The organism is Kocuria varians (assembly GCF_006539885.1).
Classification (GTDB): Bacteria; Actinomycetota; Actinomycetes; order Actinomycetales; family Micrococcaceae; genus Kocuria; species Kocuria varians.
The window spans coordinates 1-56775 of the sequence record NZ_BJNW01000015.1 but is presented as its reverse complement, the minus strand read 5'-3'; the positions used below and the strand labels follow the sequence as shown (position 1 = coordinate 56775).

Here is a 56775-nt window from a genome sequence, read left to right as displayed (position 1 = left end):
GCGTGTGGCTCGTACCCTCGCCCAGGTTCCGCCCTTTCCACTCCTGACCGCCGGTGTCCGTGGTACCCCCGGCGGAACGCAGCTGAGCCGCGATGTGCGGCGGGAGGGGGCGTGCGCCGCGAGACTCAGACACCCTGTGGGACTCGGACAACGGGTGGGAGTCGGGCAACGGGTGGGATTCAGGCACCGGGACGCCCCGCGACGTCCAGGGCCTCGGACAGGGTGAACTTGCCCGCGTACAGGGCCTTGCCCACGATGGCCCCCTCGACACCGTCCACCACGAGCCCGCGCAGCGCCGCAATGTCCTTCAGGGAGGAGATGCCCCCGGAGGCGACCACCGGCTTGTCCGTGCGGCGAGCCACCTCCGCGAGCAGCTCGGTGTTCGGGCCCCGCAGCGTGCCGTCTTTCGTCACGTCCGTGACCACGTAGCGCGAGCAGCCGTCCGCCTCCAGGCGCTCCAGCACCTCCCACAGGTCCCCGCCGTCGCGGGTCCAGCCGCGCGCGGCGAGGGTGCTGCCGCGCACGTCCAGCCCCACGGCGATCAGGTCACCGTGCTCCGCGATGACGCGGCGGGTCCACTCGGGATTCTCGAGCGCGGCCGTGCCCAGGTTGATGCGGGCCGGCCGCAGGGAGAGCACGCGGGCGAGGGACTCGTCGTCCCGGATACCCCCGGACATCTCGATCTTCAGGTCCAGGTTCTCCGCGACCCGGCGCAGCACGTTCACGTTGTCGCCTCGGCCGAAGGCGGCGTCGAGGTCCACCAGGTGCAGCCACTCCGCCCCGGCGTCCTGCCATGCCCGCGCGGCCTCCAGGGGGTCCCCGTAGCCGGTCTCGGAACCGGCCTCTCCCTGGACGAGGCGCACGGCCTGCCCTCCCTGGACGTCCACGGCGGGCAGCAGCTCGAGGCGGGGTGCGGTGGTCTCGGTCATGGTTCTCCTCGCGTCAGCGCCGGACGGCGCGGTCAGGGTCTCGGTCGGGGGCGGGTGACGGCTGCTTGCGCGTCACACACTCACGGACCACGAATAGGCGCCGTAGCCGATCAGGGCCGCGGCGATCAGGGCGATCAGCACGATCGACCACAGTGGCTTGCGCTGCTGGTAGAAGGAAATGGCGCCGCCGACGAAGAACGCGCCCGCCACGAGCACCAGGATCGACGGTGTCACGCGCCCACCTCCGCTCCGGGTTCGGGCGTGCGGTCCCGCATCCGACCGGTGCGCGGCAGGGTGGCCAGCCAGTTGCGCAGCAGCGCGATCCCGGCGGCAGAAGACTTCTCCGGGTGGAACTGCGTGGCGCTGAGCGGCCCGTTCTCCACGGCGGCGACGAACGGGCTCCCGTGCTCGGACCACGTCACCGCCGGCGGCGACATCTGCTCGATGCTCTGGTCGAACTCCCAGTCCTGCACGCCGTAGGAGTGCACGAAGTAGAAGCGCTCGTCCTCCAGCCCGGCGAAGAGCCGGGAGCCCTCCGGCGGGCGGACGGTGTTCCACCCCATGTGCGGCACCACGGGCGCGTCCAGCCGCTCCACGGAGCCCGGCCACTGCCCCAGACCCTCCGACTCGCGACCGTGCTCGACACCGCGCTCGAACATGACCTGCAGGCCCACGCAGATGCCCAGGACGGGGCGTCCGCCGCTGAGCCTGCGGTCGATCAGGCGCGGGGCGCCCACCGCGCGCAGCCCGTCCATGACCGCCTCGAAGGCGCCGACCCCCGGCACGACGAGTCCGTCGCAGTCCGCGACGTCGCGCGGGTCCGCGCTGAGGCGCACCCGCGCCCCGGCCTCCTCCAGCGCCCGGACGGCCGAGCGGACGTTGCCGGCCCCGTAGTCGAGGACGACGACGTCCGGTGCGTCCTGGCTCTCGACACTCGCGTCGCTCACAGGGCTCCCTTCGTGGACGGGATGGAGCCTTCCATCCGCGGATCGTGCTCCACCGCCCCGCGCAGGGCGCGTGCGAGCGCCTTGAACTGCGCCTCGACGATGTGGTGCGGGTCGCGGCCGCGGATCAGCTCCACGTGCAGGCACAGCTGCGCGTGGTGGGCCAGGGACTCGAACACGTGGCGGGTCATCGAGCCGGTGAAGTGTCCACCGATCAGGTGGTACTGCTGCCCCTCCGGCTCCCCCACGTGCACGGTGTACGGGCGGCCGGAGACGTCCACCACGGCGGAGGCGAGGGCCTCGTCCAGCGGAACGGTGGCCTGCCCGAAGCGCCGGATCCCCCGCTTGTCGCCGAGGGCCTGGCGCAGGGCCTCGCCCAGCACGATGGCGGTGTCCTCGACGGTGTGGTGGACGTCGATCTCGATGTCGCCGTGCGCCCGGACGTCCAGGTCGATGAGCGAGTGCTTGGAGAGCGCCGTGAGCATGTGGTCGTAGAACGGGACGGTCGTCTCGATGTGCGACGTTCCCGTGCCGTCCAGGTTCACGCTCACGCGCACCGTGGACTCGCTCGTCACGCGTTCCACCGTGGCGGTGCGGTGGTTCTCGACTGCGTTCATGTGCTGGGACAACTCCTCGAAGACCGACCCCGACGACGGTTCGCCGGGCACGTCAAGTTTAGGCGGACCCTCCGACGGCATGGGGTCAGGGCCTCGGGCGTGGCGACGGCCCGCCGTCACCGGGCGAGGAAGGACTCCACCGCGTCCAGGAAGGCGGTGGTCTCCGCCTCGGTTCCCGCCGTGACGCGCAGGTGGCCCGGGATCCCGACGTCGCGCACCAGGACTCCCCGGTCCAGCAGTGCCTGCCACATGGCGTGGGCGTCCCCGCCGCAGTCGAAGAAGACGAAGTTGGAGTCCGACTCCGCGGGAGTGAGGCCCATGCGCTTGAGTTCGTCCACAATCCGGTCGCGCTGCATCTTGACGTCCTCCACCGTGGCGAGCAGCGTCTGGTGGTGCTCGAGCGCGGCGAGCGCCGTTGCCTGGGTGACGGAGGACAGGTGGTACGGCAGGCGGACCAGCCGCATCGCATCCGCCACCTCGCGCGCCGCGGCGAAGTACCCGAGGCGGGCTCCGGCGAGGGCGAAGGCCTTGCTCATGGTCCGGCTCACGATCAGCCGGGGCCGCCCGTCCAGCAGGGTCAGCGCCGAGGGCGTTCCGAAGCGGGCGAACTCCGCGTAGGCCTCGTCCACCACGACCACGGTGTCGCTGTCCCTGCCGGCCTCGTACACGGCCTCCACGACGTTGAGCCCCAGGGCCGTGCCCGTGGGATTGTTGGGCGAGCACAGGAAGACGATGTCCGGTGCGTGGGAACGCACCTGTTCCGCCGCCGACTCGGCGGTGAGGGTGAAGTCCGCGGCGCGCTCCCCCGCGATGAACTCCGTGCCCGTGCCGAGCGCGAGCAGCGGATACATGGAGTAGGTGGGCACGAAGCTCAGGACGGACCGGCCGGGTCCGCCGAACGCCTGGAGGATCTGCTGCAGGATCTCGTTGGAGCCGTTCGCGGCCCACACGTTGTCCTCGTCCAGACCGTGGCCGAGGTACCGCGCGAGTGCTCCGCGCAGTGCCGTGAAGTCCCGGTCCGGGTACCTGTTCAGGGACGACGCGCAGTCGTGCACCCGCTGGGTGATCGCCTCCACCACCTCCGGGGGCACCGGATGCGTGTTCTCGTTCGTGTTCAGTGCGACCTCGACCTCCAGCTGCGGCGCCCCGTAGGGGGACATTCCGCGGAGGTCGTCGCGCAGCGGCAGGGATTCGAGGGATGCGGCAGGATCAGTCACCCGCCCAGTCTAGGAACTTCTCCGCGAGGTTCCGATTCAACCCCTATCGAAGACGGCATCCGCAGGACCGGCCACTGCCATCCGAGGTCCCCGCTACTTCGCGGGAGGAGAACTCGAACCAGGTCAGGGGGCGCGATCCCCGGCCAGCTCCGCGGAGAGGAAACTCGAACCTGCTCAGTCGGAGAACCCCCCGGACCGACTCAACGGGGCCCGGTGTCGAGTCGACTCAGTGCGCGGGGACCTCGAGGACCTGTCCGGCGGAGAGCTGGGGAGATGAGAGGCCGTTGAGCTCCGCGATGTCGCTCATGACCTCGCGGGTGTCGCGCTGCGGGTCCGCCGCAACGGCGATCTCCCACAGGCTCTGGTCCGCCTGCACCGTCACGCTGCGGGTCACGGGGGAACCCACCGGATCCGTGGACGCGTTGACCGTGGCCGGCAGCAAGAAGACGGCCGCCACGACGAGCAGCGCAGCGGCCCCCGCGACGAACGGCAGGCCGATCAGGAGGAGACGTCCGCGGCGCGTGAGGCGCAGAGCCGACGCACGGGCAGTCACAGGACGGCTCGGTGTAGGTGCCGCGGCCGAGTGGTGACCCGTGCCGCCGGAGGAGTGACCGGCCCGCCACGAGGCGGTCGCAGCCACGACACCGGAGGAGGGCGCGGCCGCACCGCGACGTAGGGACCTCGGCATGATGAGAGCGGTCATGACAACCTCCTGTGAACGGGACCGAACCACCCGGGGGCGGTTGTGTTCGACGATCGAAACCATAGAACACATCTTCGAATATCTGCGCTCATTTCTAGCACGGATGTACGAAGACTGTCGAGGGCCGTTTCGAACACATATTTGAATCGGGGGCCTCGTGCGGGTTAAGCTCGAGGTCACACAGCTGTCAGTCGACCCCACGTCTCCGACACGCATAAGCGCCCCTCGGCGGCGCGTCGTCCCTCCGGGCGTCGTCGCACCGCGTGACTCGGTGAAAGGACCCCGCACGTGAGCACTTCTTCCCCGGATCGGCCTGCGGCGAACAGCCGCGAGCGTTCGCTCACCCCGCGGCAGGCCAAGATCCTGGCCGCCGTCCAGCGCTCCATCGCCTCCCGCGGCTACCCGCCCTCCATGCGTGAGATCGGCGACATCGTAGGGCTCGCCTCCCTGTCCAGCGTCACGCACCAGCTCGGTCAGCTCGAGAAGTGGGGCTACCTGCGCCGGGATCCCCGCAGGCCGCGCGCCATGGAGGTGCTGCGCCCCCTGACCGCCGAGCAGCTTGACCTGCACCTGGGTGTCGCCGAGGAGCCCGCCCCGGAGAACGGGGACACAGCGGCGGACGGTCGCGCGTCCAGCGACGTCCCGCGCATCGGAAACCTGCCTGCCGCCGACGACAGCTCCGCCATGGTCTCCGTGCCCCTCGTGGGCCGCATTGCGGCAGGTGGCCCGATCACTGCGGAGCAGTCCGTGGAGGACGTCTTCTCCCTGCCCCGCCAGGTGGTGGGCCACGGTCAGCTGTTCATGCTCAAGGTCTCGGGCGACTCCATGATCGACGCCGCCATCTGCGACGGCGACTGGGTGGTGGTGCGTCAGCAGAACTCCGCGGAGAACGGGGACGTGGTGGCGGCACTGCTGGACGACGAGGCGACCGTCAAGACCTTCCGCCAGCGGGACGGCCACACCTGGCTGCTGCCTCAGAACACGCGCTACGAGCCGATCCTGGGCGACCACGCCACGGTCATGGGCAAGGTCGTGTCGGTGTTCCGCTCGCTCTGACGGGTCAGGAACCGCCCAGCCGCCGCAGCGCGCCGAGCACTGTCTCACGGTCGGTGGTGCGCCACAGCGGCGGCAGCGACTTCGTGAGGAACGACCCGTAGCGGGCGGTGGCCAGCCGCGAGTCCAGCACCGCGACCACCCCCCTGTCGCCGCTCGAGCGGATCAGACGGCCGGCTCCCTGAGCCAGCCGAACCGCCGCGTGGGACGCGGAAACGGTCATGAAGCCGTTGCCACCCGCGCGTTCCGCCGCCCGCGTGCGCGCGGTGCCGAGCGGGTCGTCGGGGCGCGGGAACGGGATCCGGTCGATCACCACGAGCCGGCACGACTGCCCGGGCACGTCCACGCCCTGCCACAGGCTCATGGTGCCGAACAGGCTTGCGGCGGGATCGTCCGTGAACTCCTTGACGAGCGACGGCAGGGAGGCATCCCCCTGGCACAGGATGGGGAGTTCGGTCTTCTCCCGCAGCGCCTCCGCGGCGTCCTCCGCGGCCCGGCGCGACGAGAAGAGGCCCAGGGCGCCTCCCCCGGACGCCTCCAGCAGGGTCAGCAGCTCGTCCAGCTGCTCGTCGGAGACGCCCCTGCCTGGCTTTGCGAGGTGCTTGGCCACGTAGAGGATGCCCTGCTTCCCGTAGTCGAACGGGCTGCCCACGTCCACGCCGCGCCAGCTGGGCGCGCCCGGGCCCTGCAGGCCGAGCGAGCCGGCCACGGAGGAGAACGACGAGCCCACGGCCAGGGTGGCGGACGTCAGCACCACGGTTCGCCCGTCGAAGAGTCCTTCCCGCAGCGGTCCGGCGACACTGAGCGGGGCAATGTTGAGGGTTGCGGACTCGCCCGGTCCTGCGCCGACGTACCCCGCCCCGGGGCTCCACCTGCCCACACGCGAGATCCACAGCACGTCCCGTGCGGTGTCCGCGCCCAGCATGCGCTCCGCGGTGTCGAGGAGCTCGGACAGGCGCGAGCGTGCGGCGTGGCGCCCGGCGTCCTCGCCCTTGCTCTCCCCCTTGGTCTCGCTCAGACCCGAGCGGGCGGCTTCCTGGACGCCCCGCACCGCGTAGACCTGCTCCTCCGTGAAACCGCGGGGCAGCAGGCCGGTGGGATCCTCGTCGAACGCGCGGTCGAACGCCTCGGCAGCCCGTTCGAGCGCCTCCCCGGACGCCGCCGTGTGCTTGCGCACCGCGCTGCCCGCGGCGCGGACGGCAGCGGCGGACAGCGAGCCCGTGACGGCGCCCGTCACACGGTCGCGCAGCTCGTGCGCCTCGTCCACGATGACGACGTCGTGCTCGGGCAGCACCGCGAGCCCCTCGAACGCGTTGATCGCGAGCAGCGCGTGGTTGGTGATGACCACGTCCGCCTCGCCCGCATCCGTGCGGGCGCGCTCCGCGAAACAGTCCTCGACGAGGGGGCACTTGCGCCCCAGACACTCCTTGGCGGTGACCGAGACCTGCCGCCACGCGGCGTCCGTGACACCGGGCTGGACGTCGTCGCGGTCCCCGGTGTCGGTGGTCTCCACCCACTCCCGCAGGCGCACCACCTGCTGCGCCAGACCGCCCAGGGGACGCTCACCGCCGCCGCCCGGAGGTGCCGCACCCGGCGCGGTGAACAGGGCGGCGTCGTCGTCCTCGGGGTAGCCGCCTTCGACCTTGTGCAGGCACGCGTAGTTGGAGCGGCCCTTCAGCAGCGCCACCGTGGGTCGCTCGTCCAGCTCGTCCTCGAGCGCGTCCAGCAGGCGCGGGACGTCCCGGCCCGTGATCTGCGACTGCAGCGCGAGCGTTGCAGTGGCGACGACGACCGGCTTGTCCGCGTGCTTGGCATGGCGCAGCGCCGGAACCAGGTAGGCGAGGGACTTGCCCGTGCCGGTTCCCGCCTGCACCAGGAGGTGGCGTCCGGTCTCGAACGCCTCCGCGACCTTGGCCGCCATGAACCGCTGACCGTCACGCCGCTGACCCCCCAGGGCGGCCACGGCGGCGTCGAGCAACTCCAGGGTGTCTGCACCACCCGGCAGGGATTCCGGGCGGACGTCCGAGATGTCCTTGCCGGTCTCGTCGATGAACACGGAGGTCATACGCCGGCGGGATCCTCCGGGGTCGCGGAGCCATCCTCGGGAGCGGGTGCCGCGGTATCGGAGCCAGTGCCCAGGGCATGGGCACCCTCGGCGGCAGTCTCGCGGGACGCAGCAGCCTCCCCCACGGCATCCTCCCCCTCGGTGCCCCGCACCACGTAGGGTTCGAGGTCCGCCACGAGATCCTCCCGCACCCGCACGTGCAGCCGGGTGCCGTCCTCGGTGTGCTCCGTGCGCAGGATCTCGGCGTCCTGGGCGTGCAGCCGGGAGACCACCTCGCCGTGGACGTACGGCACCAGCAGCTCCAGCTCGTGGTCCGGTCGCGGAATGGCCGCCGAGATCAGGCGCTGCAGCTCGGCCACGCCCTCCCCCGTACGCGCGGAGACGGCCACGGACGGGTTCTCGTGGTTGCGCAGCCGGCCCAGCACCACGGGGTCTGCGATGTCCGCCTTGTTCAGCGCCACGATCTCCGGGATGCCGTTGGCCCCCACGTCCGTGAGGACGTCGCGGACGGCCTTGAGCTGTCCCTCCGGATCCGGGTGGGAGGCGTCCACCACGTGCACGATCACGTCCGCGTCCGCCACCTCCTCCAGGGTCGAGCGGAACGCCTCGACGAGCTGGGTGGGCAGCGAGCGCACGAAGCCCACGGTGTCCGCAAGCGTGTAGCCGATCCCGTCCGGGGTCTCCGCCTTGCGGACCGTGGGGTCCAGCGTGGCGAACAGGGCGTTCTCCACCAGCACACCGGCATCCGTGAGCCGGTTGAGCAGGGATGACTTGCCCGCGTTGGTGTAGCCCGCGATGGCCACCGAGGGCACCGCGTTGCGCTTGCGGTTCAGCCGCTTGGTCTCTCGCGCCGGTTTCATGCCCGCGATCTCGCGGCGCAGCTTGGCCATGCGCTGGCGGATGCGACGGCGGTCCAGCTCGATCTTGGTCTCACCGGGGCCGCGGCTGCCGATGCCCTCACCGGAGGCCGCGCGACCGCCGGCCTGCCGGGACAGTGAATCGCCCCAGCCACGCAGGCGGGGAAGCATGTACTCGAGCTGCGCGAGCTCGACCTGCGCCTTGCCCTCCTTGGACTTGGCGTGCTGGGCGAAGATGTCGAGGATCAGGCCCGTGCGGTCGATGACCTTGACCTTCACCACGTCCTCCAGCGCGCGCCGCTGGGACGGAGCAAGCTCCGCGTCCACGATCACGGTGTCCGCGCCCGTGGCGGCCACGACGTCCTTGAGCTCCAGCGCCTTGCCCGAGCCCAGGTACGTGCCGGGATCCGGGTTCACCCGCCGTTGCAGCAGACCGTCCATGACCTCCGAGCCGGCGGTCTCCGCGAGCGCGGCGAGTTCCCGCAGCGAGTTCTCGGCGTCCGCGAGCGTTCCGCTCGAGTACAGCCCGGCGAGCACCACGCGCTCGAGCCGCAGCTGCCGGTACTCGACCTCGGTGACGTCCTCGAGCTCCGTGGACAGTCCGGCCACGCGGCGCAGCGCGTGGCGCTCGGCGAGGTCCTGCTGGTCGCCGTCGCCGACGGCCCGGAAGCCGTCCTCCGCAGCGAGCTCCCGGGCCCGGCCGAGGTGGTCGCGGCCCTCGCGCGCGGGCGTCCCCGCGGCGTCGTCGTACCCGCCCGGGGCGTCGTCCGTCCCGGAGTGGGCGGCCGCCTCCGTGCGGCTGCGTGCCCGTGCCAGGACGCGCGAGACGACGTCCTCGAGTTCCGAGCCGGTCAGGTCACCGGGCTGCGCGGAGTCCTCCGACGCGGGGTCCCGGTGGGTGTGCGATGAAGTCATGAAATCCTGTGATTCGAAGGGTTGTGAAGTGCTGCCAGTCTAGCGCCGGGCTCCGACACGCCGGGCAGGGCACTACCATGTGGAGCCATGACCCCCGAGCCCGCCGCGCAGCACTACTTCGTCTCCGACCCCGCTGTCCCGGAGAAGCCCCGCCGGCTCACGGTGGAGCTGCGGGGACGCACCGTGGAGGTCGGCACGGCCGCGGGAATCTTCTCCCCCTCGGGCCTGGACAAGGGGACGGCCGCGCTGCTGCGCAACGTCCCGGAACCGGCGGGTTCGAGTCTCCTGGACATCGGCTGCGGCTGGGGTCCCCTGACGATCGCACTGGCCCAGGCCGCCCCGGAGGCGACCGTCACAGCGGTCGACGTCAACGAGCGCAGTCTCGCCCTCACGGCCGCGAACGCGCGCGACCTCGGCCTCACCAGGGTCGAGACCCATCTGCCCGAGGACGTCCCGGCGGAACGCACCTTCGACACCATCTGGTCCAACCCGCCCATCCGCGTGGGCAAGGAGGCGCTGCACGAGATCCTCGGCCTGTGGCTGCCGCGGCTTGCACCCGGTGGCACCGCGTGGCTCGTGGTGCAGAAGAACTTGGGCGGGGACACGGTGCAGCGCTGGCTGCAGGAGACCCTGGCCGAGGGGTTCGGCGTGCGTCGCGCGGCGACCGACAAGGGGTTCCGGATCATCGCCGTCGAACGCGACTGACCCCCGCACCCTGTTCTCCCACGGTCCGTGGGGAGCCCAGGGGCTCCGTGGAGAGATCGACGCCGCCGCGTCAGGCCAGCTCGGCCGTGGCCACGACCCGCACGGGCCCGGCCAGCACCACGTGCTCCGTGCCGTCCGGGGCAGCCACGAAGGTGACCGACAGGACTCCCCCGGGGACCTGCACGAACCAGCGGTCCGGCGGCTCCTCGCCGCCCCAGAACCGTGTTGCGGCCGCCGCCGCGCACGCTCCGGTGCCGCACGACCACGTCTCGCCCACGCCGCGCTCGTGGACCCGCATCTCGATCCGCCCCACGGCGGCGTCGTCGTGATCCAGGGGCACCACGAACTCCACGTTCGTGCCCTCCGGTGCCGTGGGTTCCACGACCGGCGCGGAGTGCAGGTCGAGTGCGTCGAGCTTCTCGCCCTCCGACAGCGCCACCACGGTGTGCGGGTTGCCCATGCTGATCGACACGCCCGGCCGCGAGACCGTGAGACCCGAGACGGAGACGACGCAGTCGGAGCCGCGCTCGCGGGCGGTGTCCCCGTGCTCGAAGCTCCACGGCCCCATGTCCACCGCGTAGCCGTCCGCCGTGCGAGCCACCGTGCGCACGCCGGCACGCGTGCCGATCCGCAGCCGCGCTCCGCGGGGCAGGGACACCAGATCCTCCCGGACCAGGTGGTCCACGAAGACCCGCACCCCGTTGCCGCACATCTGCGCCACGGAGCCGTCCCCGTTGCGGTAGTCCATGAACCACTCGACGTCCGGCGCCGACTCGCGCAGGCGCCGGCCCTCCGGAAGGTGCTCCGCACGCACGGCACGGATGAGGCCGTCACCGCCCAGACCCAGGTGGCGGTGGCACACCGCCGCGACGGTCGCCGGAGAGACGTCCAGCGAGCCGTCCTCGTCCGTGAAGACCACGAAGTCGTTGCCCGTCCCGTGGGCCTTGCTCACGCGCACGCCCGCCAGTTCCCGCCACTGCACCGTGCGGCCCGTCCCCTCAGTCGATTCGGTCATGGCCGTCATCATACTGAGCGCGGACGACGTCGAGTGCGCGCTCGACCATGTGCTCCGGTCCCGCCGGGTCCAGGGCGTCGAGCCAGTGCACCCGGGGGTCCGCCCCGAACCACGTGCGCTGGCGCTTGGTGAACCGCCGCGTGGCAACCACGGTGTCCTCCCGGGCGGTGGCGAAGTCCATGGCCCCGTCCAGTACGGCGAGCAGCTGGGGATACCCCAGGGCCTTGCCTGCCGTGGGGCTCTCCCGCAGCCCGGTGGCCGCGAGGTCGCGCACCTCGTCGAGCCAGCCACGCTCGAGCATCAGGTCCACGCGCCGGGCGAGCCGGTCGTTGAGCGTCTCGCGGTCCATCGCGAGCCCGAGCTGCACGGTCGGGCGCACGTGACGACGCCGGGGCATGAACGCCGTGAACGGGCGTCCGGTGAGTTCGTGAACCTCCAGTGCGCGCACGAGCCGGCGATCGTCCTTGACCCGCGCGGCGGACTCCGGGTCCACGGCGGCGAGCCGTTCCAGCAGCCGTCCGCGGCCACCCCCGGCAAGCTCGCTCTCGAGCCGGGCCCGGATCTGCGGGTCGGTGCCGGGGAACTCGATGTCGTCCAGCGCGGCGCGCACGTAGAGGCCCGAACCACCCACGAGGATCGGCACCCGGCCGCGGGCTGAGATCTCGTCCATGATGCGGCGAGCCTCGGCCTGGAAGGCCGCGACGGAGGCCTCCTCGTGGATGTCGAGGACGTCGAGCAGGTGGTGCGCCACCCCGCCCCGCTCCTCGGGCGGCAGCTTGGCCGTGCCGATGTCCATCCCCCGGTAGAGCTGCAGGGCGTCCGCGTTGACGACCTCACCGTTCAGCCGCTGCGCCAGTGCGATTCCGAGGTCCGACTTCCCCGTGCCCGTGGCACCGACGACGGCGACGACGGGTGCGGCCTTCCCGCCCTGCCCGTGGCGCGCTGGCTGCCCGGTTGTGGTCACGGCTCAGGGCCTCCGCAGGGCGGGCATCCCGAGCCCCACCGTGCCGGGCGCACCGGAGGGCACGCCGCAGGACTCCGCCTGCGCCGCCTCCCACGCGTCCCCGCCGCGCGTGCGCCGCAGCGTGTACTGCGAGACGTCCGCGGGGTCCGCCAGCAGGTGGTAGGCCGCCGCGCCGGTGACGGGAACGGTGACGACGTCGCCGGGTCGCGGCTGCGGCGCGCCGTCCGGCACGCTGAAGTGCACCAGACGCTGGTCCCGGCCCCGCCCGCTCAACCGGTGGGTGGACTCGGCTTTCCGGCCTGACTGGGCGCTGACGAGGACCTCTGCCGAGGAACCCACCAGATCCCGGTTCAGCCGCGCACTAATCTCGTCCTGCAGCGCGGTCAGCCGCTCGAAGCGTTCCTGCACCACGGCCGCCGGGACCTGGTCCGCCATCTCCCCCGCGGGCGTTCCCGGACGGACCGAGTACTGGAAGGTGAAGGCCGAGGAGAACTCCGAAGCAGCCACGACGTCCAGGGTGTCCTGAAAGTCCTGCTCCGTCTCACCGGGGAAGCCCACGATGATGTCCGTGGTGATCGCCGCACCGGGGATGCGCTCGCGCACCCGGTCCAGGATCCCCAGGAACTTCTTGGAGCGGTAGGAACGGCGCATGTCCTTCAGGATGCGGTCCGAGCCGGACTGCAGGGGCATGTGGAGCTGGGGCATGACGTTGGGGGTTTCCGCCATCGCGTCGATCACGTCGTCCGTGAAGGCCGCGGGGTGGGGGCTCGTGAAGCGCACCCGTTCGAGGCCCTCGATCTCCCCGCACGCGCGCAGCAGCTTGGCGAACGCCCCGCGGTCGCCGAACTCCACACCGTACGAGTTCACGTTCTGGCCCAGCAGGGTGACCTCGACCGCGCCGGAGTCCACGAGCGCCTGCACCTCCGCGAGTATGTCCCCGGGGCGGCGGTCCTTCTCTTTGCCGCGCAGCTGCGGCACGATGCAGAACGTGCACGTGTTGTTGCACCCCACCGAGATGGACACCCACCCCGCGTAGGCCTGCTCGCGCTTGGTGGGCAGTGCCGAGGGGAAGGTCTCGAGCGCCTCGAGGATCTCCACCTGGGCCCGTTCGTTGTGCCGGGCGCGCTCCAGCAGGACTGGGAGGGACCCGATGTTGTACGTCCCGAAGACGACGTCCACCCACGGCGCCCGGTCCACGATGGTGGCGCGGTCCTTCTGCGCGAGGCAGCCACCGACCGCGATCTGCAGCCGTTCGTTGCGGCGTTTGACCGGCGCGAGCTGCCCCAGCTGGCCGTAGAGCTTGTTGTCCGCGTTCTCCCGCACGGCGCAGGTGTTGAAGACCACGAGATCGGGGTCTCGGTCCACCGCCGGGACGTAGCCCGCGCTCTCGAGCAGGCCGGTGATGCGCTCGGAGTCGTGGGCGTTCATCTGGCATCCCAGCGTCCGCACCTCGTAGGCCGGGGCGGTCTCCCGCGCGTCGAGGGCCGGGGTCTGGAGCGGCTGCGGCTGAACGGGCCGGGGCATCTGGGTCACCTCATCATTTTAGGGAGGGGGTCAAATTCTCGAGCCCCCTGTGCCGGGGCACTTCTCGGGCGGGGCAGGCGACGCCGGCGGGTCCGGTCGGGCGTGAGCACCGAGCCGCGAAACCAGTGCGTGGCATCCGGTGTCCAGGCCGATGCAGCGGCCAGCCACCATCACGGGGTGTCCCAGACCTCGGCGCCGTCCAGGTCCGGCCGGTCGTCCTCGCCCGTCACGGCGGTGACCGTGGCAAGTTCCTCCTTGACGACGCCGAACGCGAGCCCGGGCGGGTAGCCCTTGCGTCCGAGCATGCTCACGAGCTTGCGCGTGAGCCTTTCGTGCTCCTTGCGATCAGCAGGGTCCACCGTGGCGGGCAGCTTCTTGCGCACGAGTTCGTGGGCGTCCTGCAGCTCGTCCTCGTCCGAGCGCTGCTCCAGGGCCTCCTCGGCGATCTCCCCGGTGATGCCCCGGGTGGACAGCTCACGGCGCAGGGCCGACCGCGAGAGCCTGCGGGTCTCGGCCCGGGAGCGGACGAACATGGCGGCGAACGCGCGGTCGTCCACGAGGTTGACATCTTCGAAACGGTCCAGCACCTCCCGGGCGACGTCCTCGGGAATGTCACGGTCCGCGAGCTTGTCCTCGAGCTGCCGCCGTGACTTGGCGGACGCCGTCAGCTGGCGCAGGACGATGGCACGGGCCGCCTCTCGCGGATCGGCGTCCTGGCCACCGTGTCCACCACGGCGACCCGTGCCCGGTCCGTTGCCCGACCCCTCGCCTGATCCTTCATCTGGACCGTCGACCGCCTCCGAGGCCTCCTGGTGCGCGGACGGCGCCGCCGAGCCCCGGCGCGAAGCCGAGCCCCGGCGGCGCCGCCGGGCGTACTGGGACGAGTCACTCATGGGTGTGTCCCCTCACCTCAGAAGGCGGGCAGCTCGGAGTCGTCCGTGCGGGGCGCGAAGGCGGCGTCCGGATCCACGTCCTGGCCGGCGCCGTCCAGCCCCTCGGCATCCTGGGAGCCCTCGTCCGGGTCCTCGCTGATGCCGAGCTTCACCAGGATCTTCCGCTCGATCTCCTGTGCCAGCTCGGGGTTGTCCTTGAGGAAGCGCCGGGAGTTCTCCTTGCCCTGTCCCAGCTGGTCCCCCTCGTAGGTGAACCACGCACCGGACTTCTTGACGATGCCGTGCTCCACGCCCATGTCGATCAGGCCGCCCTCGATGGAGATGCCCTGGCCGTAGAGGATGTCGAACTCCGCCTGCTTGAAGGGCGGGGCCATCTTGTTCTTCACGATCTTCGCGCGGGTGCGGTTGCCCACGGGGTTGGCGCCGTCCTTGAGGGTCTCGATGCGGCGAACGTCCACGCGGACCGAGGCGTAGAACTTCAGCGCCTTGCCGCCCGTGGTGGTCTCCGGGGAGCCGAAGAACACGCCGATCTTCTCGCGCAGCTGGTTGATGAAGATGGCGGTGGTGTTCGTGTGGGACAGCCGGCCCGTGATCTTGCGCAGCGCCTGGGACATGAGTCGCGCCTGCAGGCCCACGTGGCTGTCACCCATCTCGCCCTCGATCTCCGCCTTGGGCACCAGGGCCGCCACGGAGTCGATGACGATGATGTCAATGGAGCCGGAGCCCACCAGCATGTCCATGATCTCGAGCGCCTGCTCACCGGTGTCCGGCTGGGAGACCAGGAGGTTGTCCGTGTCCACGCCGAGCTTCTCCGCGTAGGCCGGGTCCAGGGCGTGCTCGGCGTCGATGAACGCCGCGATGCCGCCGGCCTTCTGAACGCTCGCCACGGCGTGCAGCGCCACGGTGGTCTTACCCGAGGACTCCGGGCCGTAGATCTCGACCACGCGGCCGCGGGGGAAACCGCCGATGCCCAGCGCGACGTCCAGCGCGATGGAGCCGGTGGGGATCGTCTCGATCCTGGTGGCGGGACGGTCGCCCAGCCGCATGACCGAGCCCTTGCCGTAGTTCTTGTCGATCTGGGAGAGCACCGTGTCGAGTGCCTTCTGCCGATCGGAGCCGGCCACCTGAGAGGGTGCGGGTGCGCCCTTGGACTTGGCTGCCATGTTTCACCTCTAGTTCTCGGGGGCCGGTGAGGCCCTGATGATGTCGTCGCGGTCCACGATATGAGGGGGGTCCGACACCCATAAGGGGTCGGCCGGGGTGTGGAGCACGTGTGATCGGATTCGAATATACCTTCGAACCCGGATGCGTGCACCTCGACCCGCCGCCGGGCCCACGGCAGGCACCGTCCGACGGCGCGCCGTCGACACCCGCACGTCGGAGGCACGCCGCTCACCCGAGGCGCCTCGCAGACGCGAGGCCCGCCGCACGCAGGAGGCGCGCTGTCCGCCGGCGCCGGCCTCAGTTCCTCGGTGGCTGGTCCGGTCCCCACCAGCGCGACTCCGGCACCTCCTGCGCCCGGCACACCGCGAACCACACGGTCTTGGGGTCCTCCCCCGCCTCGAGCGCCTGTCTCGCCGTCCGGTCTCCCAGCTCGGAGACCACCAGGTCCCTGGCCAGCACCCGGCAGTAGGCCGAGCCGAACTCGTGGGACATCAGGTCCCAGAACGCGCTCACTCGCATGGTCGTCATCTCCTTCTCACGGTGCCGGACGTGAAACGGACCCGCCCTGGGGCGGGTCCGTCCTCTCGTTGCCGGTGCCGCTGCGTCGCGACGTCCGGCACCTGATCGTCTCGCGATCCTCGTTCCCCGTGGTGGGTCCGGGTCATCACTCCCGGCGGATCGGCAGGGTGGTGGGTGCGACCGGTGACGGCGTCACCGCGGCGCACCCTGCGGCGCTCAGCGGGCGTTCGCGGCACTGCCTCCGCGCAGCTGGCGCACCTCCCGGGTGAACTCCTCCGTCATCTCCGACGGAACGGTGTCCGGGATGAAGTTGCCTTCCGCGTAGGCGAGCCGGTCCGCGACCTCGCGCAGCATCTGGGACATCGGGATGTCCAGGGCGGTGCAGATCGAGGCCAGCAGCTCCGAGGACGCTTCCTTCTGGCCGCGCTCGACCTCGCTGAGGTATCCCAGGGACACGCGGGCACTGTGCGAGACCTCGCGCAGCGTGCGCCCCTGACGCTGGCGCACGTTGCGCAGCACCTCTCCGATCTCCTGGCGCAGGACGCCCACCTTCATCTCGTGGGTCTCCGCGTGAGCTTCATCGACCATACCCACGTCCTTCCAACGGACGACACCATTGACAGACACGGGTTGCTTCGTCATGTGAATTGCCTACTCCTCGTACGTACGGGGCCTACCGCACCGTGGTGGCTGCGGGGGGCTGAAGCGGTTGAGCCCGTCTGGCTCAACGCTCTGACTGGCATAACGTGCTTGCGTGTTCAATTGTTCCCTGCGGCCGAGGGAAAAGCACTAGGCGTTGGCTGTGAAAGAGATTTGAGTCGCCAACATGTCGATGGCGCGCGCCACGCTCGCCTCCCGCACGGCGGCCCGGTCCCCCGTGAGCGTGAGGTGCTCCACGGCCTCTCCCCCGGGCCCGCTGACCGCCACGAAAACGGTCCCCACGGGATGCCCGTCGTGCGGCTCCGGGCCGGCGACGCCGGTGGTCGACACCGCCCAGTCCACGCCCAGGGCACGGCGCGCCCCGCGGGCCATCGCCAGGGCGACGTCCGGGTCCACCGCGCTCACGCGCTCCAGGAGGTCACCGGGCACGCCCAGGACACGTTTCTTGACCGCGTGCGAGTAGCTCACTACGCCGCCTTCGAGGCACCCCGACGCCCCCGCCACCGTGACGATCTGCGAGGCCACGGCTCCCCCGGTGAGGGACTCCGCGGTCCCGACCGTCACGCCCAGGTCCGTGGCCAGACGGACGAGCGCCGTGGCGTCGTACCCCTGCGGCTCGGAGGCAGCGGGGGCGGAACCAGCGGCGCTCACGCGCCCTCGCCCCGCAGCGCACGGTTGCGCAGCTGCACGGCCTTGACGACGTAGTCCACGCCCGTGACCACCGTGGCGATCAGCGCGAGCGCCGTCAGCAGCCACGCGAGCCACAACCACCACTGACCCACGAAGGGTGCGAGCGGCAGGACCAGCGCGATCAGCGCGGCGGTCTGCAGGACGGTCTTCGTCTTGCCGCCCTTGGACGCGGCCATCACGCCGTAGCGGATCACCACGAAGCGCATCAGCGTGATGCCCCACTCGCGCACCAGGATCACGATCGTGACCCACCACCACAGCTCCCCGAGCATCGAGAGCACCACGAACGCGGCACCCGTGAGGAGCTTGTCCGCGATGGGATCCGCGATCTTGCCGAAGCTCGTGATCAGGTTGCGGGCGCGGGCGATGTCCCCGTCCAGCTTGTCCGTGAACATGGCCGCGCCGAACGTCACGACCGCCGCCCACCGCATGCCCATCGAGTCCTGGCCGTACGTGCCGCCGGCCACGAGGAACCAGACGAAGAACGGCACCATCACGATGCGCAGCGTGGTCAGCGCGTTGGGGAGGTTCCAGTTCGAGGCCGCGGGCGCGTCCGCGCCCTGGCCGGTGCCGTCGTGGTTGGTGCTCATCGTCCCGTCAACTCCCATGCGTCCTCTGACTCCTCGGACTCGTCGTGATAGTCGTGGGCGACGTCCGCGAGCGACGCCGCCACGGGGTCCTCGCCGTAGTCGACCGAACCCATGCCCGCACCCGCGTCTGCCGGGGCGTCGTCATGTCCGGAGCTCGCACCGGCGGGCGGCTCCTCGCCGCGGATCAGCGCGAGCGTGGCCGCGAGGTCGTCCGGCTTCACCAGCACGTCGCGGGCCTTCGAGCCCTCGGACGCGCCGACGACGCCGCGCGACTCCAGCAGGTCCATGAGCCGCCCGGCCTTCGCGAAGCCCACACGCAGCTTGCGCTGCAGCATGGACGTGGAGCCGAACTGCGTGGTGATGATGAGCTCGGCGGCCTGCAGCAGGACGTCGAGATCGTCCCCGATGTCCTCGTCGATCGTCTTCTTGGGAGCCTCCTGGACGACGTCGTCCCGGTAGTCCACGGTCATCTGCGCCTTGACGTGCTCCACGACCTTGTGGATCTCGGACTCCGAGACCCACGCGCCCTGCACGCGCATGGGCTTGGACGCGCCCATGGGCAGGAAGAGGGCGTCGCCCTGGCCGATCAGCTTCTCCGCCCCGGCCTGGTCCAGGACCACGCGCGAGTCCGTGACCGAGGAGGTCGCGAACGCCATGCGGGACGGCACGTTGGCCTTGATCAGACCGGTGACCACGTCCACGGAGGGCCGCTGCGTGGCGAGCACCAGGTGGATGCCGGCCGCACGGGCGAGCTGGGTGATGCGCACGATCGCGTCCTCGACGTCGCGCGGGGCGACCATCATGAGGTCCGCGAGCTCGTCCACGATCACCAGAAGGTACGGGTAGGGCCGGATAGTCCGCTTGGAGCCCGGCTCCGGCTGCACCTTGCCGTTGCGCACGGCCTTGTTGAAGTCGTCGATGTGCTTGTAGCCGAAGTGGGAGAGGTCGTCGTAGCGCGCGTCCATCTCCCGCACGACCCACTGCAGGGCCTCGGCGGCCTTCTTGGGGTTCGTGATGATGGGCGTGATCAGGTGCGGGACGCCCTCGTACGCCGTGAGCTCCACGCGCTTGGGATCCACCATGACCAGGCGCACCTCGTCCGGTGTGGAGCGCATGAGGATCGAGACGATCATCGAGTTCACGAACGAGGACTTGCCCGCACCGGTGGCTCCGGCCACGAGCATGTGCGGCATCTTGGCGAGGTTCGCGAGCACGAAGCCGCCCTCGACGTCTTTGCCCACCCCCATGATCATGGGGTGCTCGGACGCGCGGGCCTTCTGCGAGCGCAGCACGTCCCCCAGGGCCACGGTCTCGCGGTCCGTGTTGGGGATCTCGATGCCGATGGCGGACTTGCCGGGGATGGGCGAGAGGATCCGGACGTCCGCGGACGCCACGGCGTAGGCGATGTTCTTGGACAGCGCCGTGACGCGCTCCACCTTGGTGCCGGATCCCAGCTCGATCTCGTAGCGCGTGACCGTGGGGCCGCGGGAGAAGCCGGTGACCTCGGCATCGACCTTGAACTGCTGCAGCACGTTGGTCAGGGCGGCGACCACCTGGTCGTTGGCCTCGGAGCGCTCCTTGGCCGGTGGGCCCTGCACGAGGTCCGCGACGGGGGGAAGGCTGTAGGCGACGTCGCCCTGCAGCTTCAGCTGCTCGGAGCGTGCCGGGATGGGCGTGCTGGGCGTGTGGGTCCGGGCGCCCGCCGCCTCTCGCGCGTCCACGGTGTCGTCGAGGGCGGCCAGCGCCGGGGCGTCCGACGCCGCCGCCGTGTCCGCGGCCGGCGTGATGCCCTGCTCCTCGCGCAGCTTCTGGGCCGCGCGCTGGGACTTGGTGGGCCGCTTCTCCCCCGGGCGCGGTCCGGCCTCGGGGGCCGGCACGGCCTCGGTGGATTGCAGGCCCGCGGGCTGGACGTCACCGGCGCGGGCGCTCGAGGAGCCCCCCTTGCGCGAGGACCCGCCGGGCGCGGAGCCCACGTCGAAGACGGTGGTGGCGGAGCCCTGCGCCTCGCGACGGTTGGCCTCGTCCACGACGGCGCGCTCGAAGGCCTCGTCGCCGTCGTAGCGGTCGAGTTCCTCCCGCTCACGACGACGCCGCGCGCGCCCGCCCCTGCCGGAGCGGGCCGCGGGCACGGGGTCCAGGTAGGAGCGGTCGTGCTCGGTCGCGGAGAGGTCCGTGGTGCGCGGCTCGGTCTGGCCGGTGAGTCGGCGGTAGAGCAGGCGCAGCCGCGGGCCGATCTCCCCCACGGGGGTGGCCGTCATGACGAGCAGGGCAAGGACGGCCAGCGCCACGAAGACGGCCAGCGCGCCCCACGGGGTGATGAGGGAGGAGAGCGGGTCCGCGGCGAGGAACCCGACGAAACCGCCGGCCCGCCACACCGTCTCGAAGCCGTCGCCCAGGGACGGTGCCCCGCCAGCAATGTGCGCGGTGCCCGACCCGGCCACGGTCAGTGCGAGCAGGGCGATGGCGATCCGGTTGTTCGCCTGGGTGGCCTCCGGGTGACGGAAGACCCGGACGGCGAAGCAGAAGCAGAACAGCGGCAGCACGAGGGCCATGAAGCCGAAGGTGCCGCCCACCACGGAGTGCACCCACGAGGCGGGAACGGCCACGGCCGTGAGGTCCACGCCGCGCAGGTTCCACCACTCGACCGCGGCGATCAGCACGGCGAGCACGAGCCACACGAGCGCACCGCCGTCACGGCGCTGCTCGGGGGCGATGTCCGTGCGCACGGTCCCCACGCGGCGCACCGCGGCACCCACCACGTGACCGGCACCCGACCAGGCACCCACGATCCCGTGCAGAGCCTGCGAGCCCGCGGAGGGGCCCTGGGAGGTTGTGCGGGAGGGGGTCTTCTTGCCGTTCTTGGGGGAACCCGCCGACTTCGAGGACCGGGTGGCGGTCTTCGTGGAGCGCGCGGGGGAAGTTCGTGACGCCATTCCCCCAGGGTACCCGGACGCGCGACGGCCCGCCGGGAGCATGCTCCGGGCGGGCCGACGCTGCGGGGTCGAGGGGACAGTCAGACCTCGACGACCACCGGGACGATCATGGGCTTGCGGCGCAGCTTGCGCGAGACCCACGAACCGACCGTGCGGCGCACGATCTGCTGCAGCTGGTAAGCGCTGTGGTTCTTGCCGCTCTCCGCGAGGGCGTCCTCGAGGGCCGCCGCGATCTTCGGGCGGATCTCGTTGAAGACCTTGTCCTCCTCCGCCACACCGCGGGCGTGGATGTCCGGGCCGGACACGATCTTGCCGGTGTCTCGGTTCACCACCGTGACCACGGAGATGAAGCCCTCCTCGCCGAGCGTCATGCGGTCCTTGAGGTCGGCCTCCGTGATCTCACCGACCGAGGAGCCGTCCACGTAGATGAACCCGCACTCGACCTGGCCGGTGATCTTCGCCTTGCCGGCGTGCATGTCCACCACGGTGCCGTTCTCCGCGAGCAGCACGTGGTCCTCGGGAACGCCGGTCTCCTGCGCGAGGTCGCCGTTGGCGATCAGGTGCCGGACCTCGCCGTGCACCGGCATGACGTACTCGGGCTCCACGATGTTGTAGCAGTACAGCAGCTCGCCCGCACCGGCGTGGCCGGACACGTGGACCTTCGCGTTGCCCTTGTGCACCACGTTGGCGCCCAGGCGCATCAGGCCGTTGATCACGCGGAACACGGAGTTCTCGTTACCGGGGATCAGGGACGAGGCCAGCACCACGGTGTCACCCGCGTTGACCTGCACCTTGTGGTCCCCGTCGGCCATGCGCGAGAGCGCGGCCATGGGCTCGCCCTGCGAACCGGTGCACATGATGACCAGCTTGTCGTCCGGGTAGTCCCCGACCTTCTTCTGGTCCACGAGCACGTTCGGCGGGACGTCCAGGTAGCCGAGCTTCTCCGCGATGGACATGTTGCGGATCATGGAGCGGCCCATCAGGACCACCTTGCGGCCGTTGGCCACCGCGGCGTCGAGCACCTGCTGCACGCGGTGCACGTGCGAGGAGAAGGAGGCCACGATCACGCGCTGCTTGGCGCGGGAGACCACGTCCGTGAGCACGGGGCCGATGGCCTTCTCCGAGGGGATGAACCCCGGGACCTCGGCGTTCGTGGAGTCGGTGAGGAACAGGTCCACACCCTCCTCGCCCAGGCGGGCGAAGTGCCGCAGGTCCGTGATGCGCCCGTCCAGGGGCAACTGGTCCATCTTGAAGTCACCGGTGTGCAGGACGGTGCCCGCCTTGGTGCGCAGGAAGACGGCCAGGGCGTCCGGGATGGAGTGGTTCACGGCGACGAACTCGCACTCGAACTCGCCCAGGCGCTCCACCTGGCCCTCGCGCACGGCCATGGTGAACGGCTTGATGCGGTGCTCCTGCAGCTTGGCCTCGATCAGCGCGAGGGTCAGCTGCGAGCCCAGGACGGGGATGTCCGGGCGGCGCTTGAGCAGGTACGGGACGGCGCCGATGTGGTCCTCGTGGCCGTGCGTGAGCACGATCGCCACGATGTCGTCCAGGCGCTCCCGGATGTAGTTGATGTCCGGGAGGATGAGGTCCACTCCGGGCTGCGTCTCCTCGGGGAAGAGCACGCCGCAGTCGACCACGAGCAGCTGCCCGTTGATCTCGAACACGGTCATGTTCCGACCGACCTCGCCCAGGCCACCCAGCGGGATGACACGCAGGGTGTCCTTGCCCAGTGCGGGGGGAACGGCGAGGTCAGTGGTGTTCCATCGGGTCATGAGACCCCTTTCGTCTCAGTTGATCAGTGTGTTCGCAGCCACCGACGTGCTCAGATCCTGACGGATCTGCTCCAGCTCGGCCTGCGTGGGTACCACGTGCGGAAGCCGCACCGTGTTGTTCGGCAGGCGACCCTGCCACTGAAGAATGGTCTTGGCCGCCACGGCCCCGGGCACCCGGGTCATGGTGGCGCGCACGAGCGGCAGCAGCTCCTCGTTGATCCGCCGCGCGGTCTCGAGGTCCGAGCCACGGGCGGCGTCCACGAGGCGGCGGTAGCGGGGGGTGTCGATGTGCGTGGTCACGCCCACGAGACCCGCCGCGCCCAGGGCGATCCACGGCAGCGTCAGGCCGTCGTCCCCGGAGTAGAAGTCGAGCTCCGTCTCCGCCATGACGCGCGCCGCCGCCATGAAGTCCGCCTTGGCGTCCTTCACCGCCACGATGTTGGGGTGGGAGGCGAGGGAGATCATGGTCTCCGGCTCGATCGCCACCCCCGCGCGGCCCGGGATGTCGTACATCATGATGGGGGTGTCCACGGAGTCCGCGAGCGAGCGGAAATGCGCCTCGAGCCCCGCCTGGGTGGGCTTGTTGTAGTACGGGGTGACGACGAGCAGACCGTCCATGCCGATCTTCTCCGCCTCCAGGCACAGGTGGCGGGAGTGCTCGGTGTCGTTCGAGCCCGTGCCGCCGAGCAGCGGCACCCGTGACCCCACGGCCTCCTTGACGGCGCGGAAGACCGACAGGTTCTCCTCGTCCGTCATGGTGGAGTACTCGCCGGTGGTGCCGCACACCACCAGACCGTCGCAGCCGCCGTCCACGAGGTCGACCGCGACCTGCGCCGTGGCGTCGTGGTCCACGGAGCCGTCGTCGTGGAAGACGGTGACCATGGCGGTCAGCAGGGTCCCGAACTTGGGAGCGGGGCGGTCGTTCTGCACAGGGGCGCTGTGTTGAGTCATGGACACCAGGTTACCGTCCGGAACCGACGAGCACGGTCTCGGGGTCCGCACCACGGTGCAGGGCGATCGCGGTGCGCATCGCGCCGCGTGCGCGCCGGCCGTCGCCGCTGGCCGAGTACGCGAGGCTCAGCCGGTACCAGCCGCCCCAGTCCTCGGGCCGGGCCTCGACCTCGCGGCGCACGACGTCGAAGTGCTCGTCCGCAGCCTCCCTCACGTAGCGTCCGGAAGGGGTGCGCGGCAGGTCGTCCTCGGGCAGCTCGCCGCGGGCGGCCAGCTCCCGGCCGAGGCGCTGCGTGCGTGCGCCGAAGACGATCTCGCGCACCATCGCCCAGGCCCCGACGGCGGGGATCACGAGCATCGCGACGCCGAGCAGCTTCACGATCCACCCGTCGCTGCCGAGCAGCAACACCGCGCGCTGGAAGGAGAGCCCCAGGTAGAGGGCCAGCAGCGCGACCATGAGCGCCGCGAGCAGCCGGCCGCGGGAGCCGATCTCCAGCACGGTGAAGACCCCTGCGAAGGCGAGCATCGCGATCAGCCACGTCCTGGACCCCGCGGAGACGGGTAGCAACAGCACCGTGACCACCAGCAGCAGCACCACGGCGGCGGTCCACCAGCGCAGACCGTTCCGGCCCCCGACGGCGCTCACAGCCCGAGGTCCATGTAGCCGTCCAGCCCCCGGGTCAGCCCGGGGTGGGAGGCCACGGAGCGCACCCCGAGGAGCACACCCGTCATGAAGGAGACGCGGTCGAAGGAGTCGTGGCGGATGCTCAGCTGCTCCCCCGGGTTGCCGAGCAGGGTCTCCTGGTGGGCCACGAGTCCCTGCAGCCGCACGGAGTGCACGTGCACGCCGTCCACGTCCGCGCCGCGGGCCCCCTGGGGGTCGGACTCGGTCGCGTCCGGCGAGCCGCCGAGCCCCGCGCGCTCGCGCGCCTGGGCCACGAGCTGCGCGGTGCGCGCGGCCGTGCCCGACGGCGCGTCGAGCTTGCGCGGGTGGTGCAGCTCCACGATCTCCACGGAATCGAAGAACGCCGCGGCGAGCTCGGAGAACTTCATGGCGAGCACCGCGCCCACCGCGAAGTTGGGGGCGATCAGCACACCCGTCCCCGGCGCGGCGGCGAGCTGCGTCTCCAGCTCGGCCAGGGCGGCGTCGTCCCATCCCGTGGTGCCCACGACCGCGTGGATGCCGTGCTCCACGGCGAAGCGGACGTTCTCGCGCGTGGCGCTCGGCACGGTCAGGTCCACGACCACGTCCGCGCCGGCATCGACGATCCCCTGGAGGTCGTCCCCGCGGCCCAGCGCCGCCACGAGCGCCATGTCCTCGGCGTCCTCGACGGCGCGCACGGCCTCCGAGCCCATCCGTCCGTTGCGGCCGAGCACGGCCACCCTGATGCGTTCCTGCACGGTCTGCTACCGCCCGTCCTGCTCGTCGTCTTCGAATGCGGCGTCGGTCCCGGGGCCCACCACGGTGCGCACCGTCGAGTGCTCCGCGAGCTGCGCCGCGAGGTCCTGGACGTCCTGCGAGGTGACCGCGCGGATCCTGCCCAGCGACTCGTCCACGCCCATGAAGTAGCCGGTATTCAGCTCCGCGGAGCCCAGCCGGGACATCCGCGAGCCGGTGTCCTCGAGCGCGAGCACCGTCGCTCCGCTGAGCTGACCGCCCACCTTGTCCAGCTCTGCCGCGTCCATGCCGTCCTGCGCGAGCCGTTCCAGCTCCACGCGCATCAGGCGGCTGACCTGCTCGACCCGCTCCCCCGTGCACCCGGCGTACATGCCGAAGAACCCGGCGTCCGAGTACGAGCCGGAGAACGAGAACGTGGAGTAGGCCAGGCCCATCTGCTCGCGGATCGTGTGGAACAGCCGCGAGGACATCCCGCCGCCCAGGGCGGCGTTCAGGACGGTCATGGCGAAGCGGCGCTCGTCCCCCACGCGCAGACCGGTGCCGCCCAGGACCACGTGGGCCTGCTCGACCGGCCGGTGGATCGCGCGGGTTCCCGTCAGCGGCGTGAGGACCGCCTCGGCACCACGACGCCGCCCGCCCGCCTCCGTGGGCGCGTCCGGGTCCCAGCCCGCGCGGGTCAGGGACTGGCGCACGAGCCGCACCACGTTCTCGTGCTCGAGACCGCCCGCGACCGTGACCACCAGGTTCTCCGGGCGGTACGCGCCCCGGTAGTGCTGCCACACCCCCTCGCGGCTCACGCTGCGGATCTCCTCATGCGTGCCCGCGATCGGCCGGGCGAGCGCGGAGCCGTGGAGCACCTGCGCGTTGAACTGCTCGAACGCGAAGTCCATGGGGTCGTCCCGGTCCATCGCGATCTCCTCGAGGATCACGCCGCGCTCGCGGTCGAACTCCTCGGGGTCGAGCACCGCACCGGTGAACATGTCCGCGAGGACGTCCACCGCCATGGGCAGCTCCTCCGAGAGCACCCGGGCGTGGTAGCACGTGTGCTCGTGGGACGTGAACGCGTTGGACTCCCCGCCCACCCGATCGAACGCCTCGGCGATCTCCAGGGCGCTGCGGCTGGACGTGCCCTTGAACAGCAGGTGCTCCAGGAAGTGCGTGGACCCGAGCATCCCGGGGGCCTCGTCACGGGATCCCAGGCTCACCCAGAAGCCCACGGAGACCGAGCGCTGACCGGGCATCCGCTCGCTCAGCACACGGGTCCCGCACGGCAGGACGGTGCGGGTGATCACGTCCCCCTCGGCGTCGTCGTGCACCACGTGGGTGAAGCCGCCGGGAAGTTCGGAGGTCAGGGACGCCCGAAGGCGGGTGCCCCGGTCGGAGTCGCGCTCCGACGGGTCACCCGCCCTCAGGGGTAGGTCGACGACTGCCATCGAGTACTGGAAGCCTCCTGCTCAGTTCTCGTCGGCGTCGGCCGGGGCCTCGGAGCCCGCGACGACCGGTGCGAGCGAGAGCTTGCCGCGGTCATCCACCTTGGTGATCTCCACCTGGACCTTCCGGCCCACGGACAGGACGTCGTCCACCTCGTTGACGCGCTTGTCGTCGTTGAGCTTGCGCATCTCGGAGATGTGCAGCAGACCGTCCTTGCCGGGGGTCAGGGAGATGAACGCACCGAAGGTGGTGGTCTTCACGACCGTGCCCAGGTAGCGCTCGCCCACCTCGGGAACCTGCGGGTTCGCGATCGCGTTGATCGCGGAACGCGCGGCCACCGCCGAGGGACCGTCCGTGGCGCCGATGTACACGGTGCCGTCGTCCTCGATGGAGATGTCCGTGCCGGTGTCCTCCTGGATCTGGTTGATCATCTTGCCCTTGGGGCCGATGACCTCGCCGATCTTGGAGACGGGGACGTTCACGGAGATCACGCGCGGGGCGAACTCGCTCATCTCGTCCGGGGCGTCGATGGCCGAGGTCAGCACGTCCAGGATGTAGAGGCGGGCCTCGCGGGCCTGGGTCAGCGCGGACGCGAGCACGGAGGCGGGGATGCCGTCGAGCTTCGTGTCCAGCTGGATCGCGGTCACGAACTCGGAGGTGCCGGCCACCTTGAAGTCCATGTCGCCCAGGGCGTCCTCCGCACCGAGGATGTCGGTGAGGGCCGCGTACTGGACCTCGCCGTCCACGGTGTCGGAGACGAGGCCCATGGCGATGCCCGCGACCGGCGCGCGCAGCGGCACACCGGCGTTGTACAGCGACAGGGTGGAGGCGCACACGGAGCCCATGGAGGTGGAGCCGTTGGAGCCCAGCGCCTCGGAGACCTGGCGGATCGCGTACGGGAACTCCTCGCGCGTGGGCAGCACGGGGGTGATCGCGCGCTCGGCGAGGGCGCCGTGGCCGATCTCGCGGCGCTTGGGCGAACCCACGCGGCCGGTCTCGCCCGTGGAGTACGGCGGGAAGTTGTAGTGGTGGATGTAGCGCTTGTGCTTCACCGGGGACAGCGAGTCGATCTGCTGCTCCAGCTTGAGCATGTTCAGCGTGGTGACGCCCAGGATCTGGGTCTCGCCGCGCTCGAACAGCGCCGAGCCGTGCACGCGCGGGAGCACGTCCACCTCGGCGCTGAGCTCACGGATGTCCGTGAGACCGCGGCCGTCGATGCGCACCTTGTCCTTGAGGATGCGCTGGCGCACGGTCTGCTTGGTGAGCGCCTGGTAGGCACCGTTGATCTCGTCCGCGCGACCCTCGAAGGGCTTGCCCTCGCCCGTGAGCTCCGCCAGGGTCTCCTGGTGCAGCTCGTCGCTCGCGGCCTCGCGCTCCTGCTTGCCGGCGATCGAGTAGACCTGGGCCATGCGCTCGCCCACGAACTCCTCGACGGCCTTCGCGGCGTCGTCCCCGAAGCCGCCGAAGCGCGGCAGCTCCATCTCGGGCTTCTTGGTGCGGGCCGCGAGGTCCGCCTGGGCGTCGCACAGCGCCTTGATGAAGGGCTTGGAGGCCTCGAGGCCCTCGGCCACGAGCTCCTCGGTCGGGGCGACGGCGCCCTGGCCCTTGATGAGCTCCCACGCGTTGTCGGTGGCCTCGGCCTCGACCATCATGATGGCGACGTCCTCGCCGCCGTCCTTGGTGGTGACCACGCGACCGGCGACCGCCATGTCGAACACGGCGTTCTCCAGCTGCGAGTGCTTGGGGAACGCGATCCACTGGTGACCGCCGTCCTCCTGCGCCATCAGCGCCATGCGCACACCGCCCACGGGGCCCTGGAAAGGCATCCCGGACAGCGTGGTGGACATGGACGCCGCGTTGATCGCCACGGTGTTGTAGATCTCGTCCGGCGCGATGGACATGACGGTGACGACCACCTGCACCTCGTTGCGCAGGCCCTTGCCGAACGCGGGGCGCAGCGGGCGGTCGATCAGACGGCACGTGAGGATCGCGTCCGTGGACGGACGGCCCTCGCGCCGGAAGAAGGAGCCGGGGATGCGGCCGGCGGCGTACATCCGCTCCTCCACGTCCACGGTCAGCGGGAAGAAGTCGAAGCCCTCGCGGGGGTGCTTGCCCACGGCCGTGGCCGAGAGCATCGAGGTCTCCTCGTCGATGTAGACCATGGCTGAACCGGCGGCCTGACGGGCGAGACGCCCGGTTTCGAAGCGCACGACGCGCTTTCCGTAGGAGCCGTTGTCGATGACGGCTTCTGCACTCTGGATCTCGGGACCCTCCACGGGTCACCTCCTGTTTCTCGGTGGTACGCGACCCGCGCGACACACCGGTCTTCGATCGAGGCGCTCGCAGCGCGGGGTGCGTTGCGAAGGCCACTGTCGAGGACCGCGACATGCTGCGCGGGCGCGTGGAACGTTGTGGTTCTGCGGGATCCGCTCCGGTGGTACCGGGCGGCGATCGCCGCGGGTGGGCAGCTCGGGGGCGGCCCCTGGCGGTGCTCGTCTCGAGCAGCGCCGGGTGCGGTGCTTCCCCGCGCCTCCCGGAAGCAGGTGCGGGGAAGTCCCTGGGTCACATCACTTGCGCAGGCCGAGGCGCTCGATGAGCGCACGGTAGCGGGCGATGTCGGTGCGACGCAGGTAGTCCAGCATGCGACGACGACGACCGACCAGGGCCATCAGGCCGCGGCGGGTGTGGTGGTCGTGCTTGTGCGTCTTCAGGTGCTCGGTCAGATCGGAGATCCGGCGAGACAGCACGGCGATCTGGACCTCGGGCGAACCGGTGTCGCCCTCGTGCGTCGCGTACTCGGTGATGATCTGGTTCTTGATCGCGGCATCCAGGGCCATGGTTAACTCCTCGAGTCAGTACCGTGTCCGCCCGGTGCGTGAGATTCCCGCCCGGGGTCCGGGAGCATGCTCCCGGGGCCCGACCGCCACGGACCGCAGTCAGACCGTCAACCAGTGTAACGGATCGGTCAAGGGGGCGGTCTCCGTGCGCCGTACCGTTCTGCGTGTCCGCCCCGCCTGGAAGAATGGGCGGCATGCAGAAGATGAACGTCGAATCATTCAACCTGGACCACCGCACCGTGGCCGCGCCCTACGTGCGGATCGCGGACCGCAAGCAGCTGCCGGGCGGTGACACGCTCGTGAAGTACGACGTCCGCTTCACCCAGCCCAACCAGGACCACCTGGACATGGCGGCCGTGCACTCCATCGAGCACCTCACGGCCGAGCACATGCGCAACCACACGGACGCGCTGATCGACTTCTCCCCCATGGGCTGCCAGACGGGGTTCTACGCCCTCATGCTCGGCGTGGAGACCTCCGAGTTCGAGGACCTGCTCGCCCGCACGTTCCAGGACATCCTGGACGCCACGGAGGTCCCCGCGGCCAACGAGGTGCAGTGCGGCTGGGGCGCCAACCACAGCCTGAGCGCGGCGCAGGACGCCGTCCGCGGCTTCCTCGCGCAGCGCGCCGCGTGGGACGAGGTCACGCGATGACGGACGACGCCGCCGCGTTCGCCGCCTGCGTGGGAGCACCCGCCGTCTTCGTCGCCATGCCGGACGAGGCGCAGCCGTTCCTCGACGCCGCGGACGCCCGCAGCGCGTCCCCGCAACTGGTGGGGGGTGCGGACGTCCACGCGCTGGAGCTCGACGGCCGGCCCGTCCTGCTGGTGCGCACCGGGATCGGGCTCGTCAACGCGGCCTCCGCGCTGGGCACGGTGCTGGAGCTCTTCGAGCCCTCCGTGGTCGTCTCGGCCGGATCCGCCGGCGGTCTGCGCGCGGACGTGAACGTGGGAGACCTGGTGGTCGGCACACGGTTCCGCTACACGGACGCGGACGCCACCGCGTTCGGCTACGCACCGGGACAGGTGCCGGGCATGCCCGCGTCCTACGCGGCGTCGGAAACCCTCATGGCTGCGGCGAGCACCCTCATCGCCGCCGAGGGGCACGCACTGTGGCGGGGCGAGATGCTCTCGGGCGGCTCGTTCGTGACCGCGGAGAACGTGGGTGCCACGCGGGAGACGTTCCCCGGGGCGCTGAGCACCGACATGGAGACCACCGCGCTGGCGCAGGTCTGCCACGCCCGCGGGCGCGAGTTCCTGGCGCTGCGCAGCATCTCGGACCTGTGCGGACCCGCCGCGGACCAGCAGTTCCACCTGGAGATCGACACCGTGGCCGCGATCAGCGCGGCCGCCGTCCGGCAGCTGCTGCGCGGACTGCCCCGAGAGCACTGACCGCACCGCGGGATACCCTGCGAGGCAAGCCCACCCGCCGGCACGACCGCCCGGCACGACCACGAGGAAGACGAGGAACAGATGAGCGAGAAGACCAAGGACCTCAGGGACGCCGCACCGGACGTCCCCTGGCACGTCCTGCGGGACGGCAGGCGGATCCCCCAGCTCGGCTTCGGGACCTACCCCATGGACGACGCCCAGGCCGAGGAGCTGATCCCCGAGGCCGTGTGGCGCGGCTACCGGCTGATCGACACGGCCGTGAACTACGGCAACGAGCGCGGTGTGGGGCAAGGTGTGCGCTACAGCGAAGTACCGCGCGAGGAGCTCTTCCTCGCCTCCAAGATCCCCGGCCGGGACCAGGGCGCCGACTCCGTGCGCCGCTCCCTGGAGGGCACGCTCGAACGTCTGGGCACCGACTACCTGGACCTCTACCTGATTCACTGGCCGAACCCGGTCACCGACCGCTACGTGCCCACCTGGCGGGAGATGCTGCGCGCGCGGGAGGAGGGGCTCGTGCGCTCGGTGGGCGTGTCGAACTTCCTGCCCGAGCACCTGCTGCGCCTGGAGCGCGAGACCGGCGAGATGCCCGTGGTGAACCAGGTGGAGCTGCACCCGCAGTACCAGCAGGAGGCCCTGCGCCGCTTCCACGAGGAGCACAGGATCCTCACCCAGGCATGGTCGCCGCTGGGGCGCAAGACCGACCTGCTGCAGAACGAGTGGCTCGCGGAGATCGCTCGCCGTCAGGGCCGCACACCCGCGCAGGTGGTGCTGCGCTGGCACGTGCAGTCCGGGATCGTCCCCATTCCCAAGTCCTCGGACACGGGGCGCATGGCGGAGAACATCGACGTCTTCGACTGGGAGCTCACGGACGAGCAGATGGAGCGGCTGCGCATGATGCACACCGGCATCAGCGGTTCCGGATTCGACCCTGCGGTGCACGAGGAGCAGTGACCCGGGCGGCCGCGGGGCTCAGTCGGTCCCGCGGCCCTCTCCGCGCAGGATCTCGCGGGAGCGGCTGACGTCCTCGCGCATCTGCGCCACCAGGGCGTCGATGCCGCGGTAGGCCACCATGCCCCGCAGGCGCTCCACGAACTCCACCACCACGGTGCTGCCGTAGAGGTCGAAGTCCTCCACGGCCTCCTCCGGGCGGTCGATCACGTGGGCCTCGACCTGGCGGGCGACGCCGTCGAACGTGGGGTTGGACCCCACCGAGATGGCGGTGGGCCAGCGGGTGCCGTCCTTCTGCACGAGCCACCCCGCGTAGACGCCGTCGGCCGGGATGAACCCGGAAGCCTCCGGCGCCAGGTTGGCCGTGGGGAAACCGAGTTCGCGGCCGCGGGCGGCCCCGTGGACCACTTCACCACGCATGCGGTGCGGCCGGCCGAGCAGCTGCGCGGCCCCTTTCACGTCCCCAGCCTCCAGGCACGAGCGCACCCAGGTGGAGGAGCAGCGGCGCTCGGTGTGGCGTCCCACGGGCTGGTCCTGGGGATCCTCCCCCGACGGCGCGGTACCGGGGACGTCGTCGACGACCACGACCTCGAAACCGTGCTTCCGCCCCAGGGCCGCAAGTGCGTCCAGGTCTCCCGAGTTGTCGCGGCCCAGGCGGACGTCCGAGCCGATCACCAGGCACACGGCGCCCAGCGGCCTCACGAGGTAGTCCACCACGAACTGCTGCGGGGTGAGCTCGGAGAACTCGAGGCTGTAGGGCAGCACGAGGACGGCGTCCACGCCGGTCTCCTCGAGCGCGTCCAGCTTGTCCTCGGGCCCCATGATCAGACCCGGGTGGGAGTCGGGTCGGTGCACGAGGGCCGGGTGGGGGTCGAACGTGACGACCACGGAGTGCGCATTGTGGGAGCGGGCGGTCTCGAGCAGGCGCGCGAAGACCTGCTGGTGTCCGCGGTGGACACCGTCGAAGTTCCCGATCGTCACCACCGAGGGACCGAAATCGGGAGTGATCTCGTCCAGGCTTCTCCAGCGAATCACAGCTCTCCTCGTCGTTCGTGGGGTGCGGGGCGCACCGTTTAGAGCCTACCGCTCACCGCGGGAGGGCCGTGTCAGCCGCAGCCACACGAGACCCACCACGGGCAGCACCAGAGGCACGTAGCCGTACCCCGCGCCGAAGTTCGACCAGACGCTGGCCTTGGGGAACAGCTGCGGCTCGGCCAGGCTCAGCAGGCCCACGCCCAGCACGCCCACGAGCTCGGCCGCGACGGCCCATGTAGCCACGCGGTGCCACCCGGCCCCGGTCTTCGTGAGGGCCACCGTGGCGAGCACGTAGATCGCGGCGGAAAGCGTGGAGAGCAGGATCGCCACCGGGGCCACCGAGAACTCGGTCACGAGCTGGTAGAGCGAACGCACCCCGGCGGAGAGCGAGAAGACCCCGTAGACCACGATCAGCACCCGCCCGAAGCCGGAGCTCTTGCGGTCCGTGCGGCGGGTGCGCATCGAGCACCCGAACCGCTTCTGCAGCGTGGAGTGGGAGGACTCGGGGTCCATGTCCGTCCTTTCGTCAGCCGTACCGCGACAGCGCGGCGCCGCGCGGGTCACTGGTAGTAGTAGATGAAGTTCATGCGGTAGACCATCACGACCACCACGGGGCCCGCGGCCGCCAGGATCAGGGTGGACCACCGCGAGCGCTCCACGAGGGACCAGATGAAGGTGCCCGCCGGGATCAGCAGCGCGGTGAGCAGGTAGCCCCAGTACTCGAGCAGGCTCCCGGACGGCGACGGCCCCAGGACGGGCAGCAGCAGTGAGCCCACCCCGTAGACCAGCAAAAACGCCTCGAGCAGCAGCACGGACCCCTGGGTGTAGTCGTCCGGGGCCCGTCCGCGCAGCGTCTGCACGACGCACAGCACGCACGAGATCGTCCCCAGCACCACCGAGGCCCAGAACCAGCCGTCGTATCCCCACAGCATCAGGGGTGCCCCCGCTCCCCCGCGGCCGGCGCGGCGTCGCCGTCCTGCTCGTGGAAGACGACACCGGCGGCGATGCCGAGCACCGACGTCGCGTAGCGGGCCCCCGGGCGGCCACGGTCCTCGGCGAGAGCCACGAGGGTGCCGTCCGGCGCGAAGCACGCGACGACGCCGCCGTCGGTGGACGCGTGGGCCGGGGTACGGTCCGCGGCTTCCTCGTTCGCGGAGATCCTGCGTCCGTGGGAGAGGTCCGTCGCCTCCGCCGCGGACAGTTCGCGCGCCGGGAAGAGGCCGCGTGCGGCGTCCTCGATGGGCAGCGTGGCAACGGTGCCCCCGGCGCTGACCTGCCCGGTGAGCTCGTCGAGGGTGTGCGCCTGCTCGAGCGTGAACGTGCCCACTCGCGTGCGGCGCAGCGCCGTGAGGTGGCCACCCACGCCGAGCGCCTGGCCGAGGTCACGCGCGAGGGCGCGGATGTAAGTGCCCGAGGAGCACGTGACGGTGGCGCTGAGCACGAGCACGGCGTCGTCGCCCGCACCCCGGCGCTCGATGCCGTGGACGGTGAACTCGTGGACCGTGACGGGCCGCGCGGCGAGCTCCACGTCCTCGCCCTTGCGGACGCGAGCGTAGGAGCGCTCGCCGTCGACCTTGATGGCGCTCACGGCGGAGGGCACCTGCTGGATCTCGCCGGTCAGCCGCGCCACGGCGGCCATGATGCGCTCGTAGGTCACGGCGGCCAGCTCCTCGGGTGTCGCGGTGTGCGTGACCTCGCCCTCGGCGTCGTCCGTGACGGTGGTCGCGCCCAGTCGGATCGTGGCGTCGTAGGTCTTCTCCGTGCCGGTCACGTACGTGAGCAGCTTGGTGGCCTTCTCCACGCCGATCACCAGCACGCCCGACGCCGCCGGGTCCAGTGTCCCCGCGTGGCCGACCTTCCGGGTACCGGCCAGGCGGCGCATGCGCGACACGACGTCGTGGGAGGTCCAGCCCAGGGGCTTGTCGACGACCACGAGCCCGGCGACCCTCGGCAGGGAGGGGTCCGGGCTCGGGACGTGCTGACGCTCTGCCACCGGGCTCAGGCCTGGCTGGTGTTCTCGGTGCCGGCCGCGTCGTCGTCCTCCACGGTGCGGTAGGCGTCCTCCCCCGCGGCGTAGTGGGCGCCCTGGGCCTGCTCGGCCACCTGGGCATCCTTCTCGCGCGCGGTGCGCAGCAGCTCCTCTAGCCGAGCGGCGTCCGCGGGGATCTCATCCGCGACGAACGTCAGCGTGGGCGTGAGCCGGGCGGTGATGTTCTTCCCCACCTCGGCACGCAGGATGCCCTTGGCGGACTCCAGCGCCTGCGCGGTGTCCTCCCGCTGGGTCTCGTCCCCGTAGACCGTGTAGTAGAGAGTGGCGTGCTGCAGGTCGTTGGTCACGCGGGCGTCGGTGACCGTGATGAAACCGAGCCGGGGATCCTTGATCCTGCGTTCGAGTGCCTGGGCCACGATCACCTTGATGCGATCGGCCAGTCGGGCTGCGCGTGCGGCGTCCGCCATGGTGGAACTCCTCGTGTCCTGGCAGCGCATCAGCGCTGCGAAGTCCTGGAACGGGTGCCTCTCAGGGCGCCCGTTCTGGGCGGGCCCACCGCGGTGGCGGACCCCGGTGCGGGACAGGGTGCCCGGGACCCCGCAAAGGATCCCGGGCACCCGGTCACGCTGTGGTTCGCTCCGCTCGCCCCGGGCCCGGAGGTCCGGGGCAAGCGGGAGACCGGGTCAGTCGCGCGGCTTCTCGCGCATCTCCCAGGTCTCGATGATGTCACCCTCGTGGATGTCGTTGAAGGAGCCGAGCCCGATACCGCACTCGTAGCCCTCGCGCACCTCGGTGGCGTCGTCCTTGAAGCGGCGCAGCGAGTCGATGGTGAGGTTGTCCTGTACCACGTTCCCGTCGCGCACCAGACGAGCCTTGCCGTTGCGGCGCACGACGCCCTTGGTGATGTACGCACCGGCGATGTTGCCCCACTTGGAGGAGCGGAACACCTCGCGGATCTCGGCGGTGCCGAGCTCCACCTCCTCGTACTCCGGCTTGAGCATGCCCTTCAGCGCGCTCTCGACCTCGTCGATCGCGTTGTAGATGACCGAGTAGAACTTCATCTCCACGCCCTCGCGCTCGGCGAGGTCCGTGACACGCTCGGCAGGACGGACGTTGAAGCCGATGATCACGGCGTTGTCCACCGTGGCCAGGTTGACGTCGTTCTGCGTGATGGCGCCCACGCCGCGGTGGATCACGCGCAGCTGGACCTCGTCCCCCACGTCGATCTTGAGCAGCGAGTCCTCGAGCGCCTCCACGGCACCGGACACGTCGCCCTTGATGATGAGGTTGAGGGTGTCGATCTTGCCCTCGGCCACGGCCTCGTCGAAGGACTCCAGCGTGACGCGCTTGCGGCGCTTCGCCAGCTGGGCGTTACGATCCGCGGCCTCACGCTTCTCGGCGATCTGGCGCGCGGTGCGCTCCTCCTGCGTGGACAGGAACGTGTCACCGGCGCGCGGCACGGTGGACAGACCCAGCACCTGCACGGGACGCGACGGCAGTGCCGCGTCCACGGTGTTGCCCATCTCGTCGAACATCGCACGGACGCGGCCGTAGGCCGCACCGGCCACGATCGAGTCGCCGACCTTCAGCGTGCCGGACTGCACCAGGACGGTGCAGACCGCGCCGCGGCCCTTGTCCAGGTTGGCCTCGATGGCCACGCCGCGGGCGTTCTTGTCCGGGTTGGCCTGCAGCTCCAGGGCACCGTCCGCGGTGAGCACGATCGCGTCCAGGAGCTCCTCGATGTTGAGGTTCTCGCGGGCGGAGACGTCCACGAACATGGTGTCGCCGCCGTACTCCTCGGGCACGAGACCGTACTCGGTGAGCTGGCCGCGGATCTTGTCCGGGTTGGCGTCCGGCTTGTCCACCTTGTTGACCGCGACGACGATCGGCACGTTGGCCGCCTGGGCGTGGTTCAGCGCCTCGACGGTCTGCGGCATGACGCCGTCGTCCGCGGCCACCACCAGCACGGCGATGTCCGTGACCTGGGCACCACGGGCACGCATGGCGGTGAACGCCTCGTGACCCGGGGTGTCGATGAAGGTAATGAGCCGTTCCTGGCCCTCGAGCTCCATGGAGATCTGGTAGGCACCGATGTGCTGGGTGATGCCGCCGGCCTCACCCTCGATCACCTTGGTGTTCCGGATGGCGTCCAGCAGACGGGTCTTGCCGTGGTCCACGTGGCCCATGACCGTGACGACCGGCGGGCGCGGCGCGAGGACGTCCTCGCCCTCCGCCTCGAGCTCGGCGTCGAGGTCGATGTCGAAGGACTCGAGCAGCTCGCGCTCCTCGTCCTCCGGCGAGACCACCTGGATCTGGTAGCCGAGCTCGGCCCCCAGCAGCTGGAACGTCTCCTCGTCGAGGGACTGCGTCTGCGTGGCCATCTCACCCAGGTGGATGAGCACCGTCACGAGCGACGCCGGGTTGGCGTTGATCTTCTCCGCGAAGTCCATCAGGGACGCGCCGCGGCGCAGGCGCACCACGGTGCTGCCGTCGCCGTGGGGAACCGACACACCGCCGACGGTGGGTGCCGACATCTGCTCGAGCTCCTGGCGCTTCGCCCGCTTCGACTTGCGGTGCTTGCCGCGGGCTCCGCCGCGGCCGAACGCACCCTGCGTGCCGCCGCGGCCACCGCGGCCGCGGAAACCACCGCCGCCGCCGGGTCCACCGCCGGGCCCGCCACCACCGCGGCGAGGGCCGGAACCGGGAGCCGGGCGGCTGCCGATGGGCGCCACGCCCGTGGTGTGGCCGGGCATCATGTTCGGCGAGGGGCGCGGGCCACCGGGGCGAGGACCGCCCTGACCCTGGCCCTGACGCGGGGCACCCGTGCGGGGAGCGCCCGGACGGGGTCCGCCCTGACCGGCCTGCGCGGGGCGGGGACCGCCCGGACGCGGGCCGCCGGGGCGGGGGCCGCCCTGGCCGACGTTGCTCGTGCGCATGCCCTGCTGGGGCGCGAACGGGTTGTTGCCGGGGCGCGGGGCCCCGGGCTTGGAGGAGCGCTGCTGGCCGGGACGGGGCGCCCCGCCGCGCGGCGCACCCTCACCTCTGCGGCCCATGCCCTGCTGCGAGGCGTACGGGTTGTTGCCCGGACGCGGTGCGGAGGACTGGCCCGGCTTGGCGCCACCGGGCTTGGGTGCACTGCTGCGCGGCGCAGGGGTCTCCGAGGACTCGGCGGGAGCAGCACCCTGGGCGGGCTTCGCGGCCTCCGAGGACGCCGGGGCTGCCGCGGAGGTCTCAGCGGCGGGCTGCTCGGTCTTCGGGGCGGGCTTGGCCGCACCGGAGGCCGGCTTGGCCGAAGTCCGGCCACCGGGCTTGGGGCCCGACTTTTCGGCGGGCTTCTTGGCACTCTGCGCGGGCGCGCCCTGAGAGGCGTTGCCACGGGCCGCGGGCTTGGACTGGTTGGCGGTGTCCCCACCAGCGGGGAACGCCGAACGCAGCTTCTTGGCGACGGGCGGCTCTACCGTGGAGGAGGCACCGCGAACGAATTCGCCGAGTTCTTGAAGTTTGGAAATTGCTTCCTTGGACGTGATTCCGAGCTCTTTCGCGAGCTCGTGGACACGGGGCTTGGCCACTGTTCTCCTGTCTCGGTCCGCACCGACACAGGCACGAACCACTTATCTTCCGTTGACGTAGCCACCGGAAGCGGGCGCGGGGCGCGCGCTGCCTGCGTGGCTGCGGGGTGAGTACGTGGAGGTACTCATCGGCCGGCACTCATCGGTTTTCCATGGTCTTCTGACTCGCTTTCCTTGTGTTCGTCCTCCCGCACAGGCGGCAGAACGCGGAGTTGCTCGGCGAGGCCGTCCGTCGCCACGGGCCGTCGGAACGAGCGGTGGAACGCTCTTCTCCGGATGGCCTGCTCGACGCACTCCCGGGTGGCATGCACCCAGGCACCTCGCCCTCCCAGACGACGGTGGTGGTCCACGACGACCCGGGGGCCGTGCGGGGTGTCCTCCACCGTCACGCGGACGAGTTGACCAGGTGAGGACACGTTCCGGCATCCCACACAGGTGCGAAGGCTCGCAGTGCTCATCCTCGCTCCTCGTGCGCCATCCACCGATCCCCCGGCACGCGGACGCGCGGAATCACGCGAGATGGGTGACCTGATCAGAGGACAGTCTAGCGCGCCGCCCGCGATTCGCCCGAATCAGCGCGCCGGGAAGGCTCACCGGGCCTTGGACTCCGCGACGATGTCGATCTTCCACCCGGTCAGCCGCGCGGCCAGGCGGGCGTTCTGCCCCTCCTTGCCGATGGCCAGCGAGAGCTGGCTGTCCGGGACCACGGCCCGGGAGGACCGGGTGGCCTCGTCCAAGATCTCCACGCGGGTCACGCGCGAGGGCGAGAGCGCGTTGGCGATGAACGTGGCGGGGTCCTCGGAGTAGTCGATGATGTCGATCTTCTCCTCCCCCAGCTCGTTCATCACGGCGCGCACGCGGGATCCCATGTCCCCGATGCACGCGCCCTTGGCGTTCGCACCGGGACGGGTGGCGACCACGGCCATCTTGGTGCGGTGCCCGGCCTCGCGGGCCAGGGTGACGATCTCCACGGAGCCGTCCGCGATCTCCGGGACCTCCATCTCGAAGAGCCGGCGCACGAGGTCCGGGTGGGAGCGGGAGAGCGTGATGGAGGGGCCCTTGAAGCCGCGCTTGGCCTCGACCACGAAGGCGCGGATCCGGTCACCGTGCTTGTAGCGCTCCCCCGGCACCTGCTCGTGGGGCGGCAGCAGGGCCTCCACGGTGCCCAGGTTGACCTGCACCATCTTCGGGTTGTTGCCCTGCTGGATCTGCCCGGAGACGAGCTCGCCCTCGCGGCCCTTGAAGTGGCCCAGGACGTTGTCGTCCTCGACGTCCCGCAGCTTCTGCAGGATCACCTGGCGCGCTGTGGCCGCGGCGATGCGTCCGAAGCCGGCCGGGGTGTCGTCGAACTCACCGATGCGGTGGTCCTCCTCGTCGAGCTCCGGGGCCCAGATGGTCACGTGGCCCGAGCGGCGCTCGACCTCCGCGCGCGCACCGTTGATCGCGCCCGGCGAGCGCATGTAGGCGAGCAGCAGCGCCTGCTCGATGGTGGGGATCAGGACGTCCACCGGGATGTCGCGTTCGCGCTCCAGCAGCCGCAGTGTGCTCATGTCGATGTCCATGTGTCCCGCCTTCCCTCGCGCCGCGCGGGGTTCCGCCCGGATGGGGCCGGGAACCAAACAGCGCGCCGCACGGTGGGTGCGGTGCGCTGCTGCGTGGTGTTCGTCGTCTTCTCTCCGGTAATCGTACATCCACCGGGCAGGGCTCAGACCTCGACCTCCACCCGGGCCGCGCGCACGGTCTCGTAGGGCACGGTCTCGGGGTCCAGCAGTTTCACGGGCATCCCCTTCTTGGGCTGGTGCGAGCGCTGCAGCACCGCATGGTCCTCGTGCGCCTCGAGCAGCCGGGCGGTGTAGCGCTCCCCCTCGAGCGGGCGGATCCGCACGAGCCGCCCCACGTTGCGGCGCCAGTGCCGGGGCGTCTCCAGCGGGCGGGTGGCGCCGGGCGTGGAGACCTCCAGCTCGTACGGGGGCCCGGGAACGGGGTCCTCCCGGTCCAGGGCGTCGGAGATCTCACGGGCCACCGCGGCCACGCCGTCCAGGTCCAGGGCGTCGGTCCCGTCCGGGAGGTCCACGAGCACCCGCAGCGTGCGCGTGCCGCCGGCTCCGGTGAGCTCGCACTCCTCGAGGAAGAGACCGGCGGCCTCGACCACCGGGGCCACGGTGGCGCGGATGGTGGCGTCGTCCTGCGATGTCATGCGGTACGTCTCCTGATCGTTGTGCGGTCGTTCGTGGTGGGCGGGCACCGTCTGCCCGTCGGTGCCCCCCCTATCATGGAGCAGACCCGTCCCCCGGAGGAATTCGTGAGTTGTCGCCCGTCCGCCGCCCGGCCCCGCGCATGGCGCGCGCTGGCCGCCTGCCTCGCCGCGCTCCTGCTGGTCGTGGTGGCCGTGGGCCTCTGGGCCCGCTGGCGCCCCCTCTCGGACGACGACGCCGCCCGCCTCCGTGCGCTGTCCGTCGCCCGGGCGGTCCGCACCGACCTCCACCCGGACGCATCGGTGCTGCCCGGGACCGCCCTGGACCGTCAGGTGGACGCGCTCGGCCCCGCGGCCACGCCGTCACAGGTCCGAAGGCTCGGGGACCGAGGAAATGCCGCCCCCGCGGTGTCGTCCCTGGATGACGCCGCTGACCAGCTCAGGCGGGAGGCCGGCACCGTGCAGGACGGCGACCTCGCCTCGACGATGGCCTCCGTGGCAGCCTCCTGGTGGGCCGCGAGCGTCACCGCGTCCGGCAGCACCTCCTCCCACTCGGCCGCTCAGGACCCTGCCTCATCGGGGAACGGCTCTCCCGGTTCGTCAGGGTCGTCAGGGTCGTCAGATGATTCTGCGGTGGCCGGGGACTCGGACTCCACCGGGGCTTCGTCCGCGCGGGGCACGGACAAGACGAGCACCGCGGCGTCGCCGGAGGCACCAGCCTCCCCCACGCCCTTACGCACGTCAGAGTGTGAGACCACCGAGCTCGCGGCCGTCACCGCGCTGGACCGGGCCGCGTTCACCGCGGAAGCGGCACAGGCCCGGCTCTCGCCCGGCGCGGCCGCGGACGCCGTGGCCGCCGCCTCGGCGCACGGCCGGGACCTGCTGCGGGAGGACGCCGTCGCGCCGCTGCTGTCGTGCGATCCCCCTCCCGTGGCCGCCCGGCACGAACTGCCCTCCGGCTTCCACGGCGACCCCGCCGCGGCCGCGGGCGAAGCCCAACACGAGGCGACGGAGGCAGTCGTCCGAGCCGTGGCGGCGTCGTCCCCCGAGGAACGGGACTGGTGGTGGGATGCCCTCCGCAGCACCTCCCGCGACGCGCAGCGGCTCGACCCCGAGCAACCCGTCGCCGCCCTGCCCGGACGGGACTGACCTCGGGCGGCAACGCCCCTTCGCCGCCCCAACCGTCCCGTCCTGCGTGCCCGGTGGTGCCGCGGCGGAGGGTCAGCGGCCCGTCAGCACGTCCCAGCCGAGTTTGAGGATCAGCACCGAGACGACCACGAAGAACACCACGCGCACGAACGAGTTGCCGCGCGCCACGGCCGTCCGCGCTCCCACGTAGCCGCCGGCCATGTTGCTCAGCCCCAGCACGAGCCCCAGCCCCCACAGGATCGAGCCGTGGGCGCCGAAGACCACCAGCGCCCCGAGGTTGGTGGCGAAGTTCGCGATCTTGGCCTTGCCGCTGGCCTCGAGGAAGCTGTAGCCCAGCAGCGAGACCAGACCGATGATCAGGAACGATCCCGTGCCGGGACCCATGACGCCGTCGTAGAAGCCGATCACGGCCGCCAGCAGCACGGCCAGCGCGTAGTGCCTTGCACCAGTGTGGCGCAGTTCGGTCACCCGCCCCATGGCGGGCTTCGCCACCGTGAAGGCCAGCACGGCGACGAGCGCGACCACGATGATCGGCTTGAACACCCCCGCCGGCAGCAGCGCGGCCACCGCCGCACCGGCGCCGGCGGCCACGAACGCGGTGAGCGCCATGGGCAGCACCGTGCGCGGGTCCGGAGGGATACGGCGGGCGAACGTCACCGCCGAGGTCGCGGTGCCGAAGACCGAGCCCATTTTGTTCGTCGCGAGCGCCTGCACCGGGGTGAGTCCCGGGATCATCAGGGTCACAGGCAGCTGCAGCAGCCCGCCGCCACCCACGACGGCGTCGATGAACCCCGCCGCCAGGCCGGTGAGGACGAGCAGCGTCACCAGCCCCGGGGTCGCGGTGTCGAACCCGGAGCCGGTGAGGAAGGACAGATCCACGAGGGAGAAAGACCCCGGTGGGTCAGCGGGAGCCGGTCGCGGTGCCGCGGACCTCGGCCGTGAGCTCCTCGACGACGGCGTCGCGCGCGATGTCCCGGCTCGTGCCGCTCGCGCGGTCCTTGAGCTCGAGCATCCCGTCCTGCAGACCGCGGCCCACCACGAGCACCGTGGGCACGCCCAGCAGCTCGGCGTCCCGGAACTTCACGCCCGGGGAGACCTTGGGGCGGTCGTCGAAGATCACGGTGATCCCGGCGGACTCTAGCTCCGCGACGATCTCCTCGGCGGCCTCGAGCACCTCCGCGCCCTTGCCCGTGGCGACCACGTGGACGTCCGCGGGGCTGAGGTTGCGCGGCCACAGCAGGCCCTTGTCGTCGTGGTAGTACTCCGCGATGGCGGCGAGCGCACGGGTCACGCCGATGCCGTAGGAGCCCATGGTCACGGTGACGAGCTTGCCGTTGCTGTCGAGGACCTTCAGGCCCAGGGAGTCGGCGTACTTGCGGCCGAGCTGGAACACGTGGCCCATCTCGATGCCGCGCGCGATCTCCAGCGGGCCCGAGCCGTCCGGGGCCGCGTCGCCCGCGCGCACGGCGCAGGCCTCCAGGGTGCCGTCCCACGTGAAGTCGCGCCCGGCCACGAGGCCGTAGACGTGGCTCTCCGCGAGGTTCGCGCCCGTGATCCAGGCGCTGCCCGGCACCACGCGGGGGTCCACGAAGAACGGGATGCCGGTGGTGGACTTCTCGCCCAGGAGGGGCTCGTCCGTGCTCAGGCCGGGACCGATGTAGCCCTTGACGAGCTGGGGCACGGCCCGCAGTTCCTCCTCGCTGGCCGCGGCGACCTCGGGCTCGCCCGCGATGCCGAGGGCCGCACCGATCCCCGCCTCCACGCGCTTCAGGTCGATCTCGCGGTCCCCGGGAACGCCCACGGCCACGAGCTGTTTGCCGCCCTCCGGCAGCGTCACGGAGAGCACGACGTTTTTGAGGGTGTCCGCGGCGGTCCAGGGCTCGCCCTCGCGCGGGTGCAACTCGTTGGAGCGCTCCACGAGCGTGTCGATCGTCGGGCTCGAGGGGGTGCGGTGCACCTGGGCGGCCGGGGCGTCCGAGGCATCGATCGCTTCCGGGGCCACCGTGGTCACGGCCTCGACGTTCGCCGCGAAGCCACCGGCGGAGCGCACGAACGTGTCCTCCCCGACCTCCGAGGGGTGCATGAACTCCTCGGAGCGCGAGCCGCCCATGGCCCCGGAGGTCGCGGACACGGCGACCACGGGCAGGCCCAGGCGCTCGAAGATCCGCACGTACGCCGCGCGGTGCTTGGCGTAGGACTCGTCCAGCCCGGCGTCGTCGACGTCGAAGGAGTAGGAGTCCTTCATGATGAACTCGCGCCCGCGCAGCAGCCCGGCCCGGGGGCGGGCCTCGTCCCGGTACTTGGTCTGGATCTGGTAGAGGGAGACGGGCAGGTCCTTGTAGGACGAGTACATGTCCTTGACCAGCAGCGTGAACATCTCCTCGTGCGTGGGTGCCAGGAGATAGTCCGCGCCCTTGCGGTCCTGCAGCCGGAAGAGGTTCTCGCCGTACTCGGTCCACCGGTTGGTGGTCTCGTAGGGCTCGCGCGGCAGCAGCGCCGGGAAGTGCACCTCCTGCGCGCCGATCGCGTCCATCTCCTCGCGCACGATGCCCTCGACCCGGCGCAGCACCGAGAGGCCGAGCGGCAGCCAGGTGTAGATGCCCGGCGCCGCACGGCGGATGTAGCCGGCGCGCACGAGCAGCTTGTGGCTGTCCACGTCCGCGTCCACGGGGTCTTCGCGCAGGGTGCGCAGGAAAAGGGAGCTCAGGCGAAGCGCCACGAAAAGGTCCTAACCGCCCGGGGAACGGGCCGATCTGGGCAATGGGTGTCTCCCGCGAGTGTATCGCTGCGGGACGGGCACCCGGGGCTCACATCAGGACCGTGGCGAATTCCCCGTCCTCCCGGAAGCCCACGTGGCGGTAGGTCGCGAGAGCTGCGGCATTGAACGAGTTCACGTAGAGGCTCACCACCGGGGTGCGCCGGCGGGCCAGGGCCACGGTGGCCGCCATGCACGGCACGGCCAGGCCTCGACCGCGGTAGCGGGGGTCCACCCACACACCCTGGATCTGGCACACCTCGCCGTGCTGGGAACCGATGTCCGCCTTGAAAACGACCTCCCCCGCGCGGTTGCACAGCACCGCCGTGCGCTCCTCGCGCAGCAGCGAGCGGACGCGCTGCCGGTAGCCCTCGGCGCCGCTGGTCATTGGCGAGTAGCCCACCTCCTCGGTGAACATGGCCACCGCCGCGGGCAGGACGCGGTCGAACTCCTCCGGGAGTCCCCAGCGCACGCCCGACGCCGGGCCGTCCAGCACCTCGGGCGAGGGCTCCTCCCGCATCACGAGCAGGGGCTGGTGCGCCCGGACCGCGAAGGGTGCGGGCCACGTGGGACGCACCCGGTCCCACAGCCCCAGCACGGGTGCTGCGGGGCCGAAGAACGAGGCGAACCGCGGGCCGCCGCGCAGCAGCACGTCCGCCATCAGCCGCGTGCCGGTCTCGTCCAGGACCACGGGCACCACGTTGGTTCCCACCCAGCAGGCCCCTGCGAGGCGGCCTCGCTCGTCCGCGACGCCGAAGACCGGGGGCGTTCTACCGCCCCCGGAGCGCATGCGGTCCACGTGGCCCGCCACGAACACCGAGGACACGGCGTGCTCGTCGAGGAGCTCCGAGAGCTCCTCCCGTCCCACCGCAGCGGGGGCCAGCACCCTCGGGCCGCGACGGCGGGTCACCCGGCGGTCACGACCGGGGCGCCCTCGACGACGTCGCCGTTCTCGTCCACACCCATCTCCTCGGCCATCTCGTTGGCCTGGGCGAGCAGGGTCTCCACGATCTGGTCCTCCGGCACGGTCTTGATGACCTCGCCCCGAACGAAGATCTGACCCTTGCCGTTGCCCGAGGCCACGCCGAGGTCCGCCTCGCGCGCCTCCCCGGGCCCGTTGACGACGCAGCCCATGACGGCCACGCGCAGCGGCACCGTGAGGTGCGCGAGCCCCTCGTTGACCTCCTCCGCGAGCTTGTAGACGTCCACCTGGGCGCGCCCGCAGGACGGGCAGGAGACGATCTCGAGCTTGCGCGGCCGCAGCCCGAGGGACTGCAGGATCTGGTTGCCCACCTTGACCTCCTCCACGGGAGGTGCGGAGAGGGAGACGCGGATCGTGTCGCCGATGCCCTGCGAGAGCAGGATGCCGAACGCGGTGGCGGACTTCACCGTGCCCTGCAGCGCGGGACCGGCCTCCGTGACGCCCAGGTGCAGGGGCCAGTCCCCGCGCTCGGCGAGCAGCTGGTAGGCCTTGACCATGGTCACGGGGTCGTTGTGCTTGACCGAGATCTTGAAGTCGTGGAAGTCGTGCTGCTCGAACAGCGAGGCCTCCCACACGGCGGACTCCATGAGCGCCTCCGGGGTGGCCTTGCCGTACTTCTGCAGCAGCCGCTTGTCCAGGGAGCCCGCGTTCACACCGATGCGGATGGACACGCCCGCCGCCTCCGCCGCACGGGAGATGCCCTCGATCTGGTCGTCGAACTTGCGGATGTTGCCCGGGTTCACGCGCACGCCCGCGCACCCGGCGTCGATGGCCGCGTACACGTACTTGGGCTGGAAGTGGATGTCCGCGATCACGGGGATCGGGGACTTCATGGCGATGATCGGCAGGGCGTCGGCGTCGTCCTGGGACGGGCACGCCACGCGAACGATGTCGCAGCCGGCGGCGTTGAGCTCCGCGATCTGCTGCAGGGTCGCGTTGATGTTCGTGGTGGGAGTGGTGGTCATCGACTGGACGCTGATGGGGCTCTCCGAGCCCACGCCCACCGATCCCACACGGATCTGACGCGTGGCGCGCCGGGGTGAGAGCACCGGCTGGGGTGCTGCCGGCATGCCGAGGTTGACCGAGGTCACGAATTTCCTCCAGGGAATTTGGCGTACGGGGCCCGTGACGCGCGCCCCGCGGAAAACACTTCCCCCATTGTGCCCCACTCCTCCGACGCGCGGCAGCCGGGAGTGACCCGGCGGACAGCGCGACGCCCCCGGCCGCGCGGAGGCGGGCGGGGGCGTCGTCGTCGTGGGGAACCGGCAGATCAGCGGCGCATGATCCTGCGCGCCAGCCAGTTGCCGAAGAACTGCACGAGCTGGACCAGGATGATGATCACGATCACCGCGGCCCACGTGACCTGGTCGTTGAAGCGCTGGTAGCCCAGGCGCAGGGCGAAGTCGCCCAGCCCGCCGGCCCCGATCGCGCCGGCCATCGCGGACATGTCCGTGATGCCGATGACGAGGAACGTGTAGCCCAGGACCAGCGGTCCCATGGCCTCGGGGATGATCACGGTGGTGATGATCTTCCACCGTGACACGCCCATGGACCGGGCGGCCTCGATCACGCCGGGGTCCACGGTCATGAGGTTCTGCTCCACGATGCGCGCCACGGCGAACGTGGCGCCGATGGTCATGGCGAAGATCGCGGCGTTGGGCCCCAGCCGGGAGCCCACCACCTCCTCCGTGACCTTGCCCAGGGCGGCGAGCAGGATGATGAACGGGATCGGTCGGACGAAGTTCACCAGGAGGTTCAGCACGGTGAAGACCACGCTGTTCTCCATGATGCTGCCCCGGCGGGTCACGTAGAGCCCCATGCCCACGGCCAGGCCGATCAGCCCGGCCAGGACCAGGGTCACGGCGACCATGTAGAGCGTCTGACCCGTTGCGCTCAGCAGCTGCGGTGCCAGTGCGGACCACTCCATTACTGCTCCACCTCCTGCACCTTGGTGATGACACTGAGGGCCTCGACGGTCCGCTCCACCGCGGGCGCGGGGCCCGTGAGCGAGAGCGTGAGCGTCCCGAAGGACTGCGACTGGAGGATCGAGATCCCCCCGAACGCGATGTTGAAGCGCACGTCCTCGCGGGCGGCGTCCGAGAGCACCTCGCCGATCCGGTTCTCGTCCCGCACGTCCACCATGACCAGTCGGCCCGGGTGCTCACGGCGCAGCTTCTCGATCTCGGCGTGGTTCGGCACGGTGTGCATCACCGAGCCCACGAACTTGCGCGTGGTCTCCGCCCTGGGGTGTGCGAAGACCTCCGCCGTGGTCCCGACCTCCACCACGCGGCCGCTGTCCATCACGGCCACGCGGTCCGCGATCGCGCGCACCACGTCCATCTCGTGGGTGATCAGCACGATGGTGATCCCGAGCTCCCGGTTCACGCGCCGGAGCAGGCCCAGGACCTCCTGGGTGGTCTCGGGGTCCAGCGCGGAGGTGGACTCGTCCGCGAGCAGCAGCTCCGGGTTGGACGCCAGTGCACGGGCGATGCCCACGCGCTGCTTCTGCCCCCCGGAGAGCTGCTCGGGGTAGTTCCCGGCCCGCTCGGTGAGCCCCACGAACTCGAGGAGCTCCTTCACGCGGGCCTTGCGGTCCTCCGCCTTCCACCCCGCGCGGCGCAGCGGGTACTCGATGTTCCCGGCCACGGTGCGCGACGTGAAGAGGTTGAACTGCTGGAAGATCATGCCGATGTTGTGGCGCACGGACGCGAGCTGCGACTCGGTGCGCCCGCTGACCTGCTGACCGGCGACCTCGAGCGTCCCGGAGGACGTGGTCTCGAGGCCGTTGATCAGCCGCACCAGGGTGGACTTGCCCGCCCCCGAGTACCCGATCACGGCGAAGATCTCACCGCGCCGGATCTCCAGGGAGACCGCGTCCACCGCGGTGACCTCCCGGGCCCTGCGCTTGGGCCCGACGCTGAAGACCTTGCTGACGTCGCGGAAACTGACCAGGGTGTCCCCGGTCGCTGCGTGCTGGCTCACTTCTGGTCCTTGAGGTCCTTCGCGTACCGGTCGAGGAGATCCTTCAGCTCCTGCTGGTCCACCTTGGTGGGGACCGCGGTGCCCTTGGTCTCCTTCTTCTCGGCCTCCAGGACCTTGTCGTCGTAGTAGAAGCTCGCGACTTTCTTCAGCGTCTCGTTGTCCGCGTTGGCGGAGGTGGCGGCGAAGAGGTTGTCGTAGACCTTGGCGCTGTCGGCGGTGGGGTCGTCCTGCGCCAGGGCGTCCTTGGGCTCGAGCTTCGCACGGTCCAGGAAGTCGTTGTTGACCACGGAGCCGGCCACCGAGTCCATGGACAGCACGGTCTGCTCGGCGGAGACCGGGCGCACCTTGACCTTGGACTTGGCGGTGTCGATGTCCTGCTCGGTGGGGGCGATCGTGTCCTTGGTGAAGCTCACCAGGTTCTGCTGCTTGAGCAGGTTCAGGGAGCGCGAGAGGTTGATCGAGTCGTTGGGCACGGCGATCTCGTCACCCTGCTTGAAGTCCGCGACGGACGTGGTGGACTTGGAGTACAGGCCCAGCGGGAAGATGGACGTGGAACCCACGGGGGTGATGTCGTCCCCGGAGTTGTTGTTGTAGTCCGCGAGGTACGCGATGTGCTGGAACCAGTTCATGTCGATGTCGCCGCTCTTCAGGGCGGGGTTCGGCTGGCTGTAGTCGCTGAAGTCCACGAACTCGACCGTGACGTCGTTCTTGGCGGCCACCTCCTTGAAGGCGTCCTGCACGGGGGTGGCGCCCACGATGCCGATGGTGATCTTGCCGTCCGCGGCCGGGTCCGAGTTGTCGGAACCGCCACCGCACGCCGTCAGGGTCAGGCCCAGGGTGGTGGCCAGGACGAGGGGGATCAGACGCTTGGTTCGCATGGTCGTGCCTTTCCAGGGTCGGGAGTGGTTGCGCCGCGCAAACAGGTCCCACACTGGACGGAGGGTGCAGATCAGGCATGTGCCATTTCAGAGAAAAACCGCACTTGCCGTAATCGCATCGAATCGCGGCCGGATGGTCATCTGGGGCACCCCGCTACGGGAGAGGGTTGCCGTCCGGCCAGCCAGAGCTACGCGCCGGAACTCGTCATCCACCGGAAACTTTAGCATGGCGGATGTGACGAACCGTGACCGGGCCGGCGGGTCAGAGGCCCTTCGCGATGTGCTCGTCCGCCACACGACGGGCCCACCGCTCGGCCGACAGGACGTCCTCCAGGGAAGGCTCCGCCATGACGTCGTGCTCCCCCAGCACCCGCTCCACGAGGTCCACGATCCCCGTGAAACCCAGCTGCGAGCGGTGGAACGCGAGCACGGCCTGCTCGTTGGCGGCATTGAACACCGCAGGTGCCGTGCCGCCCGCGCGGCCCGCGCTCTTCATGAGCTCCACCGCGGGGAAGGCGTGCGCATCGAGCGGCTCGAAGGTCCACTGCGCCGCCCGGGTCCAGTCGCACGCCGCCGCGGCGCCCGTGACCCGGTGCGGCCAGCCGAGCCCCAGGGCAATGGGCAGCCGCATGTCCGGCAGGGAGACCTGCGCCAGGGTGGAGCCGTCCACGAACTGCACCATGGAGTGCACCACGGACTGGGGATGGACGGTGACGTCGATGCGCTCCAGGGGGACGTCGAAGAGCAGGCTCGCCTCAAGCACCTCCAGCGCCTTGTTGACCATGGTGGCGGAGTTGGTGGTCACCATCAGCCCCATGTCCCACGTGGGGTGGCGCAGCGCCTGTTCCGGGGTCACACGGGAGAGCTGCGCACGGTCCATGCCGCGGAAGGGCCCCCCGGAGGCGGTGAGCACGAGCCGGCCCACCTCACCGGCGGTCCCCGAGCGCAGGGCCTGCGCGATCGCGGAGTGCTCGGAGTCCACCGGGATCAGGGCGTCCGTGAGGCCGGTGGCCGCGGCGGCGCGCTTGACGAGCGGCCCGCCCGCGATCAGCGACTCCTTGTTGGCCAGCGCCACGCGGCGTCCGGCACCCAGGGCCGCGAGCGTGGGGGCCAGACCGATGCTGCCCGTGATGCCGTTGAGCACGAGGTCCGTGCCCTCCCACGCCGCGATCCGCGCGGCGGCATCCGGACCGTGCAGCACCTCGGGCACCGACGACGACGCGCGCGCGGCGCCGTCGGTCACGGCACCCTCGATCCCGGCACGCTCGATAACGGCGCCCTCGGCCGAGGCCGCCTCGAGCGCGGCGGCCTTGAGCGCGTGGCGCAGGTGGGCGGCGTCGTCCGGGGTCCCGCTCGTGCCCACGACCCGCACCCCGAAGGCCACGGCCTGCCGGGCCAGCAGCTCGAGGTTGCCGGCACCGGCGGCGAGCCCGACCACCTCGAACGGGGGATGGCCCACGCCCCCGCCCGGACGGCGCAGCGCCGCGGCCGAGCCGACGACGTCGAGCGCCTGCGTGCCGATGGAGCCGGTGGATCCCAGCACCACGATGCGGCGGGGTGCCTCACGGGTGGCGGTGTCGAGGTCGGGGGTCATCACGGCGTCAGTCATGCCCCCAGTATCGCGCGTGAACTCGTCCCCCGCGCACACGGTCGCGCGAGAACACGCCCCGGACATGCAGCAAGGGCGCCACCCGGAGGTGACGCCCTTGCGGTCGAGGCTGTGGTGCCCCGCAGTGCGATCAGCGGCGGCGGTTGACCACGGCGCCGTAGATCAGCAGCACGATGATCGCGCCGATGACCGACGTGATGATGGTGCTGATGCTGATGCTGTTGATGCCGTTGCTCAGACCCGGGATGAAGGACCCAAGCCAGCCACCGAGGAACGCGCCCACGATGCCCAGCACGATGGTGACGATGATGCCGCCACCCTGCTTGCCCGGAAGGATCAGCTTGGCGAGCGCGCCGGCGATCAGACCGAGGATGATCCAGCTAAAAATGCCCATTGCTACACCTCAAGTTGTGTTGGTCACGTGCGGTTGCCCGCAAGTTGCCATAGTCAGCGAACTGCCTTTCATCCTGCAGGTGACACGTCAGCTGTGACGGGTGCGGCACAGTGGCGTGCAACACTGTTTCGCCCCGGGGAGCCGGGGGCTCAGTGGTCCACGGGCTTCTCGGCGCCGACCCCGGTGAGCGAGCGCACCTCCATCTCCGACTGCTTCACCGGGTCCTCCCTGCGGCGCTCCGTGATCGACCCCAGGAAGCCGAGCAGGAAGGAGGCCGGGATGGAGATGATGCCCGGGTTCGACAGCGGGTAGACGGCGAAGTCCGCGTCCGGGATCATGGACGTCTCCGAGCCGGACATCACCGGCGAGAAGACGATCAGGACCACGGAGATGATCAGCCCGCCGTACATGGACCACACCGCACCGCGCGTGGTGAAACGCTTCCAGTACAGGGAATACAGGATGGTGGGCAGGTTGGCCGAGGCCGCCACCGCGAACGCGAGGGCCACGAGGAACGCCACGTTCTGGCCCTGGGCGCCGATGCCGCCGGCGATCGAGATCACTCCGATGATCACCACGGTGGTCTTCGCCACGCGCAGCTCCTGGCGCGGGTCCGAGTCCCCCTTCTTGATCACGGACGTGTAGATGTCGTGGGCGAAGGACGCCGACGCCGTGATGGCGAGTCCCGCGACCACGGCCAGGATGGTCGCGAAGGCCACGGCCGCGATGAGCCCCATGAGCACGGAGCCGCCCAGTTCGTACGCGAGCAGCGGTGCCGCGGAGTTGACCCCGCCCGGAGCGTGCTTGATCCGGTCCGAGCCGATCAGCGCGGCGGCACCGAAGCCCAGCACGAGCGTGAACAGGTAGAACAGGCCGATCAGGGTGATCGCCCAGACCACGGACTTGCGGGCCTCCTTGGCCGTGGGAACCGTGTAGAAGCGCATCAGCACGTGCGGCAGGCCCGCGGCACCGAGCACGAGGGCCAGGCCCAGCGAGATGAAGTCCAGCTTGGAGATCTCGCTCACCCCGTACTTCAGACCCGGCTCGAGCATCGCGGGGTTGTGGTTGGTCTCCACGGCAGCACCGAGGATCGAGGAGAAGTTGAAGCCGAACATCGCGAGGATCCACACGGTCATCACGGCCACGCCCGTCACGAGCAGGCACGCCTTGATGATCTGCACCCACGTGGTGCCCTTCATGCCGCCCACGAGCACGTAGACGATCATGATGACGCCCACGACCACGATCACGAGCGACTGCCCGGCCTTGGAGCCGATCCCCAGCAGCAGGGACACCAGCGCACCCGCACCGGCCATCTGGGCCAGCAGGTAGAAGAACGTCACCGCGAGCGTGGAGATGGACGCCGCCACGCGCACCGGGCGCTGGCGCAGCCGGAAGGACAGGACGTCCGCCATGGTGAACTTGCCCGTGTTGCGCAGCGGCTCGGCGATCAGCAGCAGAGCGACGAGCCACGCCACGAAGAACCCGATCGAGTAGAGGAATCCGTCGTAGCCCTGCAGCGCGATCGCGCCCACGATCCCCAGGAACGACGCCGCGGAGAGGTAGTCCCCCGCGATGGCCAGTCCGTTCTGGGTTCCGGAGAACGAGCGACCGCCCGCGTAGTAGTCCGCCGCCGTGGCGGTGGACTTGGACGCGCGGATCACCACGACGAGCGTGACGAGCACGAACGAGAGGAAGATCGAGATGTTGATGGCCGGGTTTCCCACCGTGGAGGTGGGGGTGTCCGCCATGGGGACGAACGGCAACGACGCTGCGGGGACGGGGATCATGGCCGGGCCTCCTGGGTGGTCTCAGCCCTCAGGGCCTGGGCTTCGAGGTCTTCGCGCAGCGCGGTGGCCTGCGGATCGAGCTTGCGGTTGGCGAAGCGCACGTACGCGGCGGTGATGCCGAACGTGGTCACGAACTGCAGCAGCCCCAGCACGAGACCAAGGTTGATGTTGCCCGCCACGCGCACGGACATGACGCCCGGCGCGTAGATGGCGAGCACCACGTAGAGCAGGTACCAGACCAGGAACGCCACCGCGAGCGGGAAGACGAAGGACCGGTGGGTGGAGCGCAGCCGTTGGAACTCGCTCGAACGCTGCGCTGCGGGGAAGTCGATGCCCTGGGTCGCGACGGAACCGTTGGGGTCGACAGGGGGCGTGGACGCCATGTGTGCCTCCTTGTGTGATGAGGACCACAGTAGGGCTTGTGTATCCAACATCACAGCGCGGAGCGGAGTTCAGCCGAAAAAGCCGCGAGATGACGAGGGTTGCTTAGGCCACCACACTAAATTCTTCGGTTTGTGTATACAGAACCGCCGGGGAAGGCCGCCGAAGGGCGCTCAGGCCCCGGCGCGCAGCGCCAGGACGAACTCCACGGCACGGTCCAGGAAGGCGTCCACCTGCTGCTCCTCGTAGCAGTTGTGACCCTGCGCGTGGCGGAACACCGCGGCACGCAGCAGCTGCGGGTCCACCTCGGAGTCGTTGCGCAGCTGCTCCATGAACCGGTCGCACAGGACGTCCACGTCCGCCACGGAGTAGCCGGTGGTGCGGTGCTTGGCGGGGCGCCGAAAACGCTGCGTGCGGGGTCGGTTGAGCCGGCCCAGCAGCAGCCCGCCCAGGAACTCCACGTGCTCCTCCCAGCGGAGCGCACCGTGCTCGGCCACGAAGGCCCGCTGCTCCACGGCGAAGAGCTCGTCCTCCACCCGGTCCAGCCCGGCGTCCACTGCGGCCGGTGCATATCCCCCGCGCACACGGTCGAAGACGCGCTCACGCACCTGCCGGCTGCCCACCGGCGTGGTCCGTTCCTGCGAGGTGTCGTCCGCGGAGCCGCTCACGGCAGCCCCTCCCCCGGCGTGCAGCGCCCGCACGCGGTCCAGGAAGTCGTCCACCTGCACGGGGTCGTAGCCCCACTCGTGCGCGGCCACCCGCTCGAAGCGGTCCTGCGTTTCCATGAGAGCCCTTTCCATGCGCCCGGACGAGCACCGCGGGAGCCGGCGGCGAGGACCGGCCGCGGCCGCGTCAGCCCAGGACGCTGAACAGTTCGAAGATGACGTAGCCGGTGATCACGGCGAAGAGGATCGAGTCGATCCGGTCCATGACGCCACCGTGCCCGGGCAGCAGCGTGCCCATGTCCTTGATGCCGATCTCCCGCTTGACCATGGACTCGGAGAAGTCCCCGAGGGTCGAGACCGCCACGATTGCCACCGCGAGCACCGCGCCCTGCCACCAGGGAATCCCGAGTAGCAGCACGGCGCACAGCACCCCCACGACCACGGCCCCGGAGACGGAGCCGGCAAAGCCCTCCCATGACTTCTTGGGCGAGATCCGCGGAGCCATGGGGTGCTTGCCCCACACGACACCCACGGCGTAGCCGAACGTGTCGGAGCTGATGGCCAGCAGGATCACCGTGAGCACCTTCTGGGGCCCGTCCGCCGTGTGGTAGAGCAGCACCGCGGTGCTGAGCAGGAACGACGCCCACACGAGGGCGAAGATCGAGCCCATCATCGACAGCATCATGCCGGGACGAGGGCCGAACGTGCGCCAGACCACCACGAGCGTCACCGAAAGCACCAGGGCCATGGACAGCCACTCCGCACCCCCGAAGAAGGCGGCAAGCGGCATGGCCACCGCGGCCAGCACCGCGGGGACCTTGGGGATCAGGATCCCCCTGTGGGTCAGCGAGCGGGCGATCTCCCACACGCCGATCCCCGCCGCCGCACCCGCCATCAGGGCGAGGACGAGCGGCACGAAGAACAGCCCCGTGACCAGAGCGGCAATGAGCACGACCGCCACGGCAATGGCCGCCGGCAGGTTGCGACCCGCACGGGACGGGGCCTTGTGCTCGGTGCTGCGCTGGAACGGGCGCGTGAGCACCTGTCGCAGCAGCCCCGTGGAGACGAGGGGTTCGTGACCGGCGGCCCCGGAGCCCGGTCCGCCCTGCACGGAGGGCGAGGGACCGGTGTCCGGGGCGTCCGGCGGGGTCTGCGGGGAGTCAGCTGAGGCCATCAGGCACCGAGGAGTTCGGCTTCCTTGTTCTTGAGGAGCTCGTCGACCTGGTCGATGTGCTTCTTGGTCACGGCGTCGAGGTCCTTCTCGCCGCGCTTGCCGTCGTCCTCGCCGACCTCGCCGTCCTTGACGAGCTTCTCGATGGCCTCCTTGGCGTGGCGGCGGATGTTGCGGATCGACACGCGCCCCTCCTCCGCCTTGGTGGAGACGATCTTCACGTACTCCTTGCGGCGCTCCTCGGTCAGCTCAGGCATGACCACGCGGATCACGTTGCCGTCGTTGGCCGGGTTCGCGCCGATGTCCGAGTCCCGCAGGGCCTTCTCGATGTCGTTGAGGGCCGAGCGGTCGTAGGGCGTGATCAGCAGGGTGCGAGCCTCAGGGGTCTGGAAGGACGCGAGCTGCTGCAGCGGGGTAGGCGTGCCGTAGTACGACACGAGCAGGCTCGAGAACAGCGCCGGGTTGGCGCGGCCGGTGCGCACGCTGGAGAAGTCGGTCTTGGCCGCGTCCACCGCCTTACCCATCTTGGTGGTGGCATCCGAGAGGACATCTGAAATCACGGGTGATTCTCCTTATGCGATGGCCGGCGCGCGGGACCGCGACCGGTGGCGTCGGTTCGTTGACTCCACTCTAACGGGCCGGACCACGCGGCGTGCGCGGACCCGGACCGTCCAGGATCACGGGGTGACCAGCGTGCCGATCTCCTCGCCCAGCACGGCGCGGGTCACGTTGCCGGCGCCCTCCATGCCGAACACGCGCATGGTCACGCTGTTGTCGCGGCACAGCGCGAACGCGGTCTGGTCCATCACGCGGATGTCGCGGGACAGCGCCTCGTCGTACGTCAGGCTGGCGAGCCGCTCGGCCTGCGGGTCCTTGCGGGGATCCGCGGTGTACACGCCGTCCACCCCGTTCTTGGCCATCAGCACCTCGGTGGCGTGCACCTCCAGGGCCCGCTGCGCGGCCACGGTGTCGGTGGAGAAGTAGGGCAGCCCCGCCCCGGCACCGAAGATCACCACGCGGTCCTTCTCCATGTGCCGGATGGCGCGGCGCGGGATGTAGGTCTCCGCGACCTGCTCCATCTTGATGGCCGACTGCACCCGGGTGTCCACGTCGCACTGCTCCAGGAAGTCCTGCAGCGCCAGGCAGTTCATCACGGTGCCCAGCATGCCCATGTAGTCCGCGCGGGAACGGTCCATGCCGGCCTGGGAGAGCTCCGCCCCGCGGAAGAAGTTGCCGCCGCCCACCACGATGGAGGTCTCCACACGACCCACGGTCGCGGCGATCTGCTCCGCGATCTCGCGCACCACCGTGGTGTCCACGCCCACGCTTCCACCACCGAACACCTCGCCGGAGAGCTTCAGCAGGACCCTGCGACGCGCGGGAGCCGTGCGGCCCGGGCGCAGCGTCTCGTCCTGGGGTTCCGAATCGTTGGTGGTGGGCATGGATCCTCCCGGAGCATGGTGGGGACTGGGTGAACTCCGCTCGTGGCGGACCGCATCCCAGCATACAGAAACGGCGGGGCACCCCCTTGTCGGAGGTGCCC

The 56775-nt window shown here is 70.7% G+C and carries 56 protein-coding genes and 1 riboswitch (1 of these 57 only partly in view); of the genes, 6 read left to right on the top strand and 50 right to left on the bottom strand.

Features of this window, described 5'->3' with window-relative positions; genetic code table 11:
- The 7 genes from KVA01_RS09010 to KVA01_RS08985 all read right to left on the bottom strand — a co-directional run.
- A protein-coding gene (locus KVA01_RS09010; RefSeq protein WP_082810483.1) for an SseB family protein crosses the window boundary here: on the bottom strand, positions 1-133 show its 5' portion. The gene continues 728 nt to the left of window position 1, outside the view; only the first 133 of its 861 coding nucleotides appear in the window; it begins with the start codon at positions 131-133; its stop codon lies beyond the left edge, outside the window.
- Positions 134-179: 46 nt separating this feature from the next.
- Positions 180-929, bottom strand: a complete 750-nt coding sequence (priA, locus tag KVA01_RS09005) for a bifunctional 1-(5-phosphoribosyl)-5-((5-phosphoribosylamino)methylideneamino)imidazole-4-carboxamide isomerase/phosphoribosylanthranilate isomerase PriA (protein ID WP_068470818.1) — start codon at positions 927-929, stop codon at positions 180-182.
- 72 nt (positions 930-1001) lie between these two features.
- Positions 1002-1163, bottom strand: coding sequence for a CG2302 family histidine operon protein (locus tag KVA01_RS12635; protein WP_170221146.1), 162 nt, complete (start codon positions 1161-1163; stop codon positions 1002-1004).
- Positions 1160-1876, bottom strand: coding sequence for an imidazole glycerol phosphate synthase subunit HisH (hisH, locus tag KVA01_RS09000; RefSeq protein ID WP_068470816.1), 717 nt, complete (start codon positions 1874-1876; stop codon positions 1160-1162). The genes KVA01_RS12635 and hisH overlap by 4 nt, the downstream gene beginning before the upstream one ends.
- Entirely contained in the window at positions 1873-2490 is a 618-nt protein-coding gene (gene hisB, locus KVA01_RS08995; RefSeq protein ID WP_068470814.1) for an imidazoleglycerol-phosphate dehydratase HisB, read from the bottom strand. Before hisB ends, hisH begins: the two co-directional genes overlap by 4 nt.
- Before the next feature lie 116 nt (positions 2491-2606).
- Entirely contained in the window at positions 2607-3707 is a 1101-nt protein-coding gene (locus KVA01_RS08990; protein WP_082810465.1) for a histidinol-phosphate transaminase, read from the bottom strand.
- A 226-nt stretch (positions 3708-3933) separates the two neighbouring features.
- Positions 3934-4260: a LysM peptidoglycan-binding domain-containing protein gene (locus KVA01_RS08985; protein WP_068470810.1), complete on the bottom strand. Its 327-nt coding sequence runs from the start codon at positions 4258-4260 to the stop codon at positions 3934-3936.
- 438 nt (positions 4261-4698) lie between these two features.
- On the opposite strand from KVA01_RS08985, the gene lexA reads away from it, so the two are divergent.
- Positions 4699-5466 (top strand): transcriptional repressor LexA, encoded by a 768-nt coding sequence (gene lexA / locus KVA01_RS08980; protein WP_068470808.1) that lies wholly within the window; start codon positions 4699-4701, stop codon positions 5464-5466.
- A gap of 4 nt (positions 5467-5470) precedes the next feature.
- Here lexA and KVA01_RS08975 read toward each other — a convergent pair whose 3' ends face one another.
- The gene (locus tag KVA01_RS08975) at positions 5471-7528 is read right to left on the bottom strand and encodes an ATP-dependent DNA helicase (RefSeq protein ID WP_141269864.1); all 2058 of its coding nucleotides are present in this window, start codon (positions 7526-7528) and stop codon (positions 5471-5473) included.
- The gene (hflX, locus tag KVA01_RS08970; RefSeq protein ID WP_231860693.1) at positions 7525-9300 is read right to left on the bottom strand and encodes a GTPase HflX; all 1776 of its coding nucleotides are present in this window, start codon (positions 9298-9300) and stop codon (positions 7525-7527) included. The genes KVA01_RS08975 and hflX overlap by 4 nt, the downstream gene beginning before the upstream one ends.
- 87 nt (positions 9301-9387) lie before the next feature.
- Between hflX and KVA01_RS08965 the strand changes: the two genes are divergently transcribed.
- Positions 9388-10005: a class I SAM-dependent methyltransferase gene (locus tag KVA01_RS08965; protein WP_141269862.1), complete on the top strand. Its 618-nt coding sequence runs from the start codon at positions 9388-9390 to the stop codon at positions 10003-10005.
- A 70-nt stretch (positions 10006-10075) separates the two neighbouring features.
- Here KVA01_RS08965 and dapF read toward each other — a convergent pair whose 3' ends face one another.
- The 17 genes from dapF to rpsO all read right to left on the bottom strand — a co-directional run bounded on the left by dapF (position 10076) and on the right by rpsO (position 29350).
- Positions 10076-11020, bottom strand: a complete 945-nt coding sequence (gene dapF / locus KVA01_RS08960; RefSeq protein WP_141269860.1) for a diaminopimelate epimerase — start codon at positions 11018-11020, stop codon at positions 10076-10078.
- The gene (miaA, locus tag KVA01_RS08955; protein WP_068470802.1) at positions 11004-11984 is read right to left on the bottom strand and encodes a tRNA (adenosine(37)-N6)-dimethylallyltransferase MiaA; all 981 of its coding nucleotides are present in this window, start codon (positions 11982-11984) and stop codon (positions 11004-11006) included. Before miaA ends, dapF begins: the two co-directional genes overlap by 17 nt.
- A 3-nt stretch (positions 11985-11987) precedes the next feature.
- On the bottom strand, positions 11988-13508 hold the full coding sequence (gene miaB / locus KVA01_RS08950) for a tRNA (N6-isopentenyl adenosine(37)-C2)-methylthiotransferase MiaB (RefSeq protein WP_068470906.1): 1521 nt from the start codon (positions 13506-13508) through the stop codon (positions 11988-11990).
- Positions 13509-13678: 170 nt separating this feature from the next.
- On the bottom strand, positions 13679-14401 hold the full coding sequence (locus tag KVA01_RS08945; protein WP_141269857.1) for a regulatory protein RecX: 723 nt from the start codon (positions 14399-14401) through the stop codon (positions 13679-13681).
- A 17-nt stretch (positions 14402-14418) separates the two neighbouring features.
- Positions 14419-15564: a recombinase RecA gene (gene recA, locus KVA01_RS08940; protein ID WP_141269855.1), complete on the bottom strand. Its 1146-nt coding sequence runs from the start codon at positions 15562-15564 to the stop codon at positions 14419-14421.
- Between the two features lie 298 nt (positions 15565-15862).
- Positions 15863-16084 carry a DUF3046 domain-containing protein gene (locus KVA01_RS08935; protein ID WP_068470902.1) on the bottom strand — a complete coding sequence of 74 codons (222 nt, stop codon included), beginning with the start codon at positions 16082-16084 and terminating at the stop codon, positions 15863-15865.
- A gap of 216 nt (positions 16085-16300) precedes the next feature.
- Entirely contained in the window at positions 16301-16726 is a 426-nt protein-coding gene (locus tag KVA01_RS08930) for a helix-turn-helix domain-containing protein (protein ID WP_141269853.1), read from the bottom strand.
- Between the two features lie 147 nt (positions 16727-16873).
- Positions 16874-17395, bottom strand: coding sequence for a CinA family protein (locus KVA01_RS08925; RefSeq protein ID WP_068470795.1), 522 nt, complete (start codon positions 17393-17395; stop codon positions 16874-16876).
- The gene (locus tag KVA01_RS08920) at positions 17392-18042 is read right to left on the bottom strand and encodes a CDP-alcohol phosphatidyltransferase family protein (protein ID WP_371858578.1); all 651 of its coding nucleotides are present in this window, start codon (positions 18040-18042) and stop codon (positions 17392-17394) included. The genes KVA01_RS08925 and KVA01_RS08920 overlap by 4 nt, the downstream gene beginning before the upstream one ends.
- Positions 18021-20957, bottom strand: a complete 2937-nt coding sequence (locus KVA01_RS08915) for an FtsK/SpoIIIE family DNA translocase (protein ID WP_068470792.1) — start codon at positions 20955-20957, stop codon at positions 18021-18023. The genes KVA01_RS08920 and KVA01_RS08915 overlap by 22 nt, the downstream gene beginning before the upstream one ends.
- 80 nt (positions 20958-21037) lie before the next feature.
- The gene (locus KVA01_RS08910; protein ID WP_068470790.1) at positions 21038-22732 is read right to left on the bottom strand and encodes a ribonuclease J; all 1695 of its coding nucleotides are present in this window, start codon (positions 22730-22732) and stop codon (positions 21038-21040) included.
- A 15-nt stretch (positions 22733-22747) separates the two neighbouring features.
- Positions 22748-23683 carry a 4-hydroxy-tetrahydrodipicolinate synthase gene (gene dapA, locus KVA01_RS08905; RefSeq protein ID WP_068470900.1) on the bottom strand — a complete coding sequence of 312 codons (936 nt, stop codon included), beginning with the start codon at positions 23681-23683 and terminating at the stop codon, positions 22748-22750.
- A 10-nt stretch (positions 23684-23693) separates the two neighbouring features.
- The gene (locus KVA01_RS08900) at positions 23694-24329 is read right to left on the bottom strand and encodes a tetratricopeptide repeat protein (protein WP_068470788.1); all 636 of its coding nucleotides are present in this window, start codon (positions 24327-24329) and stop codon (positions 23694-23696) included.
- On the bottom strand, positions 24326-25084 hold the full coding sequence (gene dapB, locus KVA01_RS08895) for a 4-hydroxy-tetrahydrodipicolinate reductase (RefSeq protein WP_068470787.1): 759 nt from the start codon (positions 25082-25084) through the stop codon (positions 24326-24328). Before dapB ends, KVA01_RS08900 begins: the two co-directional genes overlap by 4 nt.
- Before the next feature lie 6 nt (positions 25085-25090).
- Positions 25091-26515, bottom strand: coding sequence for a M16 family metallopeptidase (locus KVA01_RS08890; protein WP_141269851.1), 1425 nt, complete (start codon positions 26513-26515; stop codon positions 25091-25093).
- 21 nt (positions 26516-26536) lie between these two features.
- Positions 26537-28789: a polyribonucleotide nucleotidyltransferase gene (locus tag KVA01_RS08885; RefSeq protein WP_141269849.1), complete on the bottom strand. Its 2253-nt coding sequence runs from the start codon at positions 28787-28789 to the stop codon at positions 26537-26539.
- 291 nt (positions 28790-29080) lie between these two features.
- The gene (rpsO, locus tag KVA01_RS08880; RefSeq protein ID WP_068470783.1) at positions 29081-29350 is read right to left on the bottom strand and encodes a 30S ribosomal protein S15; all 270 of its coding nucleotides are present in this window, start codon (positions 29348-29350) and stop codon (positions 29081-29083) included.
- 194 nt (positions 29351-29544) lie between these two features.
- Between rpsO and KVA01_RS08875 the strand changes: the two genes are divergently transcribed.
- The 3 genes from KVA01_RS08875 to KVA01_RS08865 all read left to right on the top strand — a co-directional run bounded on the left by KVA01_RS08875 (position 29545) and on the right by KVA01_RS08865 (position 31691).
- Positions 29545-30003 carry an S-ribosylhomocysteine lyase gene (locus tag KVA01_RS08875; RefSeq protein WP_068470896.1) on the top strand — a complete coding sequence of 153 codons (459 nt, stop codon included), beginning with the start codon at positions 29545-29547 and terminating at the stop codon, positions 30001-30003.
- A complete protein-coding gene (mtnN, locus tag KVA01_RS08870; protein WP_218023605.1) occupies positions 30000-30740 on the top strand; it encodes a 5'-methylthioadenosine/S-adenosylhomocysteine nucleosidase in 741 nt (246 codons plus the stop codon). The genes KVA01_RS08875 and mtnN overlap by 4 nt, the downstream gene beginning before the upstream one ends.
- A gap of 81 nt (positions 30741-30821) precedes the next feature.
- On the top strand, positions 30822-31691 hold the full coding sequence (locus tag KVA01_RS08865) for an aldo/keto reductase (protein WP_141269847.1): 870 nt from the start codon (positions 30822-30824) through the stop codon (positions 31689-31691).
- Positions 31692-31709: 18 nt separating this feature from the next.
- On the opposite strand, the gene KVA01_RS08860 is transcribed toward KVA01_RS08865, so the two are convergent.
- From KVA01_RS08860 to rimP, 9 genes are all read right to left on the bottom strand, one after another.
- Positions 31710-32723: a bifunctional riboflavin kinase/FAD synthetase gene (locus tag KVA01_RS08860; RefSeq protein ID WP_068470777.1), complete on the bottom strand. Its 1014-nt coding sequence runs from the start codon at positions 32721-32723 to the stop codon at positions 31710-31712.
- Positions 32724-32768: 45 nt separating this feature from the next.
- Positions 32769-33236, bottom strand: a complete 468-nt coding sequence (locus KVA01_RS08855) for a hypothetical protein (RefSeq protein ID WP_141269845.1) — start codon at positions 33234-33236, stop codon at positions 32769-32771.
- Between the two features lie 47 nt (positions 33237-33283).
- Positions 33284-33655, bottom strand: coding sequence for a hypothetical protein (locus tag KVA01_RS08850; RefSeq protein WP_068470773.1), 372 nt, complete (start codon positions 33653-33655; stop codon positions 33284-33286).
- Positions 33655-34716, bottom strand: a complete 1062-nt coding sequence (gene truB, locus KVA01_RS08845; RefSeq protein ID WP_141269843.1) for a tRNA pseudouridine(55) synthase TruB — start codon at positions 34714-34716, stop codon at positions 33655-33657. The genes KVA01_RS08850 and truB overlap by 1 nt, the downstream gene beginning before the upstream one ends.
- Positions 34717-34721: 5 nt before the next feature.
- Positions 34722-35180 carry a 30S ribosome-binding factor RbfA gene (gene rbfA, locus KVA01_RS08840; protein ID WP_141269841.1) on the bottom strand — a complete coding sequence of 153 codons (459 nt, stop codon included), beginning with the start codon at positions 35178-35180 and terminating at the stop codon, positions 34722-34724.
- Between the two features lie 216 nt (positions 35181-35396).
- A complete protein-coding gene (gene infB / locus KVA01_RS08835; RefSeq protein WP_141269839.1) occupies positions 35397-38282 on the bottom strand; it encodes a translation initiation factor IF-2 in 2886 nt (961 codons plus the stop codon).
- A 125-nt stretch (positions 38283-38407) separates the two neighbouring features.
- A complete protein-coding gene (locus KVA01_RS08830; protein ID WP_082810457.1) occupies positions 38408-38740 on the bottom strand; it encodes a YlxR family protein in 333 nt (110 codons plus the stop codon).
- 132 nt (positions 38741-38872) lie between these two features.
- Positions 38873-39844 (bottom strand): transcription termination factor NusA, encoded by a 972-nt coding sequence (nusA, locus tag KVA01_RS08825; RefSeq protein WP_068470763.1) that lies wholly within the window; start codon positions 39842-39844, stop codon positions 38873-38875.
- Between the two features lie 143 nt (positions 39845-39987).
- Entirely contained in the window at positions 39988-40479 is a 492-nt protein-coding gene (rimP, locus tag KVA01_RS08820) for a ribosome maturation factor RimP (protein WP_068470760.1), read from the bottom strand.
- Positions 40480-40584: 105 nt separating this feature from the next.
- Between rimP and KVA01_RS08815 the strand changes: the two genes are divergently transcribed.
- Positions 40585-41625: a hypothetical protein gene (locus tag KVA01_RS08815; RefSeq protein ID WP_141269837.1), complete on the top strand. Its 1041-nt coding sequence runs from the start codon at positions 40585-40587 to the stop codon at positions 41623-41625.
- Positions 41626-41697: 72 nt separating this feature from the next.
- Here KVA01_RS08815 and KVA01_RS08810 read toward each other — a convergent pair whose 3' ends face one another.
- The 15 genes from KVA01_RS08810 to pyrH all read right to left on the bottom strand — a co-directional run bounded on the left by KVA01_RS08810 (position 41698) and on the right by pyrH (position 56674).
- On the bottom strand, positions 41698-42504 hold the full coding sequence (locus KVA01_RS08810) for a sulfite exporter TauE/SafE family protein (protein WP_141269835.1): 807 nt from the start codon (positions 42502-42504) through the stop codon (positions 41698-41700).
- A 22-nt stretch (positions 42505-42526) separates the two neighbouring features.
- Positions 42527-44344, bottom strand: coding sequence for a proline--tRNA ligase (locus KVA01_RS08805; protein WP_141269833.1), 1818 nt, complete (start codon positions 44342-44344; stop codon positions 42527-42529).
- A gap of 88 nt (positions 44345-44432) precedes the next feature.
- Positions 44433-45290 carry a GNAT family N-acetyltransferase gene (locus KVA01_RS08800; RefSeq protein ID WP_068470752.1) on the bottom strand — a complete coding sequence of 286 codons (858 nt, stop codon included), beginning with the start codon at positions 45288-45290 and terminating at the stop codon, positions 44433-44435.
- A complete protein-coding gene (ispG, locus tag KVA01_RS08795) occupies positions 45287-46453 on the bottom strand; it encodes a flavodoxin-dependent (E)-4-hydroxy-3-methylbut-2-enyl-diphosphate synthase (protein ID WP_068470750.1) in 1167 nt (388 codons plus the stop codon). Before ispG ends, KVA01_RS08800 begins: the two co-directional genes overlap by 4 nt.
- A gap of 179 nt (positions 46454-46632) precedes the next feature.
- Complete coding sequence (locus tag KVA01_RS08790; RefSeq protein ID WP_068470748.1) at positions 46633-47289, bottom strand: methionine ABC transporter permease; 657 nt, start codon at positions 47287-47289, stop codon at positions 46633-46635.
- Positions 47289-48344 (bottom strand): methionine ABC transporter ATP-binding protein, encoded by a 1056-nt coding sequence (locus KVA01_RS08785; protein WP_068470746.1) that lies wholly within the window; start codon positions 48342-48344, stop codon positions 47289-47291. Before KVA01_RS08785 ends, KVA01_RS08790 begins: the two co-directional genes overlap by 1 nt.
- On the bottom strand, positions 48341-49222 hold the full coding sequence (locus KVA01_RS08780) for a MetQ/NlpA family ABC transporter substrate-binding protein (protein ID WP_068470744.1): 882 nt from the start codon (positions 49220-49222) through the stop codon (positions 48341-48343). Before KVA01_RS08780 ends, KVA01_RS08785 begins: the two co-directional genes overlap by 4 nt.
- A gap of 95 nt (positions 49223-49317) precedes the next feature.
- A riboswitch (SAM riboswitch) is annotated at positions 49318-49432 on the bottom strand.
- Between the two features lie 52 nt (positions 49433-49484).
- Positions 49485-50831 carry a 1-deoxy-D-xylulose-5-phosphate reductoisomerase gene (dxr, locus tag KVA01_RS08775; RefSeq protein WP_141269832.1) on the bottom strand — a complete coding sequence of 449 codons (1347 nt, stop codon included), beginning with the start codon at positions 50829-50831 and terminating at the stop codon, positions 49485-49487.
- A gap of 130 nt (positions 50832-50961) precedes the next feature.
- Positions 50962-51225 carry a GlsB/YeaQ/YmgE family stress response membrane protein gene (locus KVA01_RS08770; RefSeq protein WP_068470742.1) on the bottom strand — a complete coding sequence of 88 codons (264 nt, stop codon included), beginning with the start codon at positions 51223-51225 and terminating at the stop codon, positions 50962-50964.
- 149 nt (positions 51226-51374) lie between these two features.
- Positions 51375-53015, bottom strand: a complete 1641-nt coding sequence (locus KVA01_RS08765; protein WP_068470740.1) for a monocarboxylic acid transporter — start codon at positions 53013-53015, stop codon at positions 51375-51377.
- Positions 53012-53398 (bottom strand): DUF485 domain-containing protein, encoded by a 387-nt coding sequence (locus KVA01_RS08760; protein ID WP_068470739.1) that lies wholly within the window; start codon positions 53396-53398, stop codon positions 53012-53014. The genes KVA01_RS08765 and KVA01_RS08760 overlap by 4 nt, the downstream gene beginning before the upstream one ends.
- Positions 53399-53569: 171 nt before the next feature.
- The gene (locus KVA01_RS08755) at positions 53570-54181 is read right to left on the bottom strand and encodes a DivIVA domain-containing protein (RefSeq protein WP_068470737.1); all 612 of its coding nucleotides are present in this window, start codon (positions 54179-54181) and stop codon (positions 53570-53572) included.
- Positions 54182-54248: 67 nt separating this feature from the next.
- Entirely contained in the window at positions 54249-55235 is a 987-nt protein-coding gene (locus KVA01_RS08750) for a phosphatidate cytidylyltransferase (RefSeq protein ID WP_141269830.1), read from the bottom strand.
- A complete protein-coding gene (frr, locus tag KVA01_RS08745; RefSeq protein WP_068470733.1) occupies positions 55235-55792 on the bottom strand; it encodes a ribosome recycling factor in 558 nt (185 codons plus the stop codon). The genes KVA01_RS08750 and frr overlap by 1 nt, the downstream gene beginning before the upstream one ends.
- A gap of 117 nt (positions 55793-55909) precedes the next feature.
- A complete protein-coding gene (pyrH, locus tag KVA01_RS08740) occupies positions 55910-56674 on the bottom strand; it encodes a UMP kinase (protein ID WP_218023604.1) in 765 nt (254 codons plus the stop codon).
- Positions 56675-56775: the final 101 nt, after the last annotated feature.

What these genes read in the sequence shown, in the direction of transcription:
- priA (WP_068470818.1), bottom strand. Translation starts at nt 929, where the DNA reads ATGACCGAGACCACCGCACCCCGCCTCGAGCTGCTGCCCGCCGTGGAC.
- hisB (WP_068470814.1), bottom strand. Translation starts at nt 2,490, where the DNA reads ATGAACGCAGTCGAGAACCACCGCACCGCCACGGTGGAACGCGTGACG.
- KVA01_RS08975 (WP_141269864.1), bottom strand. Translation starts at nt 7,528, where the DNA reads ATGACCTCCGTGTTCATCGACGAGACCGGCAAGGACATCTCGGACGTC.
- hflX (WP_231860693.1), bottom strand. Translation starts at nt 9,300, where the DNA reads ATGACTTCATCGCACACCCACCGGGACCCCGCGTCGGAGGACTCCGCG.
- KVA01_RS08965 (WP_141269862.1), top strand. Translation starts at nt 9,388, where the DNA reads ATGACCCCCGAGCCCGCCGCGCAGCACTACTTCGTCTCCGACCCCGCT.
- dapF (WP_141269860.1), bottom strand. Translation starts at nt 11,020, where the DNA reads ATGACCGAATCGACTGAGGGGACGGGCCGCACGGTGCAGTGGCGGGAA.
- miaB (WP_068470906.1), bottom strand. Translation starts at nt 13,508, where the DNA reads ATGCCCCGGCCCGTTCAGCCGCAGCCGCTCCAGACCCCGGCCCTCGAC.
- KVA01_RS08945 (WP_141269857.1), bottom strand. Translation starts at nt 14,401, where the DNA reads ATGAGTGACTCGTCCCAGTACGCCCGGCGGCGCCGCCGGGGCTCGGCT.
- recA (WP_141269855.1), bottom strand. Translation starts at nt 15,564, where the DNA reads ATGGCAGCCAAGTCCAAGGGCGCACCCGCACCCTCTCAGGTGGCCGGC.
- KVA01_RS08935 (WP_068470902.1), bottom strand. Translation starts at nt 16,084, where the DNA reads ATGCGAGTGAGCGCGTTCTGGGACCTGATGTCCCACGAGTTCGGCTCG.
- KVA01_RS08930 (WP_141269853.1), bottom strand. Translation starts at nt 16,726, where the DNA reads ATGACGAAGCAACCCGTGTCTGTCAATGGTGTCGTCCGTTGGAAGGAC.
- KVA01_RS08920 (WP_371858578.1), bottom strand. Translation starts at nt 18,042, where the DNA reads ATGGGAGTTGACGGGACGATGAGCACCAACCACGACGGCACCGGCCAG.
- KVA01_RS08915 (WP_068470792.1), bottom strand. Translation starts at nt 20,957, where the DNA reads ATGGCGTCACGAACTTCCCCCGCGCGCTCCACGAAGACCGCCACCCGG.
- KVA01_RS08910 (WP_068470790.1), bottom strand. Translation starts at nt 22,732, where the DNA reads ATGACCCGATGGAACACCACTGACCTCGCCGTTCCCCCCGCACTGGGC.
- dapA (WP_068470900.1), bottom strand. Translation starts at nt 23,683, where the DNA reads ATGACTCAACACAGCGCCCCTGTGCAGAACGACCGCCCCGCTCCCAAG.
- KVA01_RS08890 (WP_141269851.1), bottom strand. Translation starts at nt 26,515, where the DNA reads ATGGCAGTCGTCGACCTACCCCTGAGGGCGGGTGACCCGTCGGAGCGC.
- rpsO (WP_068470783.1), bottom strand. Translation starts at nt 29,350, where the DNA reads ATGGCCCTGGATGCCGCGATCAAGAACCAGATCATCACCGAGTACGCG.
- KVA01_RS08875 (WP_068470896.1), top strand. Translation starts at nt 29,545, where the DNA reads ATGCAGAAGATGAACGTCGAATCATTCAACCTGGACCACCGCACCGTG.
- mtnN (WP_218023605.1), top strand. Translation starts at nt 30,000, where the DNA reads ATGACGGACGACGCCGCCGCGTTCGCCGCCTGCGTGGGAGCACCCGCC.
- KVA01_RS08865 (WP_141269847.1), top strand. Translation starts at nt 30,822, where the DNA reads ATGAGCGAGAAGACCAAGGACCTCAGGGACGCCGCACCGGACGTCCCC.
- KVA01_RS08855 (WP_141269845.1), bottom strand. Translation starts at nt 33,236, where the DNA reads ATGGACCCCGAGTCCTCCCACTCCACGCTGCAGAAGCGGTTCGGGTGC.
- KVA01_RS08850 (WP_068470773.1), bottom strand. Translation starts at nt 33,655, where the DNA reads ATGCTGTGGGGATACGACGGCTGGTTCTGGGCCTCGGTGGTGCTGGGG.
- rbfA (WP_141269841.1), bottom strand. Translation starts at nt 35,180, where the DNA reads ATGGCGGACGCCGCACGCGCAGCCCGACTGGCCGATCGCATCAAGGTG.
- KVA01_RS08830 (WP_082810457.1), bottom strand. Translation starts at nt 38,740, where the DNA reads ATGAGCACTGCGAGCCTTCGCACCTGTGTGGGATGCCGGAACGTGTCC.
- nusA (WP_068470763.1), bottom strand. Translation starts at nt 39,844, where the DNA reads ATGGACATCGACATGAGCACACTGCGGCTGCTGGAGCGCGAACGCGAC.
- rimP (WP_068470760.1), bottom strand. Translation starts at nt 40,479, where the DNA reads ATGACATCGCAGGACGACGCCACCATCCGCGCCACCGTGGCCCCGGTG.
- KVA01_RS08790 (WP_068470748.1), bottom strand. Translation starts at nt 47,289, where the DNA reads ATGGAGTGGTCCGCACTGGCACCGCAGCTGCTGAGCGCAACGGGTCAG.
- KVA01_RS08780 (WP_068470744.1), bottom strand. Translation starts at nt 49,222, where the DNA reads ATGCGAACCAAGCGTCTGATCCCCCTCGTCCTGGCCACCACCCTGGGC.
- dxr (WP_141269832.1), bottom strand. Translation starts at nt 50,831, where the DNA reads ATGACTGACGCCGTGATGACCCCCGACCTCGACACCGCCACCCGTGAG.
- KVA01_RS08770 (WP_068470742.1), bottom strand. Translation starts at nt 51,225, where the DNA reads ATGGGCATTTTTAGCTGGATCATCCTCGGTCTGATCGCCGGCGCGCTC.
- KVA01_RS08765 (WP_068470740.1), bottom strand. Translation starts at nt 53,015, where the DNA reads ATGATCCCCGTCCCCGCAGCGTCGTTGCCGTTCGTCCCCATGGCGGAC.
- KVA01_RS08760 (WP_068470739.1), bottom strand. Translation starts at nt 53,398, where the DNA reads ATGGCGTCCACGCCCCCTGTCGACCCCAACGGTTCCGTCGCGACCCAG.
- KVA01_RS08755 (WP_068470737.1), bottom strand. Translation starts at nt 54,181, where the DNA reads ATGGAAACGCAGGACCGCTTCGAGCGGGTGGCCGCGCACGAGTGGGGC.
- KVA01_RS08750 (WP_141269830.1), bottom strand. Translation starts at nt 55,235, where the DNA reads ATGGCCTCAGCTGACTCCCCGCAGACCCCGCCGGACGCCCCGGACACC.
- pyrH (WP_218023604.1), bottom strand. Translation starts at nt 56,674, where the DNA reads ATGCCCACCACCAACGATTCGGAACCCCAGGACGAGACGCTGCGCCCG.